General features: G+C 36.1%; 49 protein-coding genes and 1 tRNA gene (2 of these 50 cut by a window edge). 31 read left to right on the forward strand and 19 right to left on the reverse strand.

The features are described 5' to 3' along the window. The 7 genes from glpK to ubiA all read left to right on the forward strand — a co-directional run. Positions 1 to 1487: the 3' portion of a glycerol kinase GlpK gene (gene glpK / locus ACFFIT_RS11785; RefSeq protein WP_385877880.1), read on the forward strand. Its footprint begins 25 nt before the window's first position; only the last 1487 of its 1512 coding nucleotides appear in the window; its start codon lies beyond the left edge, outside the window; it ends in the stop codon at positions 1485 to 1487. A 437-nt stretch (positions 1488 to 1924) separates the two neighbouring features. After that, the gene (locus ACFFIT_RS11790; RefSeq protein WP_385878156.1) at positions 1925 to 2707 is read left to right on the forward strand and encodes a lysine/arginine/ornithine ABC transporter substrate-binding protein; all 783 of its coding nucleotides are present in this window, start codon (positions 1925 to 1927) and stop codon (positions 2705 to 2707) included. Positions 2708 to 2826: 119 nt separating this feature from the next. Next, positions 2827 to 3612, forward strand: coding sequence for a lysine/arginine/ornithine ABC transporter substrate-binding protein (locus tag ACFFIT_RS11795; protein WP_385877882.1), 786 nt, complete (start codon positions 2827 to 2829; stop codon positions 3610 to 3612). Positions 3613 to 3784: 172 nt separating this feature from the next. After that, entirely contained in the window at positions 3785 to 4489 is a 705-nt protein-coding gene (locus tag ACFFIT_RS11800) for an ABC transporter permease (protein ID WP_385877884.1), read from the forward strand. A gap of 43 nt (positions 4490 to 4532) precedes the next feature. Further along, a complete protein-coding gene (hisM, locus tag ACFFIT_RS11805) occupies positions 4533 to 5276 on the forward strand; it encodes a histidine ABC transporter permease HisM (RefSeq protein WP_385877886.1) in 744 nt (247 codons plus the stop codon). An 87-nt stretch (positions 5277 to 5363) separates the two neighbouring features. Continuing rightward, positions 5364 to 6143 (forward strand): ABC transporter ATP-binding protein, encoded by a 780-nt coding sequence (locus ACFFIT_RS11810; RefSeq protein WP_385877888.1) that lies wholly within the window; start codon positions 5364 to 5366, stop codon positions 6141 to 6143. 24 nt (positions 6144 to 6167) lie between these two features. Further along, entirely contained in the window at positions 6168 to 7046 is an 879-nt protein-coding gene (gene ubiA, locus ACFFIT_RS11815) for a 4-hydroxybenzoate octaprenyltransferase (RefSeq protein WP_385877890.1), read from the forward strand. 114 nt (positions 7047 to 7160) lie between these two features. On the opposite strand, the gene hemH is transcribed toward ubiA, so the two are convergent. The 7 genes from hemH to ribF all read right to left on the reverse strand — a co-directional run bounded on the left by hemH (position 7161) and on the right by ribF (position 14879). Continuing rightward, complete coding sequence (gene hemH, locus ACFFIT_RS11820; RefSeq protein ID WP_385878158.1) at positions 7161 to 8147, reverse strand: ferrochelatase; 987 nt, start codon at positions 8145 to 8147, stop codon at positions 7161 to 7163. A gap of 61 nt (positions 8148 to 8208) precedes the next feature. Next, entirely contained in the window at positions 8209 to 8853 is a 645-nt protein-coding gene (gene adk / locus ACFFIT_RS11825) for an adenylate kinase (protein ID WP_385877891.1), read from the reverse strand. 81 nt (positions 8854 to 8934) lie between these two features. Next, complete coding sequence (ispH, locus tag ACFFIT_RS11830) at positions 8935 to 9888, reverse strand: 4-hydroxy-3-methylbut-2-enyl diphosphate reductase (protein WP_385877892.1); 954 nt, start codon at positions 9886 to 9888, stop codon at positions 8935 to 8937. A 14-nt stretch (positions 9889 to 9902) separates the two neighbouring features. Next, positions 9903 to 10376 (reverse strand): FKBP-type peptidyl-prolyl cis-trans isomerase, encoded by a 474-nt coding sequence (gene fkpB / locus ACFFIT_RS11835; protein ID WP_385877893.1) that lies wholly within the window; start codon positions 10374 to 10376, stop codon positions 9903 to 9905. Next, entirely contained in the window at positions 10366 to 10923 is a 558-nt protein-coding gene (gene lspA / locus ACFFIT_RS11840; protein WP_385877895.1) for a signal peptidase II, read from the reverse strand. The genes fkpB and lspA overlap by 11 nt, the downstream gene beginning before the upstream one ends. Then, positions 10923 to 13727 (reverse strand): isoleucine--tRNA ligase, encoded by a 2805-nt coding sequence (gene ileS, locus ACFFIT_RS11845; protein ID WP_385877897.1) that lies wholly within the window; start codon positions 13725 to 13727, stop codon positions 10923 to 10925. The genes lspA and ileS overlap by 1 nt, the downstream gene beginning before the upstream one ends. Positions 13728 to 13907: 180 nt before the next feature. After that, entirely contained in the window at positions 13908 to 14879 is a 972-nt protein-coding gene (gene ribF, locus ACFFIT_RS11850; protein ID WP_385877899.1) for a bifunctional riboflavin kinase/FAD synthetase, read from the reverse strand. 405 nt (positions 14880 to 15284) lie between these two features. Here ribF and thiI point away from each other — a divergent pair, with 405 nt between their 5' ends. The 6 genes from thiI (at position 15285) to plsB (ending at position 23778) form a co-directional block, all read left to right on the forward strand. Then, entirely contained in the window at positions 15285 to 16760 is a 1476-nt protein-coding gene (gene thiI / locus ACFFIT_RS11855) for a tRNA uracil 4-sulfurtransferase ThiI (RefSeq protein ID WP_385877900.1), read from the forward strand. Next, positions 16757 to 17155, forward strand: a complete 399-nt coding sequence (folB, locus tag ACFFIT_RS11860) for a dihydroneopterin aldolase (RefSeq protein WP_385877901.1) — start codon at positions 16757 to 16759, stop codon at positions 17153 to 17155. Before thiI ends, folB begins: the two co-directional genes overlap by 4 nt. Positions 17156 to 17242: 87 nt before the next feature. Further along, positions 17243 to 19036 (forward strand): S16 family serine protease, encoded by a 1794-nt coding sequence (locus tag ACFFIT_RS11865; RefSeq protein ID WP_385877903.1) that lies wholly within the window; start codon positions 17243 to 17245, stop codon positions 19034 to 19036. Between the two features lie 53 nt (positions 19037 to 19089). Beyond that, the gene (gene fabA, locus ACFFIT_RS11870; RefSeq protein WP_385877906.1) at positions 19090 to 19617 is read left to right on the forward strand and encodes a bifunctional 3-hydroxydecanoyl-ACP dehydratase/trans-2-decenoyl-ACP isomerase; all 528 of its coding nucleotides are present in this window, start codon (positions 19090 to 19092) and stop codon (positions 19615 to 19617) included. 93 nt (positions 19618 to 19710) lie between these two features. Further along, entirely contained in the window at positions 19711 to 21153 is a 1443-nt protein-coding gene (pyk, locus tag ACFFIT_RS11875; RefSeq protein WP_385877907.1) for a pyruvate kinase, read from the forward strand. Between the two features lie 147 nt (positions 21154 to 21300). Next, entirely contained in the window at positions 21301 to 23778 is a 2478-nt protein-coding gene (plsB, locus tag ACFFIT_RS11880; RefSeq protein WP_385877909.1) for a glycerol-3-phosphate 1-O-acyltransferase PlsB, read from the forward strand. A 128-nt stretch (positions 23779 to 23906) separates the two neighbouring features. Here plsB and pckA read toward each other — a convergent pair whose 3' ends face one another. After that, on the reverse strand, positions 23907 to 25532 hold the full coding sequence (gene pckA / locus ACFFIT_RS11885; protein ID WP_385877911.1) for a phosphoenolpyruvate carboxykinase (ATP): 1626 nt from the start codon (positions 25530 to 25532) through the stop codon (positions 23907 to 23909). A 360-nt stretch (positions 25533 to 25892) separates the two neighbouring features. Between pckA and chrA the strand changes: the two genes are divergently transcribed. The 4 genes from chrA (at position 25893) to ACFFIT_RS11905 (ending at position 31324) form a co-directional block, all read left to right on the forward strand. After that, entirely contained in the window at positions 25893 to 27116 is a 1224-nt protein-coding gene (chrA, locus tag ACFFIT_RS11890; RefSeq protein ID WP_385877912.1) for a chromate efflux transporter, read from the forward strand. A 223-nt stretch (positions 27117 to 27339) separates the two neighbouring features. Further along, the gene (rnr, locus tag ACFFIT_RS11895) at positions 27340 to 29835 is read left to right on the forward strand and encodes a ribonuclease R (RefSeq protein ID WP_385877915.1); all 2496 of its coding nucleotides are present in this window, start codon (positions 27340 to 27342) and stop codon (positions 29833 to 29835) included. A gap of 113 nt (positions 29836 to 29948) precedes the next feature. Continuing rightward, the gene (rlmB, locus tag ACFFIT_RS11900; protein ID WP_385877918.1) at positions 29949 to 30689 is read left to right on the forward strand and encodes a 23S rRNA (guanosine(2251)-2'-O)-methyltransferase RlmB; all 741 of its coding nucleotides are present in this window, start codon (positions 29949 to 29951) and stop codon (positions 30687 to 30689) included. A 56-nt stretch (positions 30690 to 30745) separates the two neighbouring features. Next, positions 30746 to 31324: a UbiX family flavin prenyltransferase gene (locus ACFFIT_RS11905; protein WP_385877920.1), complete on the forward strand. Its 579-nt coding sequence runs from the start codon at positions 30746 to 30748 to the stop codon at positions 31322 to 31324. Here the strand turns inward: ACFFIT_RS11905 and ACFFIT_RS11910 are convergent. The 3 genes from ACFFIT_RS11910 to adhE all read right to left on the reverse strand — a co-directional run bounded on the left by ACFFIT_RS11910 (position 31321) and on the right by adhE (position 35272). Next, the gene (locus ACFFIT_RS11910) at positions 31321 to 31554 is read right to left on the reverse strand and encodes a YheV family putative zinc ribbon protein (RefSeq protein ID WP_385877921.1); all 234 of its coding nucleotides are present in this window, start codon (positions 31552 to 31554) and stop codon (positions 31321 to 31323) included. The genes ACFFIT_RS11905 and ACFFIT_RS11910 overlap by 4 nt on opposite strands. After that, a complete protein-coding gene (pyrE, locus tag ACFFIT_RS11915; protein WP_385877923.1) occupies positions 31551 to 32198 on the reverse strand; it encodes an orotate phosphoribosyltransferase in 648 nt (215 codons plus the stop codon). Before pyrE ends, ACFFIT_RS11910 begins: the two co-directional genes overlap by 4 nt. 368 nt (positions 32199 to 32566) lie before the next feature. Then, on the reverse strand, positions 32567 to 35272 hold the full coding sequence (adhE, locus tag ACFFIT_RS11920; protein WP_385877925.1) for a bifunctional acetaldehyde-CoA/alcohol dehydrogenase: 2706 nt from the start codon (positions 35270 to 35272) through the stop codon (positions 32567 to 32569). A 604-nt stretch (positions 35273 to 35876) separates the two neighbouring features. On the opposite strand from adhE, the gene yihI reads away from it, so the two are divergent. Further along, a complete protein-coding gene (yihI, locus tag ACFFIT_RS11925; RefSeq protein WP_385877928.1) occupies positions 35877 to 36452 on the forward strand; it encodes a Der GTPase-activating protein YihI in 576 nt (191 codons plus the stop codon). A gap of 70 nt (positions 36453 to 36522) precedes the next feature. Here yihI and ACFFIT_RS11930 read toward each other — a convergent pair whose 3' ends face one another. The 7 genes from ACFFIT_RS11930 to ACFFIT_RS11960 form a co-directional block, all read right to left on the reverse strand. Next, entirely contained in the window at positions 36523 to 38427 is a 1905-nt protein-coding gene (locus ACFFIT_RS11930; protein ID WP_385877929.1) for a M14 family metallopeptidase, read from the reverse strand. 113 nt (positions 38428 to 38540) lie between these two features. Further along, entirely contained in the window at positions 38541 to 39563 is a 1023-nt protein-coding gene (locus ACFFIT_RS11935; protein WP_385877932.1) for a DUF979 domain-containing protein, read from the reverse strand. An 11-nt stretch (positions 39564 to 39574) separates the two neighbouring features. Continuing rightward, complete coding sequence (locus ACFFIT_RS11940; RefSeq protein ID WP_385877934.1) at positions 39575 to 40288, reverse strand: DUF969 domain-containing protein; 714 nt, start codon at positions 40286 to 40288, stop codon at positions 39575 to 39577. 69 nt (positions 40289 to 40357) lie between these two features. Next, positions 40358 to 41083 carry a 5-oxoprolinase subunit PxpA gene (pxpA, locus tag ACFFIT_RS11945; protein ID WP_385877936.1) on the reverse strand — a complete coding sequence of 242 codons (726 nt, stop codon included), beginning with the start codon at positions 41081 to 41083 and terminating at the stop codon, positions 40358 to 40360. Next, positions 41061 to 42002, reverse strand: a complete 942-nt coding sequence (locus ACFFIT_RS11950; RefSeq protein WP_385877938.1) for a 5-oxoprolinase subunit C family protein — start codon at positions 42000 to 42002, stop codon at positions 41061 to 41063. Before ACFFIT_RS11950 ends, pxpA begins: the two co-directional genes overlap by 23 nt. Continuing rightward, positions 41999 to 42700 carry a 5-oxoprolinase subunit PxpB gene (gene pxpB / locus ACFFIT_RS11955; RefSeq protein ID WP_385877940.1) on the reverse strand — a complete coding sequence of 234 codons (702 nt, stop codon included), beginning with the start codon at positions 42698 to 42700 and terminating at the stop codon, positions 41999 to 42001. The genes ACFFIT_RS11950 and pxpB overlap by 4 nt, the downstream gene beginning before the upstream one ends. A gap of 441 nt (positions 42701 to 43141) precedes the next feature. Next, positions 43142 to 43276 (reverse strand): hypothetical protein, encoded by a 135-nt coding sequence (locus ACFFIT_RS11960; protein WP_385877941.1) that lies wholly within the window; start codon positions 43274 to 43276, stop codon positions 43142 to 43144. A 473-nt stretch (positions 43277 to 43749) separates the two neighbouring features. On the opposite strand from ACFFIT_RS11960, the gene ACFFIT_RS11965 reads away from it, so the two are divergent. From ACFFIT_RS11965 to ACFFIT_RS11985, 5 genes are all read left to right on the forward strand, one after another. Further along, positions 43750 to 46353 (forward strand): inverse autotransporter beta domain-containing protein, encoded by a 2604-nt coding sequence (locus tag ACFFIT_RS11965; RefSeq protein WP_385877944.1) that lies wholly within the window; start codon positions 43750 to 43752, stop codon positions 46351 to 46353. Then, positions 46353 to 47573, forward strand: a complete 1221-nt coding sequence (locus tag ACFFIT_RS11970) for a hypothetical protein (protein ID WP_385877946.1) — start codon at positions 46353 to 46355, stop codon at positions 47571 to 47573. Before ACFFIT_RS11965 ends, ACFFIT_RS11970 begins: the two co-directional genes overlap by 1 nt. Positions 47574 to 47604: 31 nt before the next feature. Further along, positions 47605 to 48705 carry a hypothetical protein gene (locus ACFFIT_RS11975; protein WP_385877948.1) on the forward strand — a complete coding sequence of 367 codons (1101 nt, stop codon included), beginning with the start codon at positions 47605 to 47607 and terminating at the stop codon, positions 48703 to 48705. A gap of 35 nt (positions 48706 to 48740) precedes the next feature. Further along, positions 48741 to 49802 carry a hypothetical protein gene (locus tag ACFFIT_RS11980; RefSeq protein ID WP_385877949.1) on the forward strand — a complete coding sequence of 354 codons (1062 nt, stop codon included), beginning with the start codon at positions 48741 to 48743 and terminating at the stop codon, positions 49800 to 49802. Positions 49803 to 50015: 213 nt separating this feature from the next. Continuing rightward, the gene (locus ACFFIT_RS11985) at positions 50016 to 50426 is read left to right on the forward strand and encodes a ZapG family protein (protein ID WP_385877951.1); all 411 of its coding nucleotides are present in this window, start codon (positions 50016 to 50018) and stop codon (positions 50424 to 50426) included. A 94-nt stretch (positions 50427 to 50520) separates the two neighbouring features. Here the strand turns inward: ACFFIT_RS11985 and ACFFIT_RS11990 are convergent, their stop codons facing one another. Continuing rightward, a complete protein-coding gene (locus ACFFIT_RS11990) occupies positions 50521 to 51435 on the reverse strand; it encodes a LysR family transcriptional regulator (RefSeq protein ID WP_385877953.1) in 915 nt (304 codons plus the stop codon). Between the two features lie 267 nt (positions 51436 to 51702). Between ACFFIT_RS11990 and rpiA the strand changes: the two genes are divergently transcribed. The 8 genes from rpiA to rimP form a co-directional block, all read left to right on the forward strand. Beyond that, on the forward strand, positions 51703 to 52365 hold the full coding sequence (gene rpiA, locus ACFFIT_RS11995; RefSeq protein WP_385877955.1) for a ribose-5-phosphate isomerase RpiA: 663 nt from the start codon (positions 51703 to 51705) through the stop codon (positions 52363 to 52365). Continuing rightward, positions 52365 to 52988 (forward strand): chorismate lyase, encoded by a 624-nt coding sequence (locus ACFFIT_RS12000; RefSeq protein WP_385877957.1) that lies wholly within the window; start codon positions 52365 to 52367, stop codon positions 52986 to 52988. The genes rpiA and ACFFIT_RS12000 overlap by 1 nt, the downstream gene beginning before the upstream one ends. 403 nt (positions 52989 to 53391) lie before the next feature. Further along, positions 53392 to 54732: an NADP-specific glutamate dehydrogenase gene (gdhA, locus tag ACFFIT_RS12005; protein ID WP_385877959.1), complete on the forward strand. Its 1341-nt coding sequence runs from the start codon at positions 53392 to 53394 to the stop codon at positions 54730 to 54732. Between the two features lie 350 nt (positions 54733 to 55082). Further along, complete coding sequence (gene rplU / locus ACFFIT_RS12010; RefSeq protein WP_385877962.1) at positions 55083 to 55394, forward strand: 50S ribosomal protein L21; 312 nt, start codon at positions 55083 to 55085, stop codon at positions 55392 to 55394. 19 nt (positions 55395 to 55413) lie between these two features. Beyond that, positions 55414 to 55671 (forward strand): 50S ribosomal protein L27, encoded by a 258-nt coding sequence (gene rpmA / locus ACFFIT_RS12015; RefSeq protein ID WP_385877964.1) that lies wholly within the window; start codon positions 55414 to 55416, stop codon positions 55669 to 55671. A 182-nt stretch (positions 55672 to 55853) separates the two neighbouring features. Next, on the forward strand, positions 55854 to 57062 hold the full coding sequence (gene cgtA / locus ACFFIT_RS12020; RefSeq protein ID WP_385877967.1) for an Obg family GTPase CgtA: 1209 nt from the start codon (positions 55854 to 55856) through the stop codon (positions 57060 to 57062). Between the two features lie 76 nt (positions 57063 to 57138). Further along, a tRNA-Met gene (locus ACFFIT_RS12025) sits at positions 57139 to 57215 on the forward strand. A 225-nt stretch (positions 57216 to 57440) separates the two neighbouring features. After that, positions 57441 to 57671: the 5' portion of a ribosome maturation factor RimP gene (gene rimP, locus ACFFIT_RS12030; protein ID WP_385878160.1), read on the forward strand. 222 nt of this gene lie beyond the right edge of the window; the window shows 231 of its 453 coding nt (coding positions 1–231); the start codon lies at positions 57441 to 57443; the stop codon falls past the right edge of the window.

The raw sequence follows: 57671 nt of genomic DNA on the forward strand, positions 1-57671 counted from the left end.
TCGTCGCGCTAGATCAAGGAACTACGAGCTCTCGAGCGATAATTTTTGATCATAATGCCAATATTGTTGCATTATCTCAAAGGGAGTTCACTCAAGTGTATCCTAAAGCAGGATGGATTGAGCATGACCCATTAGAGATTTGGGCTTCTCAAAGCTCTGTATTGGTTGAGGTCTTAGCTAAAGCCAATATTAGTACCGATGAAATTGCAGGTATTGGGATTACAAACCAAAGAGAAACAACCATTGTATGGGAAAAAGAGACAGGTAAACCGATTTATAACGCGATTGTGTGGCAGTGTCGAAGAACAGCTGATATCTGTGAAAAACTCAAAAATGAAGGGCTAGAGGATTATATCCGTGAAGCTACAGGGCTAGTTGTTGATCCCTATTTTTCTGGAAGCAAAGTACGTTGGATTTTAGATAACGTTGATGGAGCACAAGCAAGAGCAGAAAAGGGAGAATTACTATTTGGTACGGTAGATACTTGGCTAGTTTGGAAAATGACACAGGGTAAAATACATGTGACTGACTATACTAATGCATCTAGAACAATGCTATTTAATATTCATAATTTAAATTGGGATGAGAAAATGCTTAAAGCATTAAATATCCCAAGGGCTATGTTACCTGAGGTTAAATCCTCTTCTGCAATATATGGTCAGATGAATCTCGGAGGAAAAGGAGGAACTCGTGTCCCTATTGCGGGCATAGCTGGCGATCAACAAGCGGCATTATTTGGTCAATTATGTGTTGAACCGGGTATGGCCAAAAATACCTATGGAACGGGTTGCTTTTTGTTGATGAATACTGGTAACTCTCCAGTTAAGTCATCTCATGGCCTATTAACAACCTTGGCTTGTGGCCCAAAAGGTGAGGCTAATTATGCACTTGAAGGGGCTGTTTTTGTTGGCGGTGCTTCTATTCAATGGTTACGTGATGAACTCAAACTTATTCCAGAAGCTGCAGATTCTGAATATTTTGCAGGAAAAGTTAAAGACACCAATGGAGTGTATGTTGTTCCTGCATTCACAGGTTTAGGTGCACCTTATTGGGATCCTTATGCCAGAGGAGCCATTTTTGGTTTAACGCGCGGTGCAAATAGTAATCACATCATTAGAGCGACCTTAGAATCTATTGCATTCCAGTCAAGAGATTTAATCGAAGCGATGCAAGCGGACGCTGACTGTAGATTAAAATCATTAAGAGTAGATGGAGGTGCGGTTGCTAATAAATTTTTAATGCAATTTCAGTCTGATATTCTAGGAACGATAGTTGAAAAACCAGCAATGGGTGAGGTCACAGCTTTAGGGGCAGCTTTCCTAGCAGGTCTTGCAATTGGGTTTTGGAAAGATTTAGAAGAAGTGAAATCTAAAGCGGAAATAGAGAAACGTTATAAACCGAGTTTTGAAACCACGGAGCGTGAGGAGCGTTACCGTGGTTGGAAAAAAGCGGTTGTCCGTGCTCAAGCGTGGGTTGATCACGATTAACATAAAACTATTTTAGATACAATAATTGAATAGGTATCTTAGTTTCATACTGAGATACCTTTTTTATTCAGTCGCTATTTTCATACCGTTTCTTCTTAACATTATACAACTCTACATAATATTGCACAGCTCAACAAAACTGCATCCTCCAATATCTTTTTGAAACTATGGCACATGTTACCTAATCTTTTCAGGTATATGTTGTCCTTACTTCCATTTCATATCTTATAATACTTAGATATTGATTTTTTCCATCCAAATTTTTGATTAATTATTCAATATGTGACCAATAACAGCGTTTGTTATTGCAATTTTATGCTGTTTTGTTGCATAATTCATTTTAAAGATAAAAGGAATTATTTGTTTTTTGTGAATCTAGCTACTTAAGTCCATCATGTTCAATATCCTCAGGAGTACAAATGAAAAACTTAACTATTTTGGTCAAAGCATTGGTTATGACAACCGGTTGTCTAGCGTTGACAATATCTTCTTTTACTCAAGCTGCTATCCCTGATTCGCTGCGTGTTAGTACAAATCCTGCATATGCCCCTTTTTCTTATAAAACTTCAGATAATCAAGTTGCAGGATTTGATATTGATTTAGGTAATGAAATTTGTAAAAGATTGGCTGTTGAGTGTACTTGGACTGAAGCTGAATTTGATGCTTTAATACCAGGTTTATTGGCGAAAAAGAGTGATTTCATTGTCTCTTCTGTTTCTATTACCCCTGAGAGATTAAAACAGATTGATTTCAGTGATAAATTATATTCAGCGAACTCTAGGCTAATCGCTCCCGAAGGTGAAGCTATCGAACCTACGGTAGAATCGTTAAAAGGTAAAAGTGTTGGCGTATTACAAGGTTCAGTTCAAGAAGCGTATGCTAATGATAAGTGGCGAGTAAATGGTGTAGATGTTATTGCATATCAAAATCAAGATCTTGTCTATGCAGATTTAGTTGCTGGTCGTTTAGATACTGCATTTCAGGATGAAGCTGCTGCGAGTTTTGGTTTCTTACAAGATGAACAGGGTAAGGGTTTTGTATTTGCTGGCCCAGCCGTCAAAGATGATATTTATTTTGGACCAGGTACTGGTGCTGCGATTAGAAAAGAAGATAAAGAATTGACCCAAGCGATTAATAAAGTATTATCTGAAATGTTGGCTGATGGCACATATGAAGAAATTGCAAAAAAATATTTTGATTTTGATATTTATGGTCATTAATAAAATTTTATTATAAAAATAATGCAACTTTAGGTATGATACATACCATGTTCCATACTAGTTCATGAGTATCCTTTACTCATGAGAATAAATAATCATTTTAACCTTTAGGTGATAATATGAAAAACGTATTGAAAAATATTGTTTGTAGTTCAGTAGTTTTTTTCTCATTAGGCTCTGTTGCACAAATGCCTACTTCTATAACTATTGCGACTGACCCTACTTATGCTCCATTCTCATATAAAACGTCAGACAATAAGTTTGCAGGTTTTGATGTAGATTTAGGTAATGAGATTTGTAAGCGTGTTGGTATTGAATGTAAATGGATTGAAAGTGATTTTGATGCGTTAATCCCTAGCCTTCAGGCGAAAAAAAGTGATGCAGTTATTTCTTCGCTCTCTGTGACTGAACAACGTTTGAAGGAAATCGATTTTTCTGAAAAGCTATATGCAGCTAATTCAAGACTCGTTGCTGAAAAAGGCAGTGATATTTTACCAACGATTGCAAGTTTAAAAGGTAAAACAGTTGGAGTATTACAAGGATCAACTCAAGAAGCATATGCAAGTGATGTTTGGAAACCTGAAGGCATTGAAGTGATTTCTTATCAGAACCAAGATTTGGTTTATGATGACATTATTGCAGGTAGATTAGACGCCATATTCCAAGATGAAGCGGCAGCAAGTTTTGGTTTTTTAAAATTAGATATGGGCTCAAGTTTTGAGTTTGCAGGCCCTGCAGTTGCTGATATTAAATATTTTGGTGTAGGTACCGCTATGGGGCTTAGAAAAGGCCAAGATGAATTGAAATTGGCAGTTAATAAAGCTATTTCAGATATGGTAGCAGATGGTACCTATGATAAACTAGCATCGCAATATTTTGATTTCGATGTATACGGCAAAAATTAATAGGACATTAATACTGATCTGACCCACTTAGCCACCTAGATAATTCAAGGTGGCTAAGTTTTTTAAAGAGCCTCCTTTTTTTCTATTTCCTCTTTCCTCTTATTTAATAAGCATGATGATTAAATCTAAATTAGGAAATGATAATACATTGAATTTGCAGAGATAAATTTAAATGATTGATTTATATGGTTTTGGTAATGTCATTCTTGAGGGTGCTAAAATGACCCTTAAGCTGGCGTTATTGTCATTAATGATTGCCTTTTTATTAGGCCTTATAGGTGCAAGCGCTAAATTGTCAAAACATAGGTTTTTGAGAATATGGTTTGATTTTTATACCACTCTAGCAAGGGGGGTTCCAGAAATAGTTCTTATGTTGATTGTATTTTATGGTATTCAAATTCTTCTTAATTCAGTCACTGAATCACTTAACTTACCCATTTTACAAATGAATGAGTTTGTAACAGGTTGCCTTACTTTGGGGATAATATATGGGGCCTATTTTACAGAAACCTTTCGTGGAGCTTTTATTTCAGTCGATAAAGGTGAGATTGAAGCGGCTAAGGCATTTGGTCTGAATAGATGGCAAGTATTTTATCGAATTGTATTTCCTTCTATGATGAGATTCGCTCTGCCTGGTATTGGAAATAACTGGTTGGTTTTACTTAAAGCGACTGCATTAGTCTCTATTTTAGCTTTAAATGATTTAGTAAGAAATACGCAATCAGCAATAGCTTCAAGAGAAACTCCGAATGACGCTAAGTTTATGTTTTATGCTGTGGCTGCTGGAATATATCTTTTATTTACCGCGGTTTCTTCCGTTGGGCTTTGGTGGTTAGAACGCCACTTCAATGTTGGCGTAAAAAAATCAAAATTTTAATAGTTACGTATTCGTTTGACGTATTCTTCTTGGAAAATATAGTATGTTAGAGACAATTACCAACCATAACTTAATTCTCATGTTAAATGAGCACTGGCAAAATTTATTGTATACCGATGGATATAAAATCACTGGTTTAGCTATGACTATTTGGTTATTGGTTTTATCTGCTACTATTGGTTGGTTTTTTTCTGTCTTCTTAGCGGTAGCAAGAAGCTCTAAAAATCGATTGATTAGCCTACCCGTTTGGTTGTTTACTTACGTATTTCGTGGAACGCCTTTTTATATTCAACTATTGCTGATCTATAATGGGTTGATAGTACTTGATATTGTTCAAGATAATGCGGCATTAAAAAGTTTCTTCAGGGTAGGTTTTAACTGTGCGTTAGTCGCACTTATATTAAATACAGCAGCTTATACAACAGAGATTATAGCTGGAGCCATAAAAAATGTCGATCCAGGTGAAATTGAAGCAGCTCAAGCATATGGAATGTCAAGATTTCAGGTCTATACAAGAATCATCTTACCAACCGCGCTGAGAAATTCCTTACCTTCTTATGGTAATGAAGTTATTTTACTTTTACATTGTACAAGCTTGGCATTTGGTGCAACAGTTCCAGAGTTTTTCTCTGTGATTAAGTTTATTAATGCGAAATATTTAGACTCATTGACGATTTATATCTTTGCGGGATTCGTTTATCTCATATTGGCTTATACGCTTATCGCTTTATTTAGACTAGCTGAAAAGCGCTGGTTAAGTTATTTACAGCCTAGCAATAGCCAATAATCGAACCCTATATTTTAATTCACATCTTGAATTTAATACATGGCGTGTATAATGCGCCCAATCTTGATAAGATTTTAGGAAGTAAAAATGACACAACACAGTGAAATAAAATTACAGTTAGTTGATATCCATAAAAGTTATGGTGAGCATGAGGTGCTTAAAGGAGTCTCTCTTAAAGCTAAAAAAGGAGATGTGATCAGTATTATCGGATCTTCAGGATCTGGAAAAAGTACTTTTTTAAGGTGTATTAATTTCCTTGAACAGCCCTCTTCAGGTCAAGTTATCTTAAGCGGTGAAATGCTTGCTACTAAGCAAGGTAAAACAGGGCTTGAAGCAAAGGATGAAAAACAACTCCAAAAATTTAGGACTAAGCTTGCCATGGTTTTCCAGCATTTTAACTTATGGAAACATATGACTGTTATCGAAAATGTTATGGAAGCTCCTATCAAAGTGCTTAAATTATCTCGTAGGGAAGCTTATATTGTGGCTTCTAAATATTTAAAAAAAGTAGGTATATCAGAAGAAGCGTTTGAAAAATATCCTGTGAATTTATCAGGTGGCCAGCAACAAAGGGTTTCTATTGCAAGAGCACTTGCTATGGAACCTGAGGTGCTGTTGTTTGATGAGCCGACTTCTGCGCTTGATCCTGAACTTGTGATTGAAGTTCTAAAAATAATGCAAAGTTTAGCTGAAGAAGGTACTACTATGATTGTTGTGACCCATGAAATGGGGTTTGCTCGTAATTTATCTAGCCAAGTGATCTTTCTCCATCAAGGTATTATCGAAGAGCAAGGCTCTCCAACTGAAGTATTCGACACCCCGAAAAGCGCACGTTTGCAGCAGTTTTTATCTGGTGCATTAAAATAGTTCTTGGACTAAAATGGATTAATTATGTCATTGGGTTCCTCTCTATCGAAAGATAAATTAAAAGCGTATTATTATTTAATGCGTTTTGATAAGCCTATAGGTACGTTACTTCTCTTATGGCCTACCTATTGGGCATTATGGTTAGCTAGCGAAGGAACTGTTTCCTTAAAACTTTGGGTTATTTTTACTCTAGGCACAATTGTTATGCGTGCTGCAGGATGTGTCATCAATGATTTTGCTGATAGGAAGGTTGATGGTCATGTTAAACGCACAAAAAATAGGCCCTTAGCTGCTGGTTTGTTAAGTAGCCAGGAAGCTCTAGCTCTATTTTCGATTTTACTTTGTATAGCTTTGATTCTTGTTTTACAGCTCAACTTATATGCTCAAATCTTGTCATTAGGGGCAGTTTTTTTAACTATTCTTTATCCTTTTATGAAGCGCTATACCCATTTTCCTCAAATCATTCTTGGTGCGGCTTTTAGCTGGGGGATGATGATGGCTTTTGGTGCGGTTAATTCTGCTTTGCCTATATCTGCGTGGCTACTTTTTTTTGCGAATTTATCCTGGACAGTGGCTTTTGATACCCAGTACGCGATGGTTGATAGAGATGATGATATTAAGATAGGCGTCAAATCGACAGCTATTTTTTTCGGCCGATTTGATGTGTTTGCAATTTTTATATTTCAATTCTTATCGATGGCTCTATTGCTGAGCGTAGGCTTAATCTATTCACTTTCTTGGCCGTATTGGGTTGCGCTATTATTAGCCTCTGTTCTTTTTTGCTATCACTTGTACTTAATTAAAAGTAGGGAGAGAGACGCTTGTTTTAGGGCATTTAGGCATAACAATTGGGTTGGAGCAGTGATATTTATGGGTATTTTTTTATCTCAACTCATTATGTAGCTCTATACCATCTATAGCAAAGTTAGCGACTTTTAAAAACTCCTATAAGCTTCCTGTCATTTAAGCAGAATAACACACCTCAACCTCTTATATAATATCTAAGTTGCCAGAAAGCTAGGTATTCGCTGATAGATTTTTCTTGATCAATTCTAAGAGTAAATTGATATGTTCAGAGCTGTCATTCAGTGCTGGAATATATGAAAAAGTCTCACCGCCATGTTCTTCAAATATTTCTTTACTGCCTATTGATATTTCCTCTAAGGTTTCAAGGCAATCAGCTGTAAATCCAGGGCAAATAACTTGTAAATGCTTTACTCCATTTTTAGCTAGCGATTCAATCGATGCATCAGTTGCAGGAGTTAGCCAAGGTTCTTTGCCAAACTTTGACTGAAAAGTCAGTTGAATGATTTCAGGATCCCATCCATCTTCCTCTTCTAAACGCTTTTTAACTGCATCAACAGTCGCTTTACATCGTATTGGATAGTCGTCCCCTTGCTTAGCAAATCTTACAGGAATTCCATGAAGAGAAAAAAGTAATTTTTCTGGTCTACCGTGAGTCATCTCGTGTGCCTTGATGCTCAGAATTAAGGCATCAATATAAGGTTCAAATGTCGCATAATCTCTAATAAAACGCAATGAAGGTATTGCTCTTCTTTTTTGTAGAGAACGAGCTACTGCATCAAATACAGCTGCACTCGTTGAACAGGAGTATTGTGGATATAATGGAAGGACTAAAATATCATTAACACCTTGGTCTAGAAGAGAGTCCATTGCCATTTTAACTGTTGGATTACTATAACAAAATGCGAATTCAACTGGGATGTCAGGCATTTTTTGCGCTAAGGCTTGTGCTTGTCTTTTGGTGTAAACATAAAGAGGTGAGCCTTCATCAAGCCAAATGGATGCATATAATTTGGCCACTTTAGGGCTTCTGATGGGTAAAATGATCCCTCTTAGCAAAGGTTGCCAAATAAATTTAGGGAGATCGACAACGCGAGAATCACTAAGAAATGTTTTAAGATATTTACTTACAGCCTTAGCTGTAGGCTCGTCAGGTGTCCCTAAGTTAACTAATAAAATACCTTGTTTATTCTTTGACAACATAATACTCCCTTAACATCATTTATTGGTTATTTATACCCAGTCTAAGAGGACACAAAAATTAGCTTAGGATTTTGGCAAGTACTTTACTTACCTCTTCCACAGCTTGTGAACCATCAATTTTTTCATAACGAGTGATGCCCTTTTTTTCATCTTCTTGGTAGTACGACTTTAATAGAGACGTTTCTTTATGATAGATGTTTAAGCGCTCTTTTACTTTGGCTTCAGTATCATCCTCTCTTTGAATTAATTCTTCACCAGTTTCATCATCTTTATTTGCTACTTTAGGCGGGTTATACTCTGTATGATATACGCGTCCAGAGGCAGGGTGAATACGACGCCCAGCTATACGTTTTATGATAAGATCGTCAGCAACATCAAATTCAAGTACTAAGTCAATTTTAACCCCTTCTGCTTTCAAAGCATCTGCTTGCGGGATAGTACGAGGAAAACCATCTAGTAAGAATCCTTTTTCGCAATCTGCTTGGCTGATTCTGTCTTTGACTAATTTAATCACAATCTCATCGGTTACCAGTTGACCAGAATCAATGATGCTTTTAACTTGTGTACCTAATTCAGAACCTGATTTGACAGCAGCTCTTAACATATCACCAGTTGACAGTTGTGGAATACCATAATGCTCTTTAATAAACTGAGCTTGTGTTCCTTTCCCTGCACCAGGTGCACCTAATAAAATAATTCGCATGACTTTCTCCTTTTTCAGGTTAATTTTTTTGCTGAATAACAGCAAATGGTTAAATTGAGTTTAAATCATTCAAAGATGTTGCTAATCAATCGTATCCGTGGCAATACGGAGTGCTTTAGGAACTTCAAAAACAATGTTTTCTTCACGACCTTGCATCTCTATAACATCTGTTGCTCCTAGAGCCTGCAGGTGGGTTATAACTTGTTGTACTAAAATGTCTGGTGCCGAAGCGCCTGCAGTTAATCCAATTTTAGTAACATTTTGTAACCAATCTATATGAATATCTAAGTGGTTGTCAATTAAGTAAGCGGGTTTTCCTGTTCTTAATGCCAATTCAGCCAAGCGGTTAGAGTTTGAAGAATTTTTAGAGCCTACGACTAGCACTAGATCAACTTGTTCTACCATTTCCCTTACGGCTTCTTGACGATTAGTCGTTGCGTAGCAAATATCATCTTTTCTTGGACCTATGATGTTGGGAAATCTAGCCCTAAGGGCATCAATCACGTCTGAAGTATCATCTACAGAAAGGGTTGTTTGAGTCATGAAGCATAAATTATTTTCATTTTTTATTTTAAGTTTTACTACATCCGCTGGTGACTCGACTAAATACATCCCCCCTTCAGGGTTGTTGTATTGCCCCATTGTGCCTTCTACTTCTGGATGACCTGCATGCCCAATTAAAATGGCTTCAATGCCTCGGTGGCTTGCTCTGGCAACTTCCATGTGAACTTTAGTCACAAGAGGGCAAGTTGCATCAAAGAGCATTTGCAATTGTCTTGATTTCGCTTCATTCCTTACGGCTTTTGATACGCCATGGGCAGAGAAAATTAAGATTGCATTATCAGGTACTTCACTGATATCTTCAATAAATATGGCGCCACGTTGCCTTAAATCGTCAACGACATATCTATTGTGTACCACTTCATGTCTCACATAAATAGGAGCACCAAATATTTCTAAAGCACGGTCAACAATAGATATTGCTCTGTCGACCCCTGCACAAAATCCACGAGGGTTAGCGAGTAATATTTGCATAATAAAACCTATAATTAAAGTGGATCAATAGGATCTACATCGATTATTTCAACTTTAAACTCTACTGTTTTACCAGCAAGAGGATGATTAAAATCTACCGTAATCGACTCTTCATCTACTGACTTAATTACGCCAGCAAGTTGGCTTCCGCTTGCTGTATTAAACATCATGATGGTACCTATCTCAGGGACGCCTGTTTCCAAAAAATCTCTAGGAGTAAAGTATTGAATAAGATTAGGATTTATCTCTCCAAATACAGCGTTAGGGGGTAATTTAAACTCTTTTTTGTCACCAATTGATAAGCCCATCAGTTCACTTTCTAATTCCGAAGAAAGTGAACCGTCTCCTAATTGAAATAAAGTCGGCTTATTATGTGCTTTTGTTGATTCAGCCACAGATCCATCTTCAAGAACTAAATCAAAATGGATAAGAACACGGCTACTTTCTTTAATTGTATTAATAGTATTATCTTCAAAATTAGGCATCATTTTTCTCATTACTTTTTGAGGCATCAGGTTGAATATTTTTTTTCTTTTTTGGAAAAAAACCGTCTAATATGATAGCTGCCGCACCCAAGCTGATAGCAATGTCTGCAATATTGAAGGTAGCGAAATGCCAGGTATTAATGTAGAAGTCAATAAAATCTACAACAAAACCATGCACTAACCTATCAAATAAATTGCCTAAGGCACCGCCAATGACCATCGCATAACCAAGATTTAATAATATATTTGATTTATGGGTTTGACGCATAAAATAGAACAGAATACCACTAATAGAGATTGCAATGAGGGTAAAAAACCAACGTTGCCATCCGTCATGGTCACTTAAGAAGCCAAATGCGGCCCCTGTATTTTGTGCATAGCTGAAATTTAAAAAAGGGATAATAGATACACTTTCCCCAAGATAAAAGTTGCCTAATATAGCAAATTTAGATCCTAAATCGATGGCAATAACTAGCAAAATCACCCACCACCAGGTGATTCCACTTTTAGTCCATGAGTCAATACGTCCAGAAGAATTCACTGACTTCATTATGCAAATTTCCTTACTTCACCGTGTCCTGAGACGTTAGTTTCACAACGTTGGCATAAGAGAGTTTCAGAATTCAGTTTAGCATAATGCCAACAGCGAGGACATTTTTCTCCATTCGCTTTGATGACTTTGATCTTAAATCCTGAGTTGTGCTCACTCTCAATGGCATCATTTGGCGCTTCTTCTAGTTTGTGAAGGTTAGCACTTGATGTTAAAAGAACAAAGCGTAATTCATCTTCTAATTTACTGAGTAGAGCTGTTGTTTGAAGATCTGCGTATAAATGTACTTCACTTTCAAGCCCACTTCCTATAATTTTATCATTTCTTGCCTGTTCAAGTGCTTTATTAACATCTGAACGGATTTCTAGCATTTGAGACCAATAAGTATCATTCATAGATTCACTGCTATCTAAGGTAAATAAACCATCATACCAAGTTTCTGTGATAATGAATTCACTATTTTTTCCTGGAAGTAATTCCCAAATTTCTTCTGCTGTGAAAGACAAAATAGGTGCTATCCAACGGACTAATGCATGGGAAATATGATAGAGTGCTGTTTGGCAGCTTAATCTTGCATTACTCTCTTTTTTGGCAGTGTATTGTCTATCTTTAATGATATCTAAGTAGAATGACCCCATTTCAATAGAACAAAAATGCATGATTTTTTGCACAACTTGATGGAAATCGTATGTTTCATAAGCTGCTAAAATAGCTTTTTGTGCTTCAAGTGCTCTTCCTACTGCCCACCTGTCAAGAATCACCATGTTTTCTGGAGCAATACAATCTTTTTCAGGGTCAAATCCATTTAAATTTGCTAAGAAAAAACGTGCTGTATTTCTTATACGGCGGTAGCTTTCTGCTGAACGTTTGAATATTTCATGGGATACAGACATTTCGCCAGTGTAATCAGTTGATGCAACCCATAATCTTAGGATATCAGCGCCTAAGGTATCAATAATTTCTTGTGGACTTATCACATTGCCTAGTGATTTAGACATTTTTCTGCCTTGAGAATCGACAGTAAATCCATGTGTTAATACTTCACGGTATGGTGCTTTGTTTTCTGTCGCTGTTCCTATCATGAGAGAGGACATAAACCAACCACGATGTTGATCTGAACCTTCTAAGTACATATCAGCTTGTTGGCCATTAAATTCTGATCTTGCTTTAACAACAGAAGCACTAGTTGAACCTGAATCAAACCATACATCAAGCGTATCAGGAATTTTTTCATAGTTATCTGCATCTGATCCTAAAAATTCATTTATATCAAGATCCCACCAAGCCTGAATACCAATACTTTCTACTTTTTTAGCCACCGCTTCAATTAATTTAGGGGTATCTGGGTGTAACTCTTGGGTTTCTTTGTGCACAAAAAGGGCCATAGGAACACCCCAAGTACGTTGACGAGAGATACACCAGTCGGGACGATTAGCCACCATGTTTTCGATCCGAGCTTGCCCCCAATCAGGAATCCATTTGACGTTTTTTATCTCACTCAATGATTTTTCGCGCAGTCCCTTTTTATCCATGCTGATGAACCATTGTGGGGTCGCTCTAAATATAATAGGTGTTTTGTGACGCCAGCAGTGAGGATAACTGTGGTGAATTTTTTCTAAGTGCAAAAGTTGTCCTGAATTTTCAAGGATTGACACAATTTTGTCATTGGCTTTAAACACATGAACTCCATCAAGTTCAGGTAATGTATTCGGCAAATAGCATCCATTGGGACCTACAGGGTTATATACTTCTAAATGATATTTAAGACCTACTGTATAGTCTTCTGCACCATGGGCAGGTGCAGTATGAACCGCACCTGTACCTGCATCAAGAGTAACATGTTCTCCCAAAATAGCAGGCACATTTCTATTGATGAATGGGTGCTTAAATTGAATGTTTTCAAGGCGGGAACCTAGCACTGTTCCAAGTATAGAGTACGTTTCGATTCCTGCTCTTTTTATCACACTTTCAACTAAATCTGTTGCTAGGATGAGGTGTCGTGTATCCGTTTTAACTAAGCTATATTGATACTCAGGATGTACAGAAATCGCTTGGTTTGCAGGGAGCGTCCAAGGAGTCGTTGTCCATATAACTAAAGCAATCGAATTGTTCGGAGTAGGAACTTCAAAGACAGAGGCAACCGCATTTGTGTCATCCGCATCGAAACAAACATCAATCGAAGGAGAGGTTTTGTCTTCATATTCCACTTCTGCTTCTGCCAGAGATGAGCGGCAATCCAAACACCAATGAACAGGTTTAGATCCTTTGTGCAAGTGGCCATTCTCTATGATTCTACCGAGTGTTCGGATGATCTCTGCTTCTGTATGAAAATCCATCGTTTTATAAGGGTTTTCCCAATCACCTAATACCCCCAGTCTGATAAAGTCTGCTTTTTGTAAGTCAATTTGTGATTGTGCATAGTCTCTACAAGCTTGGCGAAATTCGCTGGCTGAGATTTTATCTCCAGGCTTACCAACTAAACCTTCTACTTTTAGTTCAATCGGTAGGCCATGGCAATCCCATCCAGGAATATAGGGGGAATCAAACCCAAAAAAACCTTTTGATTTGACGACCATGTCTTTGATGATTTTATTCAATGCATGCCCAATATGAATAGTACCATTAGCATATGGAGGGCCATCATGAAGAATATAACTTTTATTGCCTTTTTTAGCCTGACGAATCTTTTGGTACATATTTTTTTCTTGCCATGCTTTGAGCATTGCAGGTTCTCGTTTAGCTAAGTCTCCTCTCATAGGAAAAGAAGTCTCGGGTAAATTTAAGGTATGTTTATAATCTGTCATGATTTCAATTTCTCTTGCTATTCATTGTTTAGTTGGAATTTAGGGGAACTATGTTAAATCAAAATGAATCATTGCTCCACTTAAATTGTTAATCTTTTGGGTTGTTTGGAATAATTTAAAGTAAAGAGTGTCTTATAATGGCAATTTTCACGTGATACCTACAGTTTCTAATTATATTTATTAAGCATGATTCGCTTTAAAAAAATCCTCAACTTTAATAATATCTTGTGATATTTGATTTTTCAGAGCATCTAAGCTGACAAAAGTTGTTTCCTCGCGAATTTTCTTTTTCAACGTAACTACTAAATATTGGCCATATAAATTTTGGTTTAAGTTAAAAATATTTACCTCTAAGAGATGTTTTTTTCCATTAACTGTAGGGCGATAGCCAATATTCGCAATTCCTTGGTAAGTAATAGAGGATGGAGGGCTATGTAAGTTTGGCACTAAGACAGTGACCGCATATACTCCTTTGACCGGTGAATGAACTCTCTTCATTGCAATATTTGCCGTCGCAAATCCAATAGTTGCGCCGATTTTGTCACCATGAATCACCCTACCTGAAATACTAAATGGCCGACCTAATAATTTTTCTGCTGCATGTAAATCGTTGGTTGCTAGAGCGTTTCTAAGGGCAGTACTGCTGATTCTGTTGCCATTCATTGATATCGTACTTAAAGTACTTACTGTAAATCTATTTCGAGCAAGGTATTCTAAACTATGAATATCGCCAGCCCTTTTGGCGCCAAATCTGAAATCATCTCCAATCAGTAAGTGGCTAACATTTAATTTTTTTATTAGTAACTCATCTATAAATTCTTTAGGTGTCAATTGCGCCAAGTTCGCATTGAATGCAAAGCAAAAAAGATAATCAATGCCGAGTTTAGAAATGGCCTTTATTTTGTCTCTTAAATGCGTAATTCTTGGGGGAGAATTATGCGCAGAAAAGAACTCTAATGGTTGAGGTTCAAAAATCATAACCGCGGTTTTTCTACCGTTTGCTTCTTTTTTTAGTTGAGAAATAAGAGCCTGATGGCCTAGATGTACTCCATCAAAATTACCGATAGTTAAAGCTAAACCATCAGGTATATTGTCTAAAAAAGAGGTTTGAGATAGATTCAAACTGTTATTCAAGGCACGTATAAGTTGCATAGTCACATCGATATTTAGAGTTAAAATCAAAATTAGAGTTAAAAGAAAAGCATTAAGGAGTTTACATAGTATTATTGTAAGGCTTAATCATTCGATTGTAGAGATGATTTTTCAAATTAATGGTGTTTTTTAATTATTTACTGTCGCTTCAATAGGCTATAGCTTATTAAAAACAAAAAAGGAGTCAAAAAAGGAGATGAATCGCTCAAAAAACAAACAAACGCCATAGTCTATTTTTAAACATAGCATAAAGTTTGATACTATAGACAAAATAATTAACCTCGGGACTTTACTTAGCGAGCAGATTCATTAAGTCAAAGTTAATCAGGATTGTATTATCCTTTATTTATTACTTTGTACCTTACAATAAGTTGCTAAGTATTTTTACTTTTATTCTGTTATTTTATGAAATATGTTATAAAGCTTTTTCCTGAAATTGTGATGAAAAGCGATTCAGTCCGTCGCCGTTTTAGTAAAATTTTAACAAGTAATATCCGCAATATCTTAAGTGACTACTCGCATAATGTGGCAGTCGTGAGGACTTGGGACTATATTGAAGTCCGACAAAAAAGCCAAACAAATGAAATTGCCCCCCTTCAGAAAGATGACGTATTGATGCGTTTACAGAATATTCCCGGCATTCATCATATTTTAGATGTAAAAGAATACACTTATACTGACTTACATGATATCTTTTTGCAAGTACTGCCTATTTATTCTTCTTTTTTAGAAAATAAAACCTTTTGTGTTAGAGTAAAAAGAAGAGGAAAACATAGTTTTTCTTCTAGTGAAGCGGAAAAGTATATTGGTGGTGGACTTAATCAAAGCATTAAGAGCGCTAAGGTGAAATTGAAAAATCCCGATGTGACTGTGCAACTCGAAATAGATGATGAAACATTAAGAATTGTCAATTCAAGACATGAGGGCTTAGGGGGATTCCCTATAGGCACCCAAGACGAAGTCTTATCTTTACTTTCAGGGGGATTTGATTCAAGCGTAGCGAGTTACCAGTTGGTGCGAAGAGGCTGTAAAGTTCACTATTGTTTTTTTAATTTAGGTGGTGCAGCCCATGAAATTGGCGTCAAGCAAACTGCACATTACTTATGGTCTACTTATGGCAAATCACATCATGTGAGATTCATCAGTATTGATTTTGCACCAGTAGTTGAAGAAATTTTAACTAAAATAGATAACGGAATTATGGGGGTGGTTCTCAAACGTATGATGGTCAGAGCCGCCTCTAAAATAACCGAAAAGTACGGAGTAAGTGCATTAGTCACAGGAGAGGCGATAGGTCAAGTGTCTAGCCAAACACTGATTAATCTCCGCTTGATAGATAATGCCACAGACACATTAATTTTAAGACCTCTAATTTCTACAGATAAAGAGTCTATTATCCAGATAGCTAATCAAATTGGTACCGCAGATTTAGCGAAAACTATGCCCGAATACTGCGGTGTTATTTCTAATAATCCAACCGTTTGCGCCGATAAATCGCACGTTCTTGAGGAAGAAGCTAAGTTTGATTTTTCTATTTTAGACAAAGCCGTAATATCCGCTCAGAATGTTGATATTAGAACACTAGCATTTGATGAAAAGGTAAGTCAACAAAGTATTGAAGAAGTAAGTAATGTCAGAGATTCAGAGATTATTATTGATATTCGTGCACCAGATGAACAGGAAAAGCAGCCATTAATCATAGACAAAGCCCCGCTAATATCCATCCCCTTTTATAAATTGAGACGCGAATTTCCTGCATTAGATAAACAAAAGACCTATCTTTTGTATTGTGATAAAGGAGTAATGAGTCGTCTGCAGGCACTTTATCTCTATGAAGAAGGTTTTATTAACATTAAGGTGTTTAAAAAGGAGCGCCTATGAGAAGAGTTATAACCCCTGAACAGTTAAAATTTTTCGATACTGTTTTTATTGAATCACTTGTTGCACTTGCTACAATTGGAATTTATGATTGGGAAAAAGAGATTAAGCAGCGCCTTGAATTAGATATTGTCATGTATTGGGATAATCAAAAAGGCGGCAACTCAGATGATGTTAATGACTGTTTAGACTACGCGGCCATAAGTCAATGCGTGCTTGACTACATTAATCAAAGGCAATTTGGTTTAATTGAAAGGGTGGCAGAAGAAATTGCTAAGCTGCTTGTTCTCCAATACCAATTACCCGCTGTTGAAGTGACAGTCAAAAAGCCAACTGCGGTTCCAAGCGCTATGAGCGTGGGTGTTTCAGTGTTTAGAACTTTGCAAGCTTATCAATAAAATACAATTATTTAAGAGTTAGTGATTAGAATAAATTTTGTCATTGATCACTAACATAATTTTTTATTCAATTTAAAGAAAAAATACATGGCCTTAGTCAAATTAGAAACGTCTCAGTTACGTCCCCCTCGCTCCCCTATTTTTGAAGTAAAGCAGTCAGAACTAGACTCTTTAGCCCTGTTAAATACATCTTATGATATTTATTGCGAGCTTTATGAACGCTTTTTAATGGTGTTTAATCGATTTAAACAAAAGAAGAACCGTAAAAAAATCTTAATTGTTCAAACCAAAGAAAGTAGCGATCATCTAAATTTGATAGAAGACATCATTAAAAATCATCTATTGAATACATCTGACTATCAAGAGAAATCTTTTGATGTGGTAAGCAAAACTCACTATGCTTACAATGAGGGAGAGTTTGTCTACACTGAGCCCCTTGATACAGATAATCCAATAGGATTTTGTCCTATCCATGCTACTAACTGGATAGAGATGCCATCGCTTTTTGGTACGGTACATCAACACGGTGAACAACTAAAGTTATCGGAAGGTATTTTACAGCAGCTTAACGGTGGGTATTTAGTCTTAACTGCAGGTACTTTACTTTCGAATCCTTTAATGTTTATTCGATTGTTAAAAGTTTTAGAAACGGGTGTTTTTGAGTGGTTAAGCCCTGATGAAACAAAGCCTTATCCGATAAGAATTCAATCGATGCCTTTGGATGTTAAATTGCTAATTCTTGCTGAGCGCGATAATATTGATAATTTACTGGCACTTGAACCTTATCTTCAATCGATGTCCTGCTATACTGAAATCGAGCCTGTGCTTGAGCTCACATCACATTTAGATTACAACCTTTGGCAATCATATATTAATGGTATATCAATGCGCATCACCAACGCTTTAATTGATGATTCATTGTGGTATGCATTGCACTGCTTTTCAACACGATTTACAGGGGATCAATATGAACTCAGTCTTTGTCCTCAGTTTTGGACACAGACCTTTTATAGTCTATTAGCCTATATTGATAAGGAAAATACCTCTTCTGTATCTAAAGCTGCTTTTGATGAATGGCAATCTGAAAAACAATATTGTGAAGGATATTTAGCACAAAGGATTTACACGGATTTTTTAAAAGATCAAATTTATATTGATGTTGAAGGGAAAATTGTAGGCCAAATTAATGGGCTTGCGGTGTTAAGTTATCCTGGGCATCCAGTGGAAATTGGCGAACCATCAAGGATAACGTGTATTGTTCATCTAGGTGATGGCGAAGTCAATGATATCGAAAGAAAAGTGGAATTGGGAGGAAATATCCATGCTAAAGGCCTTCTTATCATGCAAGCTTTTTTGTTTTCTTCATTGAAATTGACTCAACCTTTTCCTTTATCTGCATCGATTGTATTTGAACAATCGTATTCAGAAGTTGATGGGGATAGTGCTTCTTTGGCTGAATTATGTGCATTGATAAGTGCGATTGCAGATGTTCCTATCAATCAACAAATAGCAATTACAGGTTCAGTCGATCAGTTTGGTCAAGTCCAACCAATTGGTGGCGTGAATGAAAAAATTGAAGGTTTTTTTGCGATTTGTTTGAACAGAGGGCTAACTAAGGGCCAAGGGGTAATCATTCCTGAAAGTAATATTCATCATTTAAGTGTTAATGATGAGGTCTTAGAGGCGATAGAAAAAGGGGAGTTTCATCTTTGGACAGTGAATCATGTGACTGAAGCTATTGAATTATTAACTTCAATCAAGTATTGTTCTGAGGATGATGAGATGGATTTGTTGACTATGATGCAGCAAAAAATTCTCCAAAGTGTCGACAATGAAACACCAGAACCTTGGTATAGAAGGATATTTAATTTTTCTAATTAACTTACGTCGTCTTCAATTTTATTTGAATTATTAATTTATAGAAGGATACAATTATGTCAGTACCACACGCAAAAAAAAGTGCTTATAACAAGCAAGAATTAGAGGCCTCAGGGCGTAGTGAATTATTTGGTGCTAATGGTCCCCCTTTACCTTCAGGTAATATGCTTATGATGGATCGAATTATTGAAATGAATGAAACAGGTGGTCATTTCGATAAAGGGTTTATCGAAGCTGAGTTGGATATTAATCCTGATTTATGGTTTTTTGATTGCCATTTTGTCAACGATCCTGTTATGCCTGGATGCCTTGGTTTAGATGCAATGTGGCAATTAGTTGGTTTTTACTTAGGCTGGTTAGGCGGAGAAGGTAAAGGCCGAGCTTTAGGCGTTGGTGAAGTGAAATTTACGGGTCAGATTTTACCTAGCTCTAAAAAAGTAACTTATAAAATCCACTTTAAGCGTGTTATTAATCGTAGGCTTATTATGGGGATTGCAGATGGTGAAGTTTTCGTTGATGGTAAATTGATCTATCAAGCAACTGATTTAAAAGTAGGACTATTCAAAGATACTGAAAGTTTTTAGTGCTGCAGGGTTGAGAAAAGCCGTTAAGTCTTTTTGTTATGGGCAGTCTGATTGAGTTAATTATCTATGGTGCTGTTTTAAAAGGAGTAAGTGATGTCACGTTTAAGAAGAACTAAGATTGTAACCACCCTAGGACCGGCGACAGATAAACCCGGTATACTTGAGGGAATTATTAAAGCTGGTGCGAATGTAGTTAGACTTAATTTTTCCCATGGAAAAACGGAAGACCATATTAAACGAGCCAATCATGTACGTGAAATAGCTCACAAGTTGGGTGTTTACGTTGGAATATTAGGAGATTTGCAAGGACCTAAAATTCGCGTATCAACGTTTAAAGAAAATAAGGTTTTTTTATCTAAAGGTAACTTGTTTATTTTAGATGCGACGTTAGAAGCAGGCTTAGGTGATGAAACTCAGGTTGGTGTGGATTATAAAAACCTACCCAACGATGTAGCTAAAGACGATATATTACTTTTAGATGATGGTCGTGTTCAACTTAAAGTTATTAATGTAGAAGGACCTCGAATTTCGACAGAAGTGACTGTCGGAGGTTATCTTTCTAATAATAAAGGCATCAATAAGCTTGGCGGTGGACTTTCAGCAGAAGCTCTTACAGATAAAGACATTGAGGATATAAAAACGGCTGCAAAAATTGGTGTCGAATTTTTAGCTGTCTCTTTTCCTAGAAATGGCGACGATTTACATTACGCAAGGAAACTTGCGATAGAAGCAGGATTAGACGCTAAAATTGTCGCTAAAGTTGAAAGAGCTGAAACAGTAGCCACACCTGAGGCTATGGATGATATTATTGACGCCTCCGATGTGATAATGGTTGCTAGAGGAGATTTGGGTGTTGAGATTGGAGATGCCTCTCTGGTAGGAATTCAAAAAGAGCTGATTAGACGATCAAGAGTACTAAATAAAATTGTTATTACGGCAACTCAAATGATGGAGTCTATGATAAGTAGCCCAATGCCTACTCGAGCAGAGGTGATGGATGTGGCTAATGCTGTGCTTGATGGTTCTGATGCGGTTATGCTCTCTGGTGAAACTGCTGCGGGAGACTACCCAATTGAAACAGTTATTTCTATGGCAAATGTCTGTCTTGGTGCTGAAAAAGTACCTAGTATTAATATTTCCAAGCATAGGCTAGACGTCAATTTTGATTCTGTAGAAGAGATGTTGGCTATGTCAGCAATGTATGCTGCTAATCATTTGAATCAAATTAAAGCCATTGTTGCTTTGACAGAATCAGGGAGTACCGCTAAATATATGTCTAGAATCAGTTCAGGCTTACCAATTTACGCAGTATCTCGACATGAAAAAACGTTGAATTATTGTTCTTTATACCGAGGTGTTAACCCCATTTTCTTTGACGACCCTAACCATGGGCTCGGAACTGAAGCAACTAAAGCCGTTATTGAGCATCTTTTTTCATTAGATTTAATTCAGTCAGGTGATAGAGTTATTTTCACTCAAGGAGATCAAATTGGCAAAGTCGGAAGTACTAATACGTTAAGAATTATTGAGGTTTAATACCTACTTAGGTAAATAGTAATTCGATTGGGTAATATTATAGTTTAAAGCAAATTATGCTGGTGTCCTATTATTAGGCTTAAGGCAACAGGATTAAAACAGATTAACAGCAATTGTAACAGCAATTGAACCAACCGTGGTAAATGCATGATGGCTAAAAAAAATAGTGATAATATGGATAAAAAATACACGATTTATAGGATCTTGAACGTTCCTATAAATGGTTTTGTAAAAAGTAAATCAATTCCTCTTGCGCCAATTGAGGAGTTAAAAATAGATATTCTAAAACCTATTTTGTATGTACTACCTTACCATTCCAAAACAGATGTTATCACTTTGCGCCAACAAGCCCTAAAATTAGGTATGCCCGATCCTTTAGAGAATAATCAAATTGCTGGTACCATCTTGCCTCGATTTGTATTCATCACTAATGGGACTAATATAATCCCAGTTGAAGAGAAAAATAGATCTGCGCAAATTTTTCATGCGTATCTAGAACTCCATAAACAGATCGTAGATTTAGATGTACAGATGTTGCCAGTTTCGATTATGTTTGGACGATCGCCTGGTAGAGAAAAGAATAAAGAGGCGCCTACCCTTAAAAAATTAAATAGTTTTCAAAAGTTTTTTGCAACAATTTGGCTTGGACGTGACAGTTTTGTGCGATTTTCCAAAACAGTTTCTCTTCGTGAGATGGCTGATGAATATGGCACAGATGTTGTGATTGCTGAAAAACTTGCCCGTGTAGCTAGAATGCACTTTGCTCGTCAAAAAATGGCTACGATTGGTCCTAGAATACCTGCTCGTAAAGCGATGTTTGAGAAATTATTGACCTCTAAAGCGATTGAAAAAGCGATTGAAGATGAAGCTAAACAGAAAAAAATATCTATCGATAAAGCAAGACTTTCTGCAGAAGCTATGCTTGAAGAAATCGCAGCAGACTTTTCTTATGAAACGGCAAGACTTGCGGACAGAGTACTTAGCTGGACTTGGAATAGACTTTATCAAGGTATCAATGTGCATAATGCTGAAAGAATTAGGCAATTAGCTCATCAGGGCCATAGTATTGTTTATGCGCCTAGTCATCGAAGTCACATGGACTATCTTCTACTCTCCTATGTACTCTATCATCAAGGTTTAATGCTCCCTCATATCGCAGCGGGGATTAATCTGAATTTTTGGCCTGCAGGACCTATTTTTAGGCGCTTGGGTGCTTTTTTCATCAGAAGAACGTTCAAAGGCAATAAACTCTACGCAACCATGTTTCGTGAATACCTAGGTGAGTTGTTTGTTCGCGGTTATTCGGTTGAATATTTTATTGAAGGCGGGCGTTCAAGAACAGGCCGTCTACTCAATCCTAAAACAGGTACGCTTGCGATGACCATCCAAGCGCTTTTAAAAGGCGTATCAAGGCCAATAACAATCATTCCTGTCTATATTGGCTATGAGCATGTCATGGAAGTAGGTACGTACGCAAGGGAACTTAGAGGGGCAACTAAAGAAAAAGAGAGTCTTTGGTCAATGCTAAGAGGATTGCGTAAATTAAGAAATTTAGGGCAAGGGTATGTGAATTTTGGTGAGCCTATCAGTCTTGGTCAATATTTAAATGAATACGCTACAGATTGGAAAGAACATATAGATCCATTAGAAGCACCAAGACCTTCTTGGCTGACACCGATTTCTTCCTCTATAGCTGATGACATCATGGTCAGTATTAATAATGCCGCAGCCTTAAATGGTATGAATTTATGTGTAACTGCGCTGTTAGCTTCTCGTCAGCGGGCTTTAACTTATCAGCAGTTGTGCGAACAAATAAATGTATATATTGAATTTTTTAAACGTGTTCCTTACCACAAAGACATGACAATTCCTAATGATACGCCTGCACAATTAGTCGATCATGCACTTTCAATGAGTAAATTTGCTATTGAAGAAGACAGTCTAGGTAAAATAGTGGTATTACCAAGAGAGCAAGCGGTGTTGATGACTTATTATCGTAATAATATACAGCATTTATTTGCTATACCCAGTTTGGTGGCAAGTATTATTTTACATCATAAGCAAATCAGTTATGAATGGCTATACGAGCGAGTTGAACTTATTTTTCCATTATTGAAAGCTGAGCTTTTCATCCATAAAAAAGAAGAAGAACTTAGGCAATATATTGATGATATTCTGGATGAATTAGCGAGACAAAGGTTAATTAAATTAGATACACAACATGAGAGAATTTCAATCCATTCACCTAAAATACGTGCATTACAATTATTGTCTGCTTCTTCTAGAGAAACACTCCAGAGATTTGCTATTACGATGTCTTTATTGTCTAAAGATCCTCAAATCAGTCGTTCTATGCTAGAAAAAAATAGCCGAGTTGCCGCGCAAAGATTATCGATTTTACATGGGATTAATGCTCCTGAATTCTTTGACAAGGAAGTGTTTTCAACTTTGGTTAATACATTACGTAAATTAAATTATATCAATGACAGCGGTGATGCGATTGTTAGTAACACGCAGGTAATTTATGACATTTTGATAGAGTTAATTTCTCCAGAGATTGTTGCCACTATCGAAAGTGTAGACGAGGAGCCTGAACAAGAAGAAGGGATGGTCGATATTCTTTAACAAAATGGTTTTTCAGTTCTTATATCCGAATGCTTGTCTCTTAGTTTTAAAATCCGTGTAAATAACCAAAATGTTAAAGTATGGTCATTTACACGGTATTTATTGCACCCCTTTATTACTTTTAGCAATTAGTAAGAGGGTCCTGCCTTAACTAAATTCTTTCCTGCTTCATTGTCTGTAAAGGCACTAAAATTAGCAATGAATTTATCTGCAAGTTGTTTAGCTGCAATTTCCCATTGCTCTGTTGAGTCATAGCTAATCCTTGGATCTCTATATATATCATCGATATCTGTTAATACTTTAGGAATTGCCAGATGAAATATAGGGAGAATCTCTGTTGGAGCATCATCAAGTTCAGAATTCAAAATCAGCTGAATAATTTTTCTTGTTACACTCAGTGGGATTCTTTGTTTACTTCCATTCCAGCCAGTATTAACTAAATAAGCCGTAGCATTCGAATCTTCCATGCGTTTAATCAATGTTTTTGCATAATAGGTAGGATGTAAACTTAAAAATGCAGCACCAAAGCATGAAGAAAATGTAGGGGTAGGTTCAGTAATCCCTCGTTCTGTACCTGCTAATTTAGCTGTGAATCCAGATAGAAAATGATATTGAGTTTGCTCTGGTGTAAGTTTAGAAACAGGAGGAAGCACGCCAAAGGCATCTGCAGTCAAGAAAATGACTTTTTGCGCATGTCCAGCTTTGGAATAAGGTTTAACAATATTATCAATATGGTAAATAGGATAAGAAACGCGGCCATTTTCCGTTTTGGATGCATCGTCAAAATCGATTTTTCCTTTCGCATCGACCATCACGTTTTCTAAAAGCGCATCTCTTCTTATGGCTTGGTATATTTCGGGTTCTGCAGTTTTAGACAATCGTATGGTTTTAGCATAGCATCCTCCTTCAAAATTGAAAACACCTTCATCATCCCATCCATGTTCATCATCGCCAATTAATAATCTGTTAGGATCGGTTGATAGTGTTGTTTTTCCGGTACCTGAAAGACCGAAAAATAGAGCAACATCATTTTTTTCTTTGCCAACATTAGCAGAACAGTGCATTGAAGCAATTCCTTTTAATGGAAGAAAGTAGTTCATTATTGAAAACATCCCTTTTTTCATTTCTCCACCATACCAAGTCCCTCCTATCAATTGCATTTTTTCAGTAAGATTAAATGCGATAAAATTTTCGGAGTTTAATTTATGTGCTTGCCACTCTTTGAATTGGGTTTTTGAACCATTCAAAATAGTAAAATCTGGTTCGAAGTTAAGTAAATCCTCTTCATTTGGTCTAATGAACATGTTTTTCACAAAATGCGCTTGCCATGCCACTTCGGTGATAACCCTCACTGCTATTCTTGAGTCTATATTCGCCCCACAGTAGCAATCGATTACAAACAATTTTTTGTGATTTAGTTCTTCGATTACTGTTTCTTTTAAAGCATTCCAAGTCTCTACGCTAATAGGCTTATTATCATTCTTTCCTTGATGGGACCACCAGAATGTATCATGAGTCGTTTCATCATCTACGATGAATTTATCTTTAGGTGAACGACCTGTAAATATTCCTGTATCAACAGCTACTGCATCTAATTCAGTCAAATATCCTTTTTCAAATCCCGAGAGCCCCTCTTGCATTTCTTCTTCAAATAATAATTCATAGCTTGGATTATAAATCAGCGAATTGATCTCGTTAATTCCAATGGCCCTTAATGATTGTATGATTTTGTCCGAGGGGGATGTAGTACTCATGGTTATTTTTTCCTTATGTTTAATGGGTGATAAAAGCAAAATGATGTGAATACATTTTAGCCTAGTGTACTAAAAATAATAGCTCCTTTGTCACAGATTTTCATAAAGATACCTTATAGGTAATTTTTTGATTAATGAAAAATAATTAAATAAGCATTGTCAAAAAAAGGCAAAGAAGTCGTGTTAAATTCTTCAATTGAAGTATTGATTTTGGGTGACTAATTCTTTTCTATCGAAAGGATTTAAGATGCGGTACACTGTTAGTCAAAAATTGACTAATAGTAAAGAAATATTTGAGATGATGAATGAAAAATTGTGTAACTTATGCTTTCCTAAATACTTATTAAAGAGAACGTATTTATGAACAAATACCCTATTATTTTTCTCATATTTTGGGTTTTTTTACGATTAGGTCTAACATCGTTTGGTGGACCTTTAGCGCATATAGGGTATTTTCATCAAGAATTTGTGGTCAGAAGAAAATGGCTTAGTGAAAATGAATTTAACGAGCTTGTTGCGTTATGTCAATTTTTACCGGGTCCTGCCAGTAGCCAAGTAGGACTTGCGATCGGTTTTGCTAAAGGAGGATATATAGGAGCAATGCTTGCGTGGATTGCTTTCACTTTACCTTCTGTTGTAATGTTAATCCTATTTGCCGTAGGAATGATGAAATCTTCTGGAATGTTTTTTTATTACATTGTACCAGGATTAAAAATTGTAGCAGTTGTAATTGTGGCACATGCACTTTTGGGGATGTTTAAAAGTCATTGTACGGACAAAAATAAAGTGAGCTTAATGGTGCTTTCCTGCGTATGTGCGTTAATTTTCCCTTATGGTCAATGGTTAGTAATAATTATCTGTGCTGGTCTTGGTTTCTTTTATTATAAAATTCCTGAGGCAAGATTTGTTACTCATCTTTCTCAATCGAACTATCATCAATCAAATCATATCGCAGAATTAACTTTATCTCACGGGGTTTTTTGGTTAGTTTTATTTTTACTATTACTCTTTTTTGCATGCATATCGGCGTTTATTTCCCCGGGTGAATTAGTTAAAAGTCTCTCGATTTTTTATCGTACAGGGGCTTCTGTTTTTGGGGGTGGACATGTTGTTCTACCATTTTTAGAAGCGCAGTTGGTTAACACTCGATTGATAGAAAATTCTATTTTTATCAGTGGTTATGGTGCCGCTCAAGCAGTACCGGGCCCTTTATTTACATTTGCTGCCTTTCTGGGTTTTTTTTTACAAACATCGCTTTCACCTTATTGGGTGGCTTTGCTTTCTTTGTTAGCAATCTTTCTGCCAGGTATATTGCTCGTATTTTCAGCTCTTCCCTTTTGGTATAGATTAAGGCAAAAGAATAAACTCCAGGGGGCTTTGGCATTAGTGAACGTTGGTGTAGTTGGTCTCTTATTAGCGACATTCTATGACGCTTTATGGGGCAGTGCGATTATTGGTTATCAAGATTTTATAGTAGCGATTTTATTATTTTTATTTATTTGCCAATATAAATTTCCTTCTTGGGTAATAGTAATATTAGGAGTTTTAGCGCAAAATTTAGTGCTGCTTATCTCTTTTGCCTAGGTTATAGTGACTTTTTTGACTTGTATCTTTCCTAGGGTGAATGCAATAGATTTATGAGTCAGGTCTTAAAGGCATAGATTATAGTAAGGTTTATAGGTTATTTTAGTGGGCAGTTTAATTTAAATCATTAAATATATTTGAATTGTGTCTGTATTTGTTATACTTTGACATTATGTGGGCACTGTAATGTGCTTTAGTGAAAATGACAATTAAGGAAAGAACTATGTCAAAGGACCCTTTTTTTGAAAGAGAAGCTCAAAAATACGAATCTCCGATTCCGAGTAGAGAATTTATATTAGATTTATTAGAACAAAGAAAAAAACCGGCTACTCGTGAAGAACTGGAAAAAGCACTTAAACTTACTACAGAAGAAGAGATTGAAGGATTAAGACGCCGTCTTCGCGCAATGGAACGTGATGGGCAGCTTATATTTACTAACCGTAATAAATGTTATGCATTACCAGATAAAATGAATGTTTTAAAAGGTACTGTTATAGGTCATCGAGAAGGTTATGGTTTTTTGCGTGTTGAAGGCGAAAAAACAGACTATTTTATCTCATATGAACAAATGCGTTCTACGATGCATGGTGATGTCGTTTTAGCTCAAGCGATAGGCCAAGATAAAAAAGGAAAACAAGAAGTTCGTATAATTCGTGTCGTTACACCGAGAAAAGCACAAATTGTTGGCCGCTATTTTACCGAAGCGGGCGTTGGATTTGTTGTGCCAGATGATAGCCGTTTACATTTTGATATTATCGTTCCGGATGGTGAGGTAGGCGGTGCACGAATGGGACATATGGTTGTTGTCGAAATCATTCATCGTTCTACAAGAAGCTCTAAAGCGATTGGTCGTATTACCGAAGTCTTGGGAGATAAGATGGGCACAAGTATGGCTGTTGATATTGCCCTAAGAACACATGATATTCCACATGTCTGGCCCGCACAAGTCACCAAAGAACTTGAAGGACTTAAAGAAACCGTTCCTGAAAAAGCCAAAGAAAATCGAGTTGATTTAAGAAAACTACCTTTAATTACAATTGATGGTGAGGACGCGAGAGATTTCGATGATGCTGTGTACTGTGAAAAGAAAAAAGGTGGCGGCTGGCGTCTATGGGTTGCAATTGCTGATGTTAGTTATTATGTTCGACCGGGTTCCTCTTTAGATAAGGAAGCTAGAAGTCGCGGAACATCTGTTTATTTTCCTTCTCAAGTGGTGCCTATGCTACCAGAAGTCTTATCTAATGGGTTGTGTTCTTTGAATCCTCAAGTTGATAGGTTATGTATGGTGGCAGAAATGACCATCTCTCAACAAGGTAAACTTTCTGGATATAAATTTTATGAAGCAGTCATGAATTCTCATGCCAGAATGACGTATACAAAAGTGGCTGAAATTCTTGATGGAAACGAAGAAATTCGTAAACAATACCATGCGCTAATTAAACCGATTGAAGAATTAAATGCCTTGTATAAAGTCTTAGATAAAGCTCGTGAAGAGAGAGGGGGAATCAGTTTTGAAACTGATGAGCCTAAATTCATATTCAATGCAGAACGTAGGATTGAGCGTGTTGAAGTGGCTGTTCGAAATGATGCACATAAAATCATTGAAGAGTGCATGATTCTTGCTAATATTTCTGCTGCTAAATTTGTGGGCAAAGCTAAAGAACCAGCACTTTATCGTGTCCATGATGCTCCTAGTGATGAAAGATTGGGTAATGTCAGAAGTGTGCTTGCGGAATTAGGTATAACGATGCAGGGTGGGAATAAACCCAGCCCTAAAGACTATGCTGATGTAATGGATGCAGTTGCAGATAGGCCTGATCATGCGATGCTACAAACTATGTTGTTACGTTCAATGAAACAAGCTGTATACGATCCTGATAATCGTGGACATTTTGGTTTGGCTTTAGAAACTTATGCTCATTTTACTTCTCCTATTAGGCGTTATCCTGACTTAACCCTTCATCGTGCGATTAAATATCTCGTTGCTAAAAATGAAGGTAATGCAAAAAATGCTTTGTCAACAGGGGGATACCATGGTTCAATGGATGAATTTTTGTTATTAGGTGAACACTGCTCTATGACAGAAAGAAGAGCAGACGAAGCAACAAGGGAAGTTTCAGACTGGCTCAAATGTGATTTTATGCGAGATCATGTAGGAGAGACGTTTGAGGGGATTATCTCAGCTGTTGCTCCTTTCGGGTTTTTTGTGCGATTGAATGATCTTTTTATCGATGGTTTAGTCCATGTGGCTTTACTAGATAACGATTATTATATGTATGATGCCGTAGGTCAAAAATTGATAGGTGAAAATGCAGGTAAAGTCTATCGTCTAGGCGATGAAGTTGAAGTACGTGTAGAAGCTGTAAACATGGATGATCGTAAGATAGAATTTAAGTTGCTTTCATCTAAACGTACAGTTAGAAATGTAGGTAAAACAGAAAGAGATAAAGCAAAAAAAGCGTTAAAAGGTGGAGATAAACGTTCTGCAGGCAAAGCTAAAAATAGCAAAAAGCTTGCGAATGATCCAAATTTTGAGCCTAATGAGGCTTTTAAAGCAAACTCTAGTAAAGGAAAAAAAGTAAATACTACCGATAAAAAATCATCGAATAAACCCACCAGTAGATCGTCTAGTAAATCTACAGTATCTGCTAAGCCGACTAAAAGTAAGAAAAAATCGAGTAGTGATAGCAAAGCAAAAGGAAAAACTTCTAAGAAATAAGCAAAATATTTGTTAGAATATTTATAAACGGCGTTAAATGAGTATTTAACGCCGTTACTATTTTAATGGTCTAAAGATGAATTTTAATCATCTATTGTTTAGCGGAAAGTATCATGAGTGAAGTAATTTATGGCGTGCATGCCATTGAGTCAGTATTAAATAAAGAACCTCATCGTATAATTGAAGTCTTTATATCAAAAACAAGAGAAGAAAAAAGATTAGATCCATTGATAAAAAAATTACATCAGTTTGGGGTGGTTATTCAAGAGGCCAATAAAGCGACGTTAGATAAGAAATCCGATGGTGCTTCGCATCAAGGTATTATCGCAAGAGTAAAAGAGGGTAAGCAGTACAACGAGCACGATCTGAGTGATTTAATGGCCCAAACCGATATCCCGTTATTTTTAGTGTTAGATAATATTACAGATCCACATAATCTGGGTGCTTGTTTGAGAAGTGCTGATGCAGCAGGGGTAAGTGCAGTAATTGTTCCCAAAGATAGATCGGCTCCTTTAAATGCTATTGCTAAGAAAGTTGCTTGTGGCGCTGCTGAAACGGTTCCTTTAGTCAGAGTAACCAATTTGGCAAGAACACTTAGACTGCTTCAAGATAAGCACGTTTGGATAGTTGGAACAGCAGGCGAAGTGGATAAAACGATTTATGATGCGAGATTAACCGGACCTTTAGCGATTATAATGGGAGCTGAAGGTGATGGAATGCGCAGATTAACAAGAGATCATTGTGATGAATTATTAACTATTCCTATGGCTGGGACAGTATCTTCTTTAAACGTGTCGGTCGCTACTGGTATATGTTTATTTGAAGTGGTCAGACAGAGACTTGCTATGAAATAATTCAAAGCTAAAGCAATATGACGATAAAAGCAATAAAATGGATGCGATAAGTAAAGATGAAAAAAATTATTATTGGTATTTCAGGGGCAAGTGGTGCGATTTATGGCATTAGAATGCTTGAAGTATTAAAATCATGTGAAAATATTCAGACCCATTTAATTTTAAGCCAAGCTGCGCGACAAACTATTGCTTTAGAAACAGATTATAGCATTAAAGAGGTGCAAGCCCTTGCTGATGAACTTTATGATCTAAGAGATATTGGTGCATCTATTTCATCAGGCTCGTTTAAAACAGATGGTATGATAATTTTACCTTGTTCGATTAAAACTTTGTCAGGTATTGTCCACAGTTATAGTGATAATTTATTAACACGAGCTGCAGACGTTGTTTTAAAAGAGCGCAGGCCTCTGGTTTTATGTGTTAGAGAGACGCCACTACATAGTGGACATCTGGCTTTAATGTCTGATGCGGCAAAGTTAGGCGCCATTATTATGCCGCCAATGCCTGCATTTTATCATCGGCCCCTTCGTATAGATGATATTATTTTGCAAACAATCAATAGAATATTAGATCAATTAGATATTATTTTACCCAAAGATTTATTTGAGCGTTGGCAAGGGAGAACAAATAATTAGTCTAATTTAAATTGCCCAATCATGTTGGGCATATTAGGTGATGCACTCTCTTTTTTTATTTGAGTTTGCGTATGATGACACATCACACATTCAATAATCTCCGTTTCATAAATGAGTTGATTTGCGTCATTAAACTCTTGATGTTGCCATAATCTCAATGAGTCTAACTCTTTACATTCAGGACAAGCAGCTCCAGCAATGAATCGTTTTTTGGAGTTTACAGTTCTCATAGTTTTATACCATACTGTTCTTGATATAGTTTCATTTGTTCTAGTTCATTTTCTTTACCGGGTTGAGTCAATAGATAAGCTAATATGTTGTCAAGTGAAATAATGGAAATGACTTTACAACCAAAATCTCTTTCGACTTCTTGAATAGCTGATAAACTTTCTTTACCTCGTTCTTGTCTATCTAATGAGATGAGAACGCCTGATAAACTGGCATTCGCTTGTTCTATAATCGTCATTGACTCCCTAATGGCTGTGCCTGCGGTGATGACATCATCAACTAACATGACTTTACCTTTCAAAGGGCTTCCTACCATTAAGCCGCCTTCACCATGATCTTTGACTTCTTTTCTGTTGAAGCAATAAGGAATGTCTTTATTGAAATGATGAAAAAGTGCAATACTTGTTGTACTTGCGATAGGAATACCTTTGTAGGCAGGACCAAAAATGACATCATAGTCGATTTTTGCATCTTCTAAGGCTGCGGCATAAAAACGACCGAGTAAGGCGAGATCTGCCCCAGTCTTAAATAGCCCTGCATTAAAAAAATAGGGGCTAATTCTTCCAGATTTTAAGGTAAATGAACCAAACTTAAGGACATTTCGATTTAATGCAAATTCAATAAACTCAATTTGATAGTCTTTCATAGGGCGCCTTTAAATTAAACAATATGATGAAGTTATATTTTAACTTAAATCATCGGTTATGACGATGTGGTTTCTATTAATTTGTTGCGGATTGATGAAGTCATTATATAAAGTTGTGGTATTTAGTTTTTACTCCAAATACAGCCACTGAAGCTCAATGTTATTTTAAATTGGTTATATTTTTGTAGAAGGTAGTGCAAGATATATTAAATCGGATAATGTTGATGATGCTCAACCTTTCTCATTTCATAGCAGTCATTGAGAAGAAGAAAACTAAAAGCCTATATGTGATTAACAATATAGGCTGTACTTTAAAGAGTTTTAGTCATATTAAAATGTTATCGGAGGATAAGTATTATTTTTTTGTGTTAACTCTTTTTACGTTTAGACATTTTGATATCTATCATATTTGCACCTTCTAGCGGCTTTGTTGCTAAAATACTTTGAGGCTCAGATACTGGGAGATCTTCACTAAATACTCTCCCATAGTAGCTGTCTAGTAGTAGCTGCTTTAGTTCACTAATCAATGGATACCTAGGATTTGCTGCAGTGCATTGATCATCGAATGCATCCTCGGCCAGTTTATCTACTTTCGCGAGAAACTCACTCTCTTGAATGCCCGCATCTTTGATGGACTTAGGAATATCTAGTGTTGTTTTTAAGCCTTCTAGCCATTCTAATAGTCGTTCAATTTTTTGGGCTGTTTTATCTTTAGGAAGTGTTAAATCAAGATGATCTGCAATTTGTGCATAACGTTTTCTTGCTTGTGGTCTATCATATTGACTAAAGGCAGTTTGCTTAGTTGGATTGTCATTCGCATTATACCGAATGACATTACTGATTAATAACGCATTGGACAGACCATGGGGCAAATGAAATTCTGAACCTAATTTGTGTGCTAATGAATGGCACACTCCTAAGAAAGCATTGGCAAATGCTATACCTGCAAGTGTTGAAGCATTATGCACTTTTTCCTTTGCGAGAGGATTTTTTGCTCCTTCCTTATAGCTTTGTGGTAAATATTCTTTGAGTAATTTTAGAGCGTTTAAGGCTTGCCCATCAGAATATTCATTGGCTAATACCGAAACATAGGCCTCCATTGCATGTGTAACCGCATCTATACCCCCGTGAGCGCATAATGATGGAGGCATGTTCATAACTAAATTAGGATCTACAATCGCCATATCAGGGGTAATGGCATAATCGGCTAATGGATATTTCTGGCCTGTTTTTTCATCAGTTACGACAGCGAAAGGAGTAACTTCTGAGCCAGTACCTGAGGTGGTTGGAATCGCAATAAATTTTGCTTTTGTTCCCATTTTTGGAAATTTATAAATTCTTTTACGTATATCCATAAATCTAAGCGCTAAATCCTCAAATGCAGTTTCAGGGTTTTCATAGAGTACCCACATTATTTTAGCTGCATCCATAGGTGATCCTCCCCCTAATGCAATGATAACATCAGGTTTAAAACTATTCATTTGACCAACACCTTTATGAATAGTCGCTAATGTTGGATCGGCCTCAACTTCATAAAAATTATCCGTATCTATACCGTGTTCTTTTAAAATAGAAGTAATTAAGGTTGTATAACCATTATTAAACAAATATTTGTCTGTTACGATAAAAGCTCTTTTTATACCATCTGTTGCTATCTCCTCTAGGGCAATAGGCAGTGCTCCTCGACGAAAATAAATAGACTTAGGAAGTTTGTGCCACAGCATATTTTCAGCCCTTTTTGCGACAATTTTTTTATTGATTAAATGCTTAGGTCCAACATTTTCGGAGATTGAATTACCTCCCCATGAACCACAGCCTAAGGTAAGAGATGGTGATAGTTTGAAATTATAAAGATCGCCAATGCCGCCTTGGGATGCAGGTGTATTAATAAGAATCCTTGCTGTTTTCATTCGGTAGCTAAAAGTAGTGATACGTTCTTGTTGATTGTCTTGATCTATGTATAGGCAGGAGGTGTGCCCAATTCCTCCTAGATGAATAAGTTGTTCTGCAATATCTAAGGCTTGCTCAAAGTTTTGAGCGCGATAAAAAGCAAGGGTTGGAGAGAGTTTTTCATGAGCAAATGGTTCATCTAAAGAGACATTATTGACTTCCCCTATCAAAATTTTGGTTGTAGGAGGCACGATAATATCAGCCATTTTTGCTATTTGATAGGCTGATTGTCCGACAATCTTGGCATTTAAACTCCCTTCTTTTAAAATAACTTTTTTTATTGCCTCTAGCTCTTTTCCTTCTAACCAATAACCTCCATGACTTATAAGGCGAGCTTTAACTTCGTCATAAATTTTATCAACAACTACTAAAGCTTGTTCTGAGGCACAAATCACACCATTATCAAACGTTTTAGAAAGCATAATTGAAGCAACCATGCGTTTTATATCAGCTGTTTCATCAACCACAACAGGGGTGTTACCTGCTCCAACGCCAATTGCTGGCTTACCCGAGCTATAAGCTGCTTTTACCATACCAGGCCCTCCCGTTGCGAGGATTAGATTAATTAATGAATGCTGCATTAATTGATTGGATAGGCTAGCAGTTGGTTCTTCTAACCAAGCGATGATATCTTTAGGAGCCCCTGCTCTTACTGCGGCATCTAAAACTATTTTAGCGGCTAGGTTAGTCGCTTTTTTAGCTCTAGGGTGAGGAGAGAATACTATCCCATTTCTGGTTTTTAAGCTAATTAGTGCCTTAAATATAGCTGTAGAAGTTGGATTAGTTGTTGGGACAATACCACAAATAATGCCAATTGGCTCAGCAATTGTCATGGTACCAAAAACATCGTCAATTTCTAATATACCGCATGTTTTGTCATCTTTATAAGCATTGTATATATATTCTGAAGCGAAATGATTTTTTATCACTTTGTCTTCGACTATGCCCATGCCAGATTCTTCAACTGCTAATTTAGCCAATCGTATTCTTGCATCTGCAGCGGCTAAAGCCGCGGCTCTGAATATTTTATCGACTTGCTCTTGAGAATAATTAGCGTAGATTGCCTGAGCTGTTTTGACTTTTTCTAGCAGCATATCTAACGCATGATTTTTTTCATTAGTCATAGCACTCTCCTTAGTTTTAGAAAAACGAGATTAAGATCACATTTTTTATGTCTTTAGGCTAAGAGAGTTGAATGTATTTTTACATGACTTACATCATTTTTGGCAAAAATAGGATGTAGATTTTCATTTTTTATTATTTTAAATCATATTTCATGGTGTGTAATTAGTTAGTTATATTATGTTTATCGCTATTTTGAGAAGCATAAATTGTTAAAGAAGAAATCATATTCACTATTTTAATCTTTTAAATAGGTGATAGGATTATCTAAGTAATAACTAAAGGTAAAAGCGAATTTAATGTAGTTGATGTGATATTTACCGTCTAAAGTGAAATAAATACGTTTATTCATTTAAATCAGGCTATAATGAAAATATTATTTACTCAATTCATTGACAGATTTTGTACTGAATAAATTCTAAAACGAAAGGTGGCTCTTAGGTTGTTTTTGCTTATTGAAGTTAAGTGAATCCAGATGTTTTCGAGCGACATTTAATCCACAGATGAGCATCCAATTAGGGGTAGAAGTCACTTGAATGTATGAATGAGTTCGTGATTGAGTTGTAAGATAAACATATCAATGATTTTTTAGGGAAATGGCCAGTTATGAAAAAAAATGCCTCAAATTATGTGAAACAGAATGGCAAAAAGAAATACAAAAAAGATGGAAAAAAAACCAGAGCTGAACTTAACGAAGAAGCTCGTAAACAAAAAAAATTAAAAAATAGGAAGGGTTTACCTGCAGGAAGTAGGCATCAAGAAGTCTTAAAAAGTAGCACCAAAAAAGACAGTGGTAGAAATAGTGATCCTAGAATTGGTAGTAAAGTAAAAATTGACTTAAGTCAGTATGCCCTAAGTGATAATTTGAACTTTGCTACTGTAAGCGAAGAAACTTTAGAAAATAATGGATCATCGATGTTAGATTCTAAAGCTCGTGGGTTGTTAGAAAAAGAATTAGTGAAACTTGAGGCATCCACTCGCTTAGAGCAATTATTGCTCAAAGAAGAAGAAGGGGAAGAGTTATCTGAAGCTGAATCTTTATATGTAGAAGAAACACTCGATAGAATTTCGGAGTTATATGATATTTTGGGTATTGAAATTTTAGAAGAAACAACAGATGACGAAGAGTACTTTGATGAGGAAAACAAAGGTGACGATTTGATGCGTCTACTAAAAAGTTAATTTGTCATTAAACAAAACCTTGCGGCAAAATCAGCTGACGCAAGGTGTCAATAGAGCTGAATACTCACGTTTAGTTAATAAACGAATTTAAAGTCACCGCCTCGATTGTCTGCCACTCTGAATAAATGGCTTCACAGGCAAAGGATTGTGCTTTATGTGCATTCATGTATGCCTCTCCTTGAAGTGTCTCATCTGGGTATTCTGTAATAAAAGTAATGGGGAAAATACTTCGATTATCTTCGCTGATGATAAAGGGAAAACCGTTTTTAAATTCGAATGGCATTTTTCCCGCATAGTTTTCATACATACTGATTTGCGCTTTATTGAATGCCATAATCTCATTATTAGTTGCAAGTCGCAAGGTGACTTTATCTAATAATTCATTTGCTATACGCTCATACCCTCTATGATATCTGACAATAAGAAACATCCCTTTAGGGATAGTCCAAAGTGAAAATCCCCTTGGAATATAACCACTTAGTGGTCTAGTCCATTCATGAGACGGGTAGCCATGCATATTGATATGTAGGAGCGTCTTTTGTGTTGACTGCTCATATGCAATATCAAAAGCGGCTTTTCTTATTCCTTTTTCATAAAGAGGGGCGTCTTTACGGTACTCTAAATCATCCCCTAGAGCAGTATAACGTACCGCATGATGGATATGCCAAGGGCTGATACACAAAAATTGCTGATGCATATCATAGCCATCTGGGTTTTCTATTGGCACGAGGCTAAAATGGGCTTGTTCATTTTCTTTTAATAGATTTTCAGAAGCGGTCATAACGCCAATGACTGCACTGGTTTCATTTGCATGTTGAGCTGCTGAGATAAGAACGGGTTTATCAGCTCCTTTAACATAGGCGGCTTTAACGGGATGATTTAATACACTTTGAGTCTCAAAAACCTTATTAAAATTAGAATTTAATAATTGATAGACATTAGATAAACTGAGCTGTGATTTAATCTTCTTGAGGGCTTCAATTGAAGTGATTCCATCTTTGTAGATTACCTGATGTTTGAGATTAGGTAACTCCGTCGAGTATTCTCTTGTATAGATAGCGAGTGTAATATCGCTTTCACTGTACCGGATAATAGGCAAAATTTGTCCTGTTTGAAGGGTACGCATATCGACACTACCGATGATAGGTGCTGCAATAAACTCTAATAATTCAAGAACCCCAAAATAGATATCTTCATGTAAAATTTCCTGAAAGGAAATAATTTCATGTCCATAGTTCAATTCATCATCTTTCATTGGTAACTGAATATCAATAATAAGCTGTTCAAAGAAAAGAGGTCTTAGAGTCAGCAGATTATCTTTTACTAGTTCATTTAAGCGTTTTATTGCAAGTATTTTGATAAAATCCATTGTTGATTGGAATATTAACTCGAATTCAGTACTTAAATGTTCAGACAACCTGATGGTATTTTTATCAAATTGTTCACAAAAAGGCGTTACTATGTTTTCTTCATTACGATAGATGATCCAACCACAATTGTTCAAGCTTTCCTGCTCAACACTATCCTTGGTCGATAGGTTTGGCGCGAATACTTTCCATTTTAATGTTTGAAGCTGTTGATTTACCCCTTCAATATCATAAAAAAGTGGCGCATCAGCTGCACTTATTACCTTGGAGGGAATAAATTCTATTTGGCAAGTTTTTAGCAAAGCATTTAGAGGATAGCACTCAAGTAAAAACCGTTTTTCATCCACATTCTGTACGATTGGGTAGGTGATTGTTAAGCGTGTAAACGAGCCCGCATCCTCTCTGTCTAAAAAATGATTTAGTAAAGGTTTATACGCACTGTGTAGTGTTACCTTTTTAGTTGATGTTGAGAATTGTTGAGCTATTTTTTTACGAGTGAGTCTATCTTCAAATAACCAGACATCAATGTAGCCATTATTACTTTGCTCAACTAAATTTTTTAAGCTATCGAGTGTTCTATTAAAATCAACTTCTAAGGCAAGAGACATAGCATAACCCTGTATTCATTTTTAACGTTGGGTGTAAATAAAAAAGTCAGACTTAAACAGAGTGTTTAATGACTGACTTTTTACTCATCGTATCATGATGTCATTTATCACAGTTAGAATTTAAACATGAGAAAATACATCAGAAAAATATTAACAATCAATAATGGAACAGCTGTAGGAATCTGTGTTTTAATGACCAAATTCTTATCTTTTAATTCGAGTAGGGCCGCAGGCACAATATTAAAATTCGCAGCCATCGGGGTCATCAAAGTACCGCAGTAGCCTGAGAACATGCCAATTGCAGCCATGATAGCAGGATTTCCTTCATGCTGAATCAGTAAAATAGGAATACCTACACCCGCGGTGACGATAGGGAATGCAGCAAAAGCATTACCCATGATCATTGTAAGAATAGCCATCCCTAGGACATAAATTACCACAGCAATAAATTTATTATCCACAGCGAGGTAGGTTTCTGTTAATCTCGCTATCGCATCTCCAACACCCGCATTGGTAAAAAGTAACCCCAGCGTCGCTAAAATTTGTGGAAGAATAAATGCCCAGCCTATTGAATCAAGTAATCTTCTTGTTTCCTCTATGACTTGAGTCGGTTTCTCTTTTGTATAAACGAGGGCAATAGCTAGGCCGGATAAGCTACCAACAGCCATTGAGAAAAGTGTAATGAGCGTTGGATTCGAATTTGTACCAAATACGAATTGATTTAAGCCTTCAATTTTGAAAAGCAAGACGCCGAGCACGGTACCAATCGGAATTAATAATGCAGGAATAAAAATTTTATTTCCATTTTTTGTTAAACTTTTTTGTCGGTTTTCTTCTGAAATATCGGGATATTTGCCTAATTTAACGCCACCAAGGCCAGCGAGTAAACCCATACCAACAACTAAAAAACCTATGAATATATGAATAAATTCCTTTGCTTGTTCTTCTGTTTGATTGAAGATATTCATACTTAATGAATATGTCCAAGGGCCGATTAAGAAAATAAATCCATAGATCCCCCAAAAAATTCCTGTAGTAATGCGTCGCGGATTATTCGTATCTTTAAATGAGCGTATAGAAACGAAAATAAGAATGATCCCAGCAATCCAATATAGATATTGTTGTTCGAAATTCATATTTTTCCCTTTTATCCTTTATACGCTTCACGAGCTTTTTGGTTAATAACGGTTAATTCTCTTACCATAGAACCGTCCATTTTGTGGATACGATAAGCATGAATAATAAACGCAAAAATTGCTGTTGGAATACCCCAAAGGGCGATATGAATAGGTGCGACGTCAAATCCACCCGACGCTTTTAAGAAGGATTGCATAAAAATAATGGCCCCAAATGCGACAAATATATCCTCACCGAAGAATAAACCAACATTATCTGTTGCAGCGGACATTGCCTTTATTTTGTCTCTTGATTCTTGAGGTACGTCTTCGAATCGATTTTCCATTGCACTTTCCGCCATTGGTGCGATTAGGGGTCTTACCATCTGCGCATGGCCTCCTAGACTAGTTAACCCCATTGCGGCGGATGTTTCCCTAATAAAAAGATAAGCTATCAATAATTTTCCCGTTGTTGCGCTTTTCATTTTACTGATAAGTTTTTGTGATTGGTTTTTTAGTCCATGACGTTCAAGTAAGCCTATAACACCAAGGGGTAATAATAAAATTAATGGAAGGTTCCTAGTGTCTAAAAATCGTTGACCTAACACTTCAAAAATTTCTAAAAGCGGCATTTTTGCAGCTATACCTGTCACGATCCCTGCACTTATGACAACAAGTACTGGATTTAAACGTATGAGGAATCCCACCACAATGACAAGAATGCCTATCAAGGGCCAATAATTCATATAATGCTCCTGTAAATAAGAAAAAAAGACATAAAAATTAACTCAAGACTGTATCGTGTGATCTTCTCATTATTCAAGTTTATCCGAGCTGAGTGCAGCATGTAGATTCTTAGCAAATAATAATGCATGAGGGCCATCTCCATGAATACACACGGTTTGTGCTGCAACAGGGATAATTTCTCCATCTATTGTATTAACAGTGCCATTTTTGATAAATCCCAAAACTTGTTTGATGGATTCTTGTTCACTTTCAATCATTGCCTTCGGATGACTTCTATCGACTAAGGATCCAGAGGCTTGATAGCGTCTATCAGCAAAAACCTCATTCATATACGGCAACCCAATTTCTTTTGCTGCATCAATTAAAAAACTTCCTGAAAGCCCAAATAAAGTAAGATTAGGATTGAAGTCATAAACGGCTTGAGCAATAGCCAACGCCATAGTTTTATCTTGAGCGGCTTGGTTATACATCATACCGTGAGGCTTAACATGTACCATTGTGGCATTTTCTTTTTTAACTAATGCATCTAATGCCGCAATTTGATAAAGGGTCAAGTTATAAATGCTCTGGGGCGGTAAATCCATACGGGTACGACCAAAATTTTCTTTATCAGGGAAGCCAGGATGAGCGCCAATTTTAACATTATATTTAACGGCTAATTTTATTGCGTTAGCCATGATATCAGGCGATCCTGCATGAAATCCGCAAGCAATATTTGCAGAGTTGACTATTTGTAAAAGTGCTTCATCAAATTGCCCACCTTCACCTAGATCAGCATTCAAATCGATTTTCATAAAGTCCCCTTTCTACTTTATTCAGATAAATGTCTTGTTCTTGACTAACTAAATAAGCCTCTTCTAACGAACAAGGCTTAAATTGAATTAAATCACCTAGTCTAATTTGGGCAAGATAATTCAAGTCAGCCTCTATAATACATGCAAATTTAGGGTACCCCCCTGTGGTTTGAGCATCTTGCATCAAAACAATAGGTTGCCCATTAGGTGGTACTTGAATTACACCAGGTATAACACCGTGAGACATCATATCTATTGACGACTCTCTTTTTAATGTGCTTCCCGAAAGCCTAAAACCCATTCGACTACTCTGAGTGGTCAATTGCCAACTATTGTGCCAAAAGTCGTATTGGCTTTGCTTACTGAATTGAGAATATTCAGTTGCAGGAATTGCCCTAATTTGATTTTTGAAGGTGGGTAAAAGAATCCCTTTAATTGATTTAGGGCATACTGAAGTGGAATTAATAGTGAGAATATCTCCTTTTTCTAGAGCTCTTCCGTTGAATCCACCTAGCTTTGTATTAAGATCAGTACTTGGAGAATTCAAATATTCCATGGCATTGAATCCACCGGACACAGCCAAATAGTTTCTCATTCCGATATTAGGCCTATCGATAGTTAAAGTTTGCCCTGCTTTAACAGGATAGCACCATCCGATAGAAAGTTTTTTTTCATCAAGTGATATTTGTGTTTGTGCCCCTGTGATAGCAATCCATGTCGACACGTTAAATTTAGCAGAAAACTGTCCGAGAGTAATTTCTAAAACAGCTTTATCTCTTGTGTTTGCTACAAGAATATTTGCGAGTTGTAAAGATAAACTGTCTAGGCCGCCTGTGAGACTTATGCCTAAGGAGCGATATCCTTCTCTTTGCTTACCTTGAATGGTAGTTAATATACCCTGTTGAATAATTTCAATCATGTTAAAACCTCAACAGGAATAAATTTTAATTGATCACCCGGTCTGAGTAAGGTCGGGTGAGTCTCATGGGGTGTAAATAGAGCAACTTCTGTTTGACCTATCAGTTGCCAACCACCTGGTGCAGCTGTCGGATAAATTCCTGTTTGTTCTCCACCTATACCAACTGAACCTGCGGGTACGAGATTTCTTGGTACCTCTTTTCTTGGTGTCGCAATCGCTTTAGACATTCCTCCTAAATAAGGAAATCCGGGCTTAAATCCCAAGAAAAAAACGGTGTAAATCTCTGAGCTATGCTTTTCAATTACTTGATTGGGCGTTAATTGGGTATAAAGTGCGACATCCATAAGATCTGGACCATATTGACCACCGTATTTAACAGGAATTTCGATTTGTCTTGGTTCTGGAACGAATGATTTGGATTTAGACCAAATATTTTCAAAAAATGGGCGGATTTCACCAAAGTAACGCATAGGCGTTTTAAGAATAATACTCAAATTATTCATACCTGGTACTACCTCGTGTACTTCTTCGTTTTCTAAAGCTAGTGATGCTAGACTCCATATTTTTTGTTGCTTTGTTAGAGAAATATCCCCACTGATTTCCAATATTATTACTCGCTGACCTAAGGGATAACATGTGACATTATCTTCTAATAGAATTCGACTGAGTGTTTTATCAGTATAGTGTTTATTATTCATATGGTGTTTATCAATTTGTCAATAGTGAAGGCTTAACAGTTAAGTTGCTAAAAAAGGCTCTGATTTACTTAACATGATTTTGATACGCAAATGAATAACTAGGTTAAGTTAGAGAAATCTCTCTGTCAAGAAATTATTCTTTGCATGGGGTACAAACAGAGTTCAGGCAAATATTGAATTAAATTGTTATTCAATTTTGCATCAATCGTATGCACATTCCTTTGCTCTATCCTTTCATGGTCTTTATCCACTGAGCTACAGCATTTTTTTCGGTTTCCTCACTAATCCAAAATACTTGAAATTATTAGATGATTGCTTTACACCATAAAAGTTTAGAGTCTTTAACTTAGATAACTTCAATCCTCTTGCTCTTAACAATTTCATTGAAGGTCTTTAGTCACAGTTTGATCATAATGTGCATCACGCATCACGCATCACGCATCACGCTACACTAATTTTTCCATCAATTGCTAAAACGGATCGTATTCCATTAATTTCTTCATCCGAATGCTCTACATTAGACTTTATTGAATAGGCATTAGTCCATAGATTATTTAACGATTCAAACTTAACCATTTTAATAAATCTAGCAATATTATGCCGAGCGTGGATACTTTTCTTTAATCGCGTCTAATATTTTATATATATTCTTTTTTAACACTCCCTTTGTTATTAATGAATCAGATGAAATTATTAATTTTATATATTGAATCATTTTTTGAAAAATAAAAGTATCTGTTGGGAAAGATCTATCTTTTAAAAATATATTTCTAAATAATTTAAAGGTAGCTTTTTGTTACATACTCTTAGATTTTAATTTTATTTTAAAATTAAACGTTTGATTTTAAAAAATTTTTATGTAAAAAAATCATCAATTAAAAGTTTTTCTTATAATTTTTAATATAATGGTTTTAATTCGATATTAATTGCAACAGTTATTTAATCTAATTAAAAACTTTTTTAAGGAAGACAGAGAAAGAGTTGGTTTTTTATTAACAATAATCAATAAGAAAATTAATTATAAACATAAATTGAGACATAAAATAGAAATGAAAAAAAATAAAACAAGATTATTTCTTACGTTTTTGATTTATTCAATTTGCCAGCATACCCACGCAGTGGACGAGCAAACAAATCCACTTCAGAGTAATTTTTCAATTCATACAATTGAATCAGAAATTACAGTTGAGGAGTTTATAAGGCAAAAAGAAATAAGTTTAATTCAGTTAAACCAATGGAATGATAAACAATATACAGGGCAAGATATATTAAAATTTGGCCAAATTCTTAAATTAGAGAATAAAACCCAAAATCAATCTACTTTGCCTGAGTTGTCTTCTATAGAGGATAATTCGGTTGTTGGATCACTTTTATCTTCGACACCTGTAGGGAATTATATGACAGAGTCATATGAAACGAATATTGCTAATGCCGTTAAATATGTAGCTGAAGAAGACTGGAGTAAGTTTAAAGGGAAAGAATTGATTAAAAAAAGTGAAGATTACCTTCTTAATCAAGCGACTTCTAATGTGAATAGTACTTTAAATAATGAAGTTTCTGGATTATTAGGCAAGTTTGGTAAAGCTGAAGTGAATATTTCTGTAGATAAAGACGGAAAACTTCAGTCAAGTTCCTTGCGGGTATTGAGCCCTCTTTATGATCAAAAAGAAGACTTAATATTTAGTCAGGTCGGGGTGCATGAACAAGGTACCGGAAATGATAGGCGCTTAATTGGTAATTTTGGTTTAGGTTATCGTTACGAAACCAATAACTATTTATTAGGAGCGAATACGTTTATTGATCATGATTTTACTGGTTCAAATACAAGGTTAGGTGTAGGTGGAGAATTTTGGATGGATAATCTTAAAATTGCCTCAAATATTTATACGCCTTTATCGGGTTGGAAAGAATCGGTAGTCATGAAAGAGTATGAAGCGCTTATTTATGACGAAAGAGCGGCTAAAGGATTTGATATTAGAGCTCAAGGCTATTTACCAAGTTACCCACATTTAGGCAGTAGTTTGGTTTTTGAGCAATATTTTGGTGATGAAGTTGCTCTATTTAGTACAGATGAACGCCAAAAGGATCCTTATGCGTTAACATTAGGGTTTGATTATACTCCAATCCCTTTACTTACCGCAGATGTTTCACATAAAGTCGGAAAAAATAGCAAAGAAGATACTCGATTTGGGCTTAATCTTAATCTTCAATTAGGGACACCAATAGAAAAGCAACTTGATCCAAGTATGGTTGCTCAAGCTAGGAGCCTTAAAGGAAGTCGATATGATATTGTCGATAGAAATTACGATATTGTTTTTGAATATAAGAAAGAAGATTTTTTTGTCAAGGTAGAGGGACCTTCAGAAGGACAAATTAATCAGCTAGTTCGTTTTAAGGCAAGTTATCAAAGTCGTTCTGATATAGAAGGTTTTAAATGGTCTATTATCAATCCAAATGGGATAAAACAAAGTAGCCGAAGAGATAACAGTAATTCCTCAGGAATATTTGAGTTTACGCCTTTTATTCCAGGTCATTATCAAATTTTTGTAGAGGCTACAACTCAAAGAGGGCATGTAGGAACATCTAATGTTATCGATTTTTATGTGGAACTCAATGAGAATAATCAATCCTCAATGGTATGGGTAAATGGATCTAATCAAGCGGAGGTTAACCCCGATATATCATTGAGTGAAGTATCTATTATTGCTCTACCGAGTGATAAGCGTTTAAGTATGGATTTTTTTGCAAAAAATGAAGAAGGATACTCTATAGATATTGACGATCCAGAACTTTTATGGCGTATCAAGGGTGAGTCAGTTCAATGGAGAGAGTTTAATGCAGAGTCGTTAACTCAAGGTATTAGATCTGTACCTCAAAAAATGACTGATAATCAAGGTAATAGCTACTGGCGATTTCATGTGATTGCTAATGAGTCATTTGAAAATATCGAGGTGCAATTTCTGGCAAAATCAAAATCTAACTTAGAACTGATTTCAAGAAATCTTCTAGAGGGGAATTTTATTCCGGAAGAAGAAATACTTTTCAAGCCAGAAAATATAGTTATCGAGTTGTATGAATTAAATACTCCAAGCTATGCTTTGGATGATGGGGCTAAATTAATTACTCAAAGTGGATACGATAGAAATCGAATGATCAGTTATCAGCAGCCACAATATATTTTTGTTAACAGTGCTTATGAAGTGGTAGTTAAACACAAAAACCCGTTAACCAATGAGTTAGAAGTTATAACCCCTCAAGTCGAACATAGTATTAGATGGTCTTATATCAACCCATATAGTGGAGAAGAGTTTTATCAAAATGATGATCTAAATTTTCTTAAAAGCTGTAATGGTCGGCCTATCATAACTACCCAAATTACAAATTATGAAGGCAATGAATTTGCTTATGGTACAGCTATACGAACAAACATAGATGAAAAGGTAATCAATGAACAGCAATTGCAATTATCTGCAACGATTAATTATAAACGCCTACAAGATCCTTCTTTAGTAAAGCAAGGAGATGAACGAATTTGTCAAGGTGAAATAGATGGGTTATTTTTTGCAGAGAATGGATACATAGGTTTTCAAGGCGAGTCAAGAGAGGACCGAGTGGCCTCGATTGATAATCTTCGAGCAGGAGAATGGAAATAATGTTTAAAACAAAAAAAACTGCAAAAAGATATTCCTTTAGAGCTAAGCGGATGGCTAAAAGATATTCGATGTTGTCATTTTCTCTATTAATAATTGCTACCATAAGTGTCGAGGCTAATTTTGATAAAGAATATGATATTAAAAGTCAAGCGACTGGCCCTCTATTAGGGCATGCTCCAGGGATAAGAACAGCATTAAGTGTAAATAATTTAGAGGGTTCTTTACGAGTATGCTCTAAGGCTAAGGTGAATTATCAGATACTTGATCTGGATGGAGATTGGGATAGACCTTTCATGGAGGAAAATAGAGAAGGAACCCAAACCTCAATTGTTTGGTGGTTTCAGTTACCGAACAGTAATGAAAAAATACAAGTTTTAAAATCTAGTTTGGGCATTGATCCTAATTCGAGAACAGATCAAACCCAGATTCAGATACCGTCACACATTAAAGACGCAATTACAGGTAATATTTATCCTACAGAAGGAGGAAAACTATGGTATCAAATTAAACCTTATACTGCCTTGGAAACAACACCTGATACTTCAACGGACTTTATTGAAGCAGTTGATGTGACGAAAGCTTATTACTTGAGAATGGCTGAAAATCCAGGGTATATAGATATTCAGGAAAAGCATGAAATGCCAATTAATTTTATTCAATTGCCGTTTGTTGTTCCTAATCCCAATCCTTTGTCCGAGGGGATACCTGTAGTTGGACTTGTACTTCCCTCTGAATACAGTTTTATCAATTCACCAATTATTGGTAAGGCTAATGAGAATGATTGTTATGTTGATGAGGTATTCACTGCAAATATTACTGACAATCAAGGGAATTTAATTGAAGATTTTTTTGTAGTAAATGGTCATTATCAAGCAGAAGTTAAACTTAATGGAAAAAACATTTTAGATACCCAGTTAATCGAACGGCAAATTGTTTGGCATTTATTTAGTCCAGTAGAAGGTTCTTCGTGTGATATTAATAACGAAGAGGATAGAAAGAATTCTGAGTGTTTTGTTTCTCATATTTATACAGGAGATGATAAAAATGAAGATGGAACATACAGAGTATTACATCACTTCAATGAAATCGGTGAATTAACGTACAGCGAATTTTTTACACAGAGAACTAATAAAGATGCTGCTGAATTAATTCAACAAACCGAGCCAAATTTTAGTGAGCAAGGTTTTTTTGTGGGGATTTCTTTAATTAACAAAGAGTAATTTAAATATTTAATTCATGGATGGAAAATATATGAAACAGAAAATGAAGAAAAAAGTATTGCTTACATCAATATTATCTGTGTTGATGGTAAATAGCGTATTAGCTAAAGAGCATACACATGTTGTAGATAAAACAATCAAAGGTTACTACCCTTCTTTTGACTCCGTAGGTACTAGAATTATATCCAGTACTACTGAAAAATTGAGGGTAGGTGATATTATTGCAATCCCATCAGATATTGATGATGATAAATTTTTTAAACTTAATGATAAAGATGGAGATCCAGCATTAAAGCCAGGTGACGGAAAAAAATATGATGTTGCTTGGTGGAGAGTTATTCCTAAGGAAGGATATAAATGGGCAGATGATATTGATAGCGGTCTCACTCCTGTGAGTTCATGGGATCATGTTAATGCGACGCTAATTAATGAATCAGCTTACGTGGATATCCCTGAAGTGTCAACGTCTAAAGCATTACGTATTCCACCTGTGAAAACAGGTGAACGTATCGCCTTTAGTATTACCCCAGAGACAAATTATGGTGATCCTGCACGAGGTCTTGCACTTTATGCCCCTGATCTGAATTTCTTTTGGGGAAATACAGATGAAAATCAAACTCCAGGCAATCCTCCGGGAGGTGGTGATAACCCTCAAAATCCTAATCCACCAGGTGGTGGAGGTGAAGGCAATGGTGAAAATCCTGGCGGCGGTGGTGGTGATATAGGTACAAGCGAAGTAGGAGAAGCAGTTGTTAATATCTATATTGATAGAAATGGTAATGGTTTAGTAGATTATGGGATCGATGAATTATTAATAGGTCACCCAACTGTCAATACAACTTATGTGGCAGATATTAAAATTGTTACAGAAAAAGATGGGGAGCCAGTTTTAAGAGATTTACTGGAAGAAGAGAAAGAGTCTATTAAATGGCATATTACAAATGGCGATACAGTCGTGACCTATGTTAATGGGGATGAATATGATCGAGTCAGTAGTACCTATGCATTTTCTACTCAGACCTCAAATGAAAATGCTGATGATAAGCTAAGAGCTTTACCAGATCACTTCTCAGAGCAAGGAACAACGATTTCTGTTTCCTTCTCTTTTAATACCGACGTTATCCCTGAATAATAATTGGTAAATAATTACGGAGATATGGAAATATTATGAAAAGAAATTTTTTAAAGCCTATTGTTATTTCAATGGCTTTGATAGGATTTACAATTTCATCGCAGGTTCAAGCTGAAATGGTAAATGCGAGCTCAGATAAAACACAAACAATAAAAGGGTATTACCCCTCTTTCGATTCTATAGGTACATCTATATTTTTTGGTACGCCAGGGGCTATAAAAGTTGGTGATATTATTGGATTATCTTCTGATATGGTTGGTAGTGATTTTTTTAAATTGGTTGATATGGATGGTGATTTTCCTATACCGGTGAATGGAGGGGAATATAGTGTAGCATGGTGGGCTGTTAAACCTAAAGAAGGGTATAAATGGGCTGATGAAACCGGTGATTTATCTGAGGTGCGAGAATGGTCACATGTTGATGCTGTGCTTATTCCAGATATTCATTACGTTAAAACGGCGAATACCACGACCTCACAGGCGGTACAGATTCCAGGTGGCTTTGCAGGTTCAAGAATTGCATTCAGTATTGTCCCAGAAACTGAATTAGGTGATCCGAATAAAGGTCAAGCCCTATACGCTCCAGATATTAACTTTTTCTGGAAAAATTCTGATCCGAATCAAAAACCAGGTATGCCCCTGCCAGGCCAAAGCGATCATTTAAAACCTGAAAGTAATGGTTTGATTCCGCAAAGATTGAGTAATAACCCTACTGGGGGTGGTAATACACTTGGAGATTCTAAGTTTGCGGCAGTGATATATGAGGATATTAATAATGATGGCATATTTACTCCTGGCGTTGATGTTTTATTAACTGATGCACCTAAAGTAAATACGCAATATGTTGTTGATATTAAAATATTTAAAAGTGATGGTACATCTAGACCCCTAAATGAAAAAGAACAAGAATCAATCGTTTGGGATTTCTATCTAGGCGAAAATATAATTAAAGATGCGGGTGAAGGACTTGGAAGTTACAGTTTTAAAACACAGATAAACAATGCTTCTGTCAGTGATATCATAAAGAGTTTTTCTCCTTCAGGATCGCAACAAGGCTTGAGTTTACGGGTTAATTTTGAATTTGATGATGCATTATAACAATTGAAACGATTGATACCGCACCATTTTAAGTAAAAATATTCTAAACACCCTAATTCAGAATGAATTAGGGTGTTTTTTTATAAACCTGAAAATTAACCCCTGATCCAGTTAAAATTTATGTTAAACTGCTCATTAAATTTGAGTCAGTAATATGGTGAGAATGTAATTTCGTATTTAAAATATCAGTTAATAAAATTAGGTGAGAGGTGTATGATGAATATTGAATATGTTGTGATTATTTGTGTTGCGTCATTAGTTATTGGTTTTTTAGTGGGTAGAATGACTCACAAGAATGCTAAGAATGCAGATTCTTTGCGTAAAGAATTAGATAAAACTAAATCAGAATTGGCTAGCTACAAGCAAGAGATGGTTGCTCATTTTTCTAATAGTGCAGATATCTTAGATAAAATGGCTAGAGATTACCGTCAATTATATGATTATATGGCTAAGAGTTCAGCGCATATCTTATCGAATACAGATATTAATAAAACTCCTTTTCCTGCGTTAACGACTCTTACTGATATTGACTCAAATAAACCTAAATATGAAGCACCACCAAGGGATTATTCTGAAGGTGCCTCTGGTTTATTTAATGCTCAACCCTCTTCTGATAAATCATAATGTATTCCCCAGCTAAAGTTTATTCGCTGGGGGTGTTGCTTAGTGTTGTGTTTTAAGTAACTGATACACCACAAAGTAAAGTTTTATTCCTAAATCACTTGACTTCTAAGCATGATTTTATTGTTTTACGCAGCCATTCCCTTAAAGGGTCTTCCTGCGTTCTTTCATGCCATATTTGCATAATTTTAATTTTGGGCATCACTAAGGGTAATTCATAGATAATTAAACTATCATCATTTGCTACAAATTGTTCTGCTATTGAACGCAGGCATGTGACGATTAAATCTGAGTTTTTTATCAATTGCGCTGATGAGAAAAAGCTCGAAATCCCTGCAATTATTTGACGTTTTAAAGACAATTCTGAAAGTTTCGCATCAATAGAAGTGAATAAATCGCCGTTAAGAGTTGTTACAATATGTTGGCATGCCACATATTTCTCTAAAGTTAATTCACGTTCAATCAATTGGTTGTTTTTTGATGCCACCACAACAAATGATTCTTCAAGTACTTTTTGTTGTCGATAGCTATCTGGTAAATCCTGATAAAAACCGGCAATGGCAATATCAGCTGCCCCCTGCTCTAATAATTTTTTTGGCAATTTACCTTGAGTATTCTGGGTGATAATTGTCAAATTTGGCGCTTCTTTTGCTACGATAGGTAGTAAAAGAGGTAATAGCTTTTGCTCCATATAGTCAGTGGTAAATATGAATATTTTTTCTTGTCGATTCAAAAAAGATTCATTCGAAAGGGTTTGATAAAATTCCGATAGCTTTTGGACTAAATCACTTACTTTCGGAGCTAGTTCATGTGCTTTAGGGGTTGGAGATAGACCTCTAGGTACTTTTATAAATAGAGGGTCTTGCCATTCTAATCTCATTTTATTTAATTTATGGGCGAGACCAGGTTGGCTAATCATTAATATTTCGGCCGCACGTGATGCGTTACGCTCTTTGTACAGTATGTAAAATAGATATAATAATTGAGGATCAAATCGAGATAAATTTAGCATATAAGTATATTAGAATAAAAATATAAAAATAGCAAAACGGCTAAATTATAAAGCGGTAATTCTTTTACTTACTTGGCTCTTTTTTAAGTGAAACAAAAAGGATCTTATGCTAAAATAAACTCAATTTGCATCATTGCTCTATTAAATTAATCCTATTGTGGCGGGGCTGCAATTGATTATTCTTTGATGTATAAAAACTATTCCAAATAAAGTAGTATCTCATTCGATATTTCTCAATTTTATGAAGATCTAATAGGGGGGCTAAGCATGTCACAAGATGAATTAAAAAAAGCTGTTGGTTACGCCGCACTTGAATATATCAAGCCAGGTATGATGGTAGGTGTCGGCACAGGAAGTACTGCTTCTTATTTTATAGACGCCTTAAATACAATGAAAGAAGATATTTTAGGTACAGTATCTAGTTCTATTGCCTCAACAGAGAAATTGGAGAGACTAGGTATAAAAGTATTTGATTGTAATGAAGTAGATTCTATTGATGTATATGTCGATGGCGCTGATGAAATTAATCCAGCTCTTAAAATGATTAAAGGCGGTGGAGCTGCGCTGACTCGTGAAAAAATTGTCGCTGCAATTGCCAAAAAATTTGTTTGTATAGCTGATCAGTCAAAAGTCGTTGATGTTCTTGGCAAATTCCCTTTACCTGTGGAGGTGATTCCAATGGCAAGGGCTTACGTAGCAAGAAGACTAGTTACTTTGGGCGGTACCCCCATTTATCGTCAAGGAATTAAAACGGATAATGGTAATGTTATACTGGATGTTCATAACTTATCCATTATTGATCCAATTGCACTTGAAAAAGAGATTAATTCAATTGCTGGAGTGGTGACCGTTGGCCTGTTCTCGCAACGTGGCGCTGATGTTGCTCTTATAGGTACATCTGATGGAGTAAAAACTCTTACATTAAAATGATGACTGATATAGATAATGCGTTTTTTCAAGAGAGATTAGCTGCTGCTGAATATTTTTCAATTGATCAATTTGCAGGTCGTGAAGAATTTGAAAAAGTAAAATCTTGGCTGCTAGAAATGGGCTCTTTGACGAAACGTTTTGAGCAGGCAACTGCAAGTGTGAAAATTGTGCCACACGTAGAGCATTTTATAACAGTTAAATCTGATGTTCAGCATTTTTTAGAAGCCGAAGCTTCCATTTTCTGGCAACGTGATATTACTTTATATGGTAATGATATGCCTTGGCTTATCGCAAGAACTTTAGTTCCTAAAAAGGCTCTTTTGGATGATTACCACAAATTAGTCGATTTAGGTACGGTTCCTCTTGGTAGATATCTTTTTTCTCACCCCACACTGCAGCGAACTCAATTTGAAATAGCAGAAATCAGTATTAAGATTAATGAACTTTCAAAGGACTTATTTCAGAAACTTTTTCGTAATGAATCAACGATACATCCCTACCAAGCAAGCCATAAAAGTATACATTTATGGGCTAGAAGATCTATTCTTCAAATTAACGACTCTAAATTACTTTTATCGGAACTCTTTTTACCTATAAGCCCTATTGGTTTTAATTTTTATTAGATTGCTTTTGTTAATTTATAAAGTTAGATAAAAATTCTCCTATTTATTGTTACTTTGAACTTTCAGATATTTATGCATTATAAATGAGTTATTATGCGTAATATAACCCTTATTAGAGCTAACTCTACCAAAAATCATTTTTTAGGGTTTTTAAAAAAATATTAATTATCATAAGCTTAAAATTTTTCTTTGTAAAAATAAGTCGATTTATTAAAAAAAAACTTGTCAATCTGCCCTTATTCACTTTATATTCATCAAGTCGTGCATAAAAAGGCTTTTAGAGGGGGGAGGCTAATTCTCCAAATCCACTAAAAATAATTTCAGAATGCGCAGATAAATAACAGGAATTATGAAAAATTTCATAATTAATTCTTTAACTCAGTAAATTAATATCGAGGTTGGTATGTCAAATAAATCTTTAGCAAGTTTTTTAGAATATGTAGAACAACGTAATGGAAACCAACCAGAATTTTTGCAAGCGGTAAGAGAAGTCTTTAGTTCTTTATGGCCTTTTTTAGATAATAATCCTAAATACAGAGAGTTCAGTTTGTTGGAAAGATTAATTGAGCCTGAAAGAGTCGTGCAATTTAGAGTGACCTGGATTGATGATAAAGGACAAGTGAATGTCAACAGAGCCTTCAGAGTTCAATACAATTCAGCAATAGGCCCCTATAAAGGTGGGATGCGTTTTCATCCTTCTGTAAATTTATCTATCCTTAAATTTTTGGGATTTGAGCAAACGTTTAAAAATGCACTTACTACTTTACCCATGGGGGGGGGTAAAGGAGGTTCTGATTTTGATCCTAAAGGTAAAAGCCATGGTGAAATCATGCGTTTTTGTCAAGCATTGATGCAAGAGCTTTTTCGTCACATTGGGCCTGATACGGATGTTCCTGCGGGAGATATTGGTGTAGGTGGACGTGAAGTAGGCTTTATGGCGGGTATGATGCGTAAATTAACAAATAATAATAGTTGCGTTTTTACCGGGAAAGGGCTTGAATTTGGAGGCAGTTTAATTCGCCCTGAAGCAACAGGTTATGGTTTGATCTATTTTATTGATGCAATGTTAAAACAGCACAAGCAAAGCTTAGAAGGTAAAACTGTTGTAGTCTCCGGCTCGGGTAATGTTGCTCAATTTACTATAGAAAAAGCAATGGAATTAGGTGCTAAAGTAGTTTCGGCATCTGATTCAAGCGGTACTGTTTATGATGAGAAAGGCTTTGATAGAGAAAAGTTAGCCCATTTATCAGAGGTGAAAAATTCACGTTATGGACGTGTTGCTGATTATGCGAATGAAAGAGGTCTTAATTATCAAGCAGGAAAAACACCTTGGTATATTCCATGTGATGTGGCTTTACCTTGTGCAACTCAAAATGAACTCACACTTGAAGATGCTAAAGTGTTGATAAAAAATGGCGTGAAAGCTGTCGGGGAAGGGGCGAATATGCCCGTAACAATTGATGCAACAGATGCATTTATAGAAGCGGGTGTTTTATTTGCTCCAGGTAAAGCAGCTAATGCAGGTGGTGTTGCTACATCAGGCCTTGAAATGGCTCAGAATGCACAGCGTCTTTCTTGGAAAACTGAGGAAGTCGATCAAAGGCTACACAGAATTATGCTAGATATTCATGAGGCCTGTGTCATGTACGGTGGGGACAATAATCAAACTAACTATGTCAAAGGTGCAAATATTGCAGGGTTTGTGAAAGTAGCAAATGCAATGTTAGGCCAAGGTGTTTTATAGTCGTTCTTGCTTATTAACATAGGTTGGCGCGCTTGCTTAGTTTACTACTAAGTAAAGCGCCAACGTATTCTCATAATCTTTTTTATCCCTTCAATATTTAAATTTATCCTTTAACCCACCATTTTAAATAAACAACCAAAAAATAAAGTTGGAAAAAAGTAACTTTTTTAGCGATCTTTCAAATATACCTATTGCTAAAAGCTACATAATTGCGTAAAATTCATCGTCTATTTTTACTAGTTAAGCATGTGGGTTAATAGTCATATTAAATATCATCGAGTAAGCTCAGCCTAATCCGAACTTTAATGATTATTAAATTTCCCACCAAAAAATTATATAGCGGAGAGATTATGTACGCGGTTTTCCAAAGTGGTGGTAAACAACACCGAGTAGAAGAAGGTCAAATCGTACGTCTTGAGAAAATTGAAGCTGCAACAGGTGAAGCTGTTGAATTTGACAATGTTCTTATGATCGTAAACGGTTCAGACGTTAAAATTGGTGCCCCTTTAGTACAAGGTGGTAAAGTTAAAGCTGAAGTGATAAGTCACGGTCGTCACGATAAAATTAAAATCGTTAAATTCCGCCGTCGTAAGCATTCACGTAAGCAACAAGGTCATCGTCAGTGGTTTACAGAAGTTAAAATCACAAATATTGGCGCTTAATCAAAGAGGATAATAAACCATGGCTCATAAAAAAGCGGGCGGTTCCACACGTAATGGACGTGATTCAGAAAGCAAACGTTTAGGTGTTAAACGTTATGGCGGTCAATCAGTTTTAGCGGGTAACATCCTTGTTCGTCAACGTGGAACTAAATTCCACGCTGGTGAAAATGTAGGTTGTGGACGTGACCATACTTTATTTGCACTTACTTCAGGTAAAGTGCTTTTTGAAGTTAAAGGCCCTTCTAATCGCAAATTTATCAGTATTGTTGCTGAGTAATTACAACGCATACTAATTGATTATATATTTTAGTATAGCAAATGTGATACAGCAATTATTGAATTGTGAAATAAAAACCCCGCTTTTTTAAAGCGGGGTTTTTATTTTAAGGCTCATGCAGCTATTGTTTAGGTGTATGAAATCTAAAAATATATCTAAATTTATGGTGTAAAGGAGTTATTATGAAATTTGTAGATGAAGCAACAATTGTTGTTGCAGCCGGTGATGGCGGCAATGGATGTGCTAGTTTTAGACGGGAAAAGTATATCCCCGATGGTGGTCCTGATGGGGGCGATGGTGGGGATGGAGGACATGTCTTTGCTGTAGCAGATGAAAATCTAAATACTCTGATTGATTACCGATTTGTAAAATCATACCGAGCTGAACGAGGTCAAAATGGCCAAAGCAGAAATTGTACAGGGAAACGGGGTAAAGATATTGAAATCAAATTGCCTGTAGGAACGCGTATTACTGACAAAGCAACAGGTGAAGTGATTGCGGATCTCACTAAACATCAGCAAAGAGTTTTAATTGCTAAAGGCGGATTCCATGGACTAGGCAATACGCGTTTTAAATCTTCCGTAAATCGTGCTCCTAGACAAAAAACAATGGGGACTAAGGGAGAAGAACGTGAAGTATTGCTCGAATTAATGTTATTGGCTGATGTTGGTATGTTAGGTTTACCTAATGCTGGTAAGTCTACATTGATAGGTAGTGTATCAGCAGCAAAACCTAAAGTTGCTGATTATCCATTTACAACTTTAATTCCTAGTCTGGGTGTGGTGAGATTGGATGTTGAAAAAAGTTTCGTCATTGCAGATATTCCAGGGTTGATTGAAGGAGCATCAGATGGTGCTGGGCTAGGAATTCGTTTTTTAAAACATCTGGAAAGATGCCGTATTCTTATTCATTTAATCGATTTAAACCCCATCGATGGCACTTGTCCTGCTGAGAACTATCATACTATTAATCAAGAACTCAAACAGTATAGTGAGAAACTCGCTAATAAGCCACAGTGGTTGGTGTTCAATAAAATCGATTTATTTGAAAGTGATGAGTTAGCAAAAGAAAAAGCGCTGGAAGTTTTATCTAAAATCAATGAATTGGCTGCAAAAGATGAATCGTTAAGTGCAGAAACACCGCTTGCTATTAATAAATTTCATCTGATTTCTGCTGGGCTTTCTATAGGCATTAAGCCTCTTATTTGGGAAGTGATGGATTATTTAGTTGCTCACCCTAAAGAGGATGAGATTGAAGAAAAGGAAGAAGCTCCACTTTTCATCTGGGATAATTATCATCAGGAGCAAGCTTTGCACGAAGAAGATGATTGGGACGATGATGATTGGGATGAAGACGATGATGAAGGCGTAGAAATTATTTACGAAAAATAACTTTTCACCCCTTATTTATTATTCGATAAGAGTTGCATTTATAATTAAATGAGGGTATTATATAAAAGTTATCGGACGCGGGGTGGAGCAGCTTGGTAGCTCGTCGGGCTCATAACCCGAAGGTCGTAGGTTCAAATCCTGCCCCCGCAACCAATCTTTACATAGGTCTTTTGACCAATAAAAAGCCCCGAAATTATCGGGGTTTTTTATTGGTCACTCCGTTTAAAAAATTGGGCCTAGGGCCCTTTTTTGTTTTAAGGAGATTATAAAATTATCTTCTGTGCACTAAAGTGCTAAGTAACATCACAGGCTCGGATATTGTTTGATTCAGTAAATGGTAAAGCGCCTAGGATGATTTATAAATTTAAAGGTGAATACGTGTCAACCATAGAACAAAAAATTATTGAATTATTAACACCGACTGTTGAGGCGCTGGGTTTTGAGCTTTATGGCGTGGAATATGTACGTGCACGAAATGCCGTACTAAGAGTTTATCTAGATAAAGAAGGTGGTGTAACGATTGACGACTGCTCTGATGCTAGTTATCAAATCAGTGCCGTGCTTGATGTCGAAGATCCTATCCAATCCGCTTATTATTTAGAAGTTTCG

This window comes from Thorsellia kenyensis, from assembly GCF_042432445.1.
Lineage (GTDB): Bacteria > Pseudomonadota > Gammaproteobacteria > Enterobacterales > Thorselliaceae > Thorsellia > Thorsellia kenyensis.

Excerpts from the sequence above, each read along its gene's own strand:
- ACFFIT_RS11800 (WP_385877884.1), top strand. The coding sequence starts at position 3,785 with ATGATTGATTTATATGGTTTTGGTAATGTCATTCTTGAGGGTGCTAAA.
- ACFFIT_RS11810 (WP_385877888.1), top strand. The coding sequence starts at position 5,364 with ATGACACAACACAGTGAAATAAAATTACAGTTAGTTGATATCCATAAA.
- ACFFIT_RS11865 (WP_385877903.1), top strand. The coding sequence starts at position 17,243 with ATGGCCTTAGTCAAATTAGAAACGTCTCAGTTACGTCCCCCTCGCTCC.
- ACFFIT_RS11965 (WP_385877944.1), top strand. The coding sequence starts at position 43,750 with ATGAAAAAAAATAAAACAAGATTATTTCTTACGTTTTTGATTTATTCA.
- ileS (WP_385877897.1), bottom strand. The coding sequence starts at position 13,727 with ATGACAGATTATAAACATACCTTAAATTTACCCGAGACTTCTTTTCCT.
- ACFFIT_RS12000 (WP_385877957.1), top strand. The coding sequence starts at position 52,365 with ATGACTGATATAGATAATGCGTTTTTTCAAGAGAGATTAGCTGCTGCT.
- ACFFIT_RS11990 (WP_385877953.1), bottom strand. The coding sequence starts at position 51,435 with ATGCTAAATTTATCTCGATTTGATCCTCAATTATTATATCTATTTTAC.
- lspA (WP_385877895.1), bottom strand. The coding sequence starts at position 10,923 with ATGAAGTCAGTGAATTCTTCTGGACGTATTGACTCATGGACTAAAAGT.
- chrA (WP_385877912.1), top strand. The coding sequence starts at position 25,893 with ATGAACAAATACCCTATTATTTTTCTCATATTTTGGGTTTTTTTACGA.
- ACFFIT_RS11970 (WP_385877946.1), top strand. The coding sequence starts at position 46,353 with ATGTTTAAAACAAAAAAAACTGCAAAAAGATATTCCTTTAGAGCTAAG.
- hisM (WP_385877886.1), top strand. The coding sequence starts at position 4,533 with ATGTTAGAGACAATTACCAACCATAACTTAATTCTCATGTTAAATGAG.
- ispH (WP_385877892.1), bottom strand. The coding sequence starts at position 9,888 with ATGCAAATATTACTCGCTAACCCTCGTGGATTTTGTGCAGGGGTCGAC.
- yihI (WP_385877928.1), top strand. The coding sequence starts at position 35,877 with ATGAAAAAAAATGCCTCAAATTATGTGAAACAGAATGGCAAAAAGAAA.
- ACFFIT_RS11975 (WP_385877948.1), top strand. The coding sequence starts at position 47,605 with ATGAAACAGAAAATGAAGAAAAAAGTATTGCTTACATCAATATTATCT.
- folB (WP_385877901.1), top strand. The coding sequence starts at position 16,757 with ATGAGAAGAGTTATAACCCCTGAACAGTTAAAATTTTTCGATACTGTT.
- rnr (WP_385877915.1), top strand. The coding sequence starts at position 27,340 with ATGTCAAAGGACCCTTTTTTTGAAAGAGAAGCTCAAAAATACGAATCT.
- ACFFIT_RS11795 (WP_385877882.1), top strand. The coding sequence starts at position 2,827 with ATGAAAAACGTATTGAAAAATATTGTTTGTAGTTCAGTAGTTTTTTTC.
- fabA (WP_385877906.1), top strand. The coding sequence starts at position 19,090 with ATGTCAGTACCACACGCAAAAAAAAGTGCTTATAACAAGCAAGAATTA.
- gdhA (WP_385877959.1), top strand. The coding sequence starts at position 53,392 with ATGTCAAATAAATCTTTAGCAAGTTTTTTAGAATATGTAGAACAACGT.
- thiI (WP_385877900.1), top strand. The coding sequence starts at position 15,285 with ATGAAATATGTTATAAAGCTTTTTCCTGAAATTGTGATGAAAAGCGAT.
- ubiA (WP_385877890.1), top strand. The coding sequence starts at position 6,168 with ATGTCATTGGGTTCCTCTCTATCGAAAGATAAATTAAAAGCGTATTAT.
- rpiA (WP_385877955.1), top strand. The coding sequence starts at position 51,703 with ATGTCACAAGATGAATTAAAAAAAGCTGTTGGTTACGCCGCACTTGAA.
- ACFFIT_RS11985 (WP_385877951.1), top strand. The coding sequence starts at position 50,016 with ATGATGAATATTGAATATGTTGTGATTATTTGTGTTGCGTCATTAGTT.
- ACFFIT_RS11930 (WP_385877929.1), bottom strand. The coding sequence starts at position 38,427 with ATGTCTCTTGCCTTAGAAGTTGATTTTAATAGAACACTCGATAGCTTA.
- pyk (WP_385877907.1), top strand. The coding sequence starts at position 19,711 with ATGTCACGTTTAAGAAGAACTAAGATTGTAACCACCCTAGGACCGGCG.
- ACFFIT_RS11940 (WP_385877934.1), bottom strand. The coding sequence starts at position 40,288 with ATGAATTATTGGCCCTTGATAGGCATTCTTGTCATTGTGGTGGGATTC.
- rplU (WP_385877962.1), top strand. The coding sequence starts at position 55,083 with ATGTACGCGGTTTTCCAAAGTGGTGGTAAACAACACCGAGTAGAAGAA.
- cgtA (WP_385877967.1), top strand. The coding sequence starts at position 55,854 with ATGAAATTTGTAGATGAAGCAACAATTGTTGTTGCAGCCGGTGATGGC.
- ACFFIT_RS11910 (WP_385877921.1), bottom strand. The coding sequence starts at position 31,554 with ATGAGAACTGTAAACTCCAAAAAACGATTCATTGCTGGAGCTGCTTGT.
- ACFFIT_RS11935 (WP_385877932.1), bottom strand. The coding sequence starts at position 39,563 with ATGAATTTCGAACAACAATATCTATATTGGATTGCTGGGATCATTCTT.
- ACFFIT_RS11950 (WP_385877938.1), bottom strand. The coding sequence starts at position 42,002 with ATGATTGAAATTATTCAACAGGGTATATTAACTACCATTCAAGGTAAG.
- fkpB (WP_385877893.1), bottom strand. The coding sequence starts at position 10,376 with ATGATGCCTAATTTTGAAGATAATACTATTAATACAATTAAAGAAAGT.
- adk (WP_385877891.1), bottom strand. The coding sequence starts at position 8,853 with ATGCGAATTATTTTATTAGGTGCACCTGGTGCAGGGAAAGGAACACAA.
- pckA (WP_385877911.1), bottom strand. The coding sequence starts at position 25,532 with ATGAGTACTACATCCCCCTCGGACAAAATCATACAATCATTAAGGGCC.
- pyrE (WP_385877923.1), bottom strand. The coding sequence starts at position 32,198 with ATGAAAGACTATCAAATTGAGTTTATTGAATTTGCATTAAATCGAAAT.
- pxpB (WP_385877940.1), bottom strand. The coding sequence starts at position 42,700 with ATGAATAATAAACACTATACTGATAAAACACTCAGTCGAATTCTATTA.
- pxpA (WP_385877936.1), bottom strand. The coding sequence starts at position 41,083 with ATGAAAATCGATTTGAATGCTGATCTAGGTGAAGGTGGGCAATTTGAT.
- ribF (WP_385877899.1), bottom strand. The coding sequence starts at position 14,879 with ATGCAACTTATACGTGCCTTGAATAACAGTTTGAATCTATCTCAAACC.
- plsB (WP_385877909.1), top strand. The coding sequence starts at position 21,301 with ATGATGGCTAAAAAAAATAGTGATAATATGGATAAAAAATACACGATT.
- ACFFIT_RS11960 (WP_385877941.1), bottom strand. The coding sequence starts at position 43,276 with ATGGTTAAGTTTGAATCGTTAAATAATCTATGGACTAATGCCTATTCA.
- ACFFIT_RS11980 (WP_385877949.1), top strand. The coding sequence starts at position 48,741 with ATGAAAAGAAATTTTTTAAAGCCTATTGTTATTTCAATGGCTTTGATA.
- ACFFIT_RS11905 (WP_385877920.1), top strand. The coding sequence starts at position 30,746 with ATGAAAAAAATTATTATTGGTATTTCAGGGGCAAGTGGTGCGATTTAT.
- adhE (WP_385877925.1), bottom strand. The coding sequence starts at position 35,272 with ATGACTAATGAAAAAAATCATGCGTTAGATATGCTGCTAGAAAAAGTC.
- rlmB (WP_385877918.1), top strand. The coding sequence starts at position 29,949 with ATGAGTGAAGTAATTTATGGCGTGCATGCCATTGAGTCAGTATTAAAT.
- rpmA (WP_385877964.1), top strand. The coding sequence starts at position 55,414 with ATGGCTCATAAAAAAGCGGGCGGTTCCACACGTAATGGACGTGATTCA.